Source organism: Enterobacter sp. ku-bf2, assembly GCF_001742765.1.
GTDB lineage: Bacteria > Pseudomonadota > Gammaproteobacteria > Enterobacterales > Enterobacteriaceae > Enterobacter > Enterobacter quasiroggenkampii.
Genome location: NZ_MDVW01000023.1, coordinates 1 through 57,671, shown reverse-complemented (window position 1 = coordinate 57,671; position 57,671 = coordinate 1). Strand labels below are relative to the sequence as shown.

The 57,671-nt window shown below is 56.6% G+C and carries 44 protein-coding genes and 2 rRNA genes (1 of these 46 running past the window's edge); 20 read left to right on the top strand and 26 right to left on the bottom strand.

Translation table 11 applies throughout. The features are described from left to right. Positions 1–631: the 3' portion of an HAD family hydrolase gene (locus BFG58_RS21660; RefSeq protein ID WP_024908852.1), read on the top strand. 32 nt of this gene lie to the left of the window's left edge; the window shows 631 of its 663 coding nt (coding positions 33–663); its start codon lies off the left edge, out of view; it ends in the stop codon at positions 629–631. 95 nt (positions 632–726) lie between these two features. On the opposite strand, the gene BFG58_RS21655 is transcribed toward BFG58_RS21660, so the two are convergent. Further along, positions 727–1,752, bottom strand: a complete 1,026-nt coding sequence (locus BFG58_RS21655; protein ID WP_008503109.1) for a TerC/Alx family metal homeostasis membrane protein — start codon at positions 1,750–1,752, stop codon at positions 727–729. A gap of 163 nt (positions 1,753–1,915) precedes the next feature. Next, entirely contained in the window at positions 1,916–2,314 is a 399-nt protein-coding gene (locus tag BFG58_RS21650; protein ID WP_008503110.1) for a potassium channel family protein, read from the bottom strand. A 315-nt stretch (positions 2,315–2,629) separates the two neighbouring features. Between BFG58_RS21650 and BFG58_RS21645 the strand changes: the two genes are divergently transcribed. Next, positions 2,630–3,967, top strand: coding sequence for an MFS transporter (locus BFG58_RS21645; protein ID WP_008503111.1), 1,338 nt, complete (start codon positions 2,630–2,632; stop codon positions 3,965–3,967). Between the two features lie 34 nt (positions 3,968–4,001). On the opposite strand, the gene BFG58_RS21640 is transcribed toward BFG58_RS21645, so the two are convergent. Continuing rightward, positions 4,002–4,739 (bottom strand): IclR family transcriptional regulator, encoded by a 738-nt coding sequence (locus tag BFG58_RS21640; protein WP_039267175.1) that lies wholly within the window; start codon positions 4,737–4,739, stop codon positions 4,002–4,004. 169 nt (positions 4,740–4,908) lie between these two features. On the opposite strand from BFG58_RS21640, the gene BFG58_RS21635 reads away from it, so the two are divergent. Both BFG58_RS21635 and BFG58_RS21630 read left to right on the top strand, forming a co-directional pair. Beyond that, complete coding sequence (locus tag BFG58_RS21635; protein ID WP_069720552.1) at positions 4,909–5,601, top strand: RraA family protein; 693 nt, start codon at positions 4,909–4,911, stop codon at positions 5,599–5,601. Next, on the top strand, positions 5,601–6,539 hold the full coding sequence (locus tag BFG58_RS21630; protein ID WP_023294750.1) for an NAD(P)-dependent oxidoreductase: 939 nt from the start codon (positions 5,601–5,603) through the stop codon (positions 6,537–6,539). Before BFG58_RS21635 ends, BFG58_RS21630 begins: the two co-directional genes overlap by 1 nt. A gap of 32 nt (positions 6,540–6,571) precedes the next feature. Here BFG58_RS21630 and BFG58_RS21625 read toward each other — a convergent pair whose 3' ends face one another. Continuing rightward, on the bottom strand, positions 6,572–7,768 hold the full coding sequence (locus tag BFG58_RS21625) for an NAD(P)/FAD-dependent oxidoreductase (RefSeq protein ID WP_069720583.1): 1,197 nt from the start codon (positions 7,766–7,768) through the stop codon (positions 6,572–6,574). A 228-nt stretch (positions 7,769–7,996) separates the two neighbouring features. On the opposite strand from BFG58_RS21625, the gene pitA reads away from it, so the two are divergent. Further along, positions 7,997–9,496 (top strand): inorganic phosphate transporter PitA, encoded by a 1,500-nt coding sequence (gene pitA / locus BFG58_RS21620; protein WP_008503116.1) that lies wholly within the window; start codon positions 7,997–7,999, stop codon positions 9,494–9,496. 178 nt (positions 9,497–9,674) lie between these two features. Next, positions 9,675–10,082, top strand: coding sequence for a hypothetical protein (locus BFG58_RS21615; RefSeq protein ID WP_047072313.1), 408 nt, complete (start codon positions 9,675–9,677; stop codon positions 10,080–10,082). 47 nt (positions 10,083–10,129) lie between these two features. Here the strand turns inward: BFG58_RS21615 and uspB are convergent, their stop codons facing one another. Then, a complete protein-coding gene (gene uspB / locus BFG58_RS21610; protein ID WP_003861224.1) occupies positions 10,130–10,465 on the bottom strand; it encodes a universal stress protein UspB in 336 nt (111 codons plus the stop codon). A 283-nt stretch (positions 10,466–10,748) separates the two neighbouring features. Here uspB and uspA point away from each other — a divergent pair, with 283 nt between their 5' ends. After that, on the top strand, positions 10,749–11,186 hold the full coding sequence (gene uspA / locus BFG58_RS21605; protein WP_003861223.1) for a universal stress protein UspA: 438 nt from the start codon (positions 10,749–10,751) through the stop codon (positions 11,184–11,186). A gap of 91 nt (positions 11,187–11,277) precedes the next feature. Here the strand turns inward: uspA and rsmJ are convergent, their stop codons facing one another. After that, positions 11,278–12,030 carry a 16S rRNA (guanine(1516)-N(2))-methyltransferase RsmJ gene (gene rsmJ / locus BFG58_RS21600; protein WP_021242153.1) on the bottom strand — a complete coding sequence of 251 codons (753 nt, stop codon included), beginning with the start codon at positions 12,028–12,030 and terminating at the stop codon, positions 11,278–11,280. A gap of 7 nt (positions 12,031–12,037) precedes the next feature. After that, entirely contained in the window at positions 12,038–14,080 is a 2,043-nt protein-coding gene (gene prlC, locus BFG58_RS21595) for an oligopeptidase A (RefSeq protein WP_032653923.1), read from the bottom strand. A gap of 207 nt (positions 14,081–14,287) precedes the next feature. Here prlC and BFG58_RS21590 point away from each other — a divergent pair, with 207 nt between their 5' ends. From BFG58_RS21590 to BFG58_RS21575, 4 genes are all read left to right on the top strand, one after another. Continuing rightward, the gene (locus BFG58_RS21590; RefSeq protein WP_008503119.1) at positions 14,288–15,130 is read left to right on the top strand and encodes a 23S rRNA (adenine(2030)-N(6))-methyltransferase RlmJ; all 843 of its coding nucleotides are present in this window, start codon (positions 14,288–14,290) and stop codon (positions 15,128–15,130) included. Positions 15,131–15,201: 71 nt separating this feature from the next. Next, positions 15,202–16,554: a glutathione-disulfide reductase gene (gorA, locus tag BFG58_RS21585; protein ID WP_008503120.1), complete on the top strand. Its 1,353-nt coding sequence runs from the start codon at positions 15,202–15,204 to the stop codon at positions 16,552–16,554. Between the two features lie 135 nt (positions 16,555–16,689). Next, positions 16,690–17,871, top strand: a complete 1,182-nt coding sequence (locus BFG58_RS21580; protein WP_083261559.1) for a glycoside hydrolase family 5 protein — start codon at positions 16,690–16,692, stop codon at positions 17,869–17,871. A 199-nt stretch (positions 17,872–18,070) separates the two neighbouring features. Further along, entirely contained in the window at positions 18,071–19,720 is a 1,650-nt protein-coding gene (locus BFG58_RS21575; protein ID WP_024908843.1) for an alpha,alpha-trehalase, read from the top strand. 59 nt (positions 19,721–19,779) lie between these two features. On the opposite strand, the gene BFG58_RS21570 is transcribed toward BFG58_RS21575, so the two are convergent. Beyond that, the gene (locus tag BFG58_RS21570; RefSeq protein WP_045909052.1) at positions 19,780–21,369 is read right to left on the bottom strand and encodes an STY4199 family HEPN domain-containing protein; all 1,590 of its coding nucleotides are present in this window, start codon (positions 21,367–21,369) and stop codon (positions 19,780–19,782) included. 148 nt (positions 21,370–21,517) lie between these two features. Between BFG58_RS21570 and BFG58_RS21565 the strand changes: the two genes are divergently transcribed. Next, a complete protein-coding gene (locus tag BFG58_RS21565) occupies positions 21,518–22,057 on the top strand; it encodes a GNAT family N-acetyltransferase (protein ID WP_048226299.1) in 540 nt (179 codons plus the stop codon). Between the two features lie 71 nt (positions 22,058–22,128). Next, positions 22,129–22,467, top strand: a complete 339-nt coding sequence (locus BFG58_RS21560; RefSeq protein WP_048027789.1) for a lysozyme — start codon at positions 22,129–22,131, stop codon at positions 22,465–22,467. Here BFG58_RS21560 and BFG58_RS21555 read toward each other — a convergent pair. Together BFG58_RS21555 and BFG58_RS21550 are read right to left on the bottom strand one after the other, a co-directional pair. Next, positions 22,446–23,048, bottom strand: coding sequence for a response regulator transcription factor (locus tag BFG58_RS21555; protein ID WP_048027792.1), 603 nt, complete (start codon positions 23,046–23,048; stop codon positions 22,446–22,448). The genes BFG58_RS21560 and BFG58_RS21555 overlap by 22 nt on opposite strands. A gap of 154 nt (positions 23,049–23,202) precedes the next feature. Then, positions 23,203–23,961 (bottom strand): SDR family NAD(P)-dependent oxidoreductase, encoded by a 759-nt coding sequence (locus BFG58_RS21550; RefSeq protein WP_069720550.1) that lies wholly within the window; start codon positions 23,959–23,961, stop codon positions 23,203–23,205. Positions 23,962–24,080: 119 nt separating this feature from the next. Here BFG58_RS21550 and BFG58_RS21545 point away from each other — a divergent pair, with 119 nt between their 5' ends. The 3 genes from BFG58_RS21545 to BFG58_RS21535 all read left to right on the top strand — a co-directional run bounded on the left by BFG58_RS21545 (position 24,081) and on the right by BFG58_RS21535 (position 27,639). Continuing rightward, the gene (locus BFG58_RS21545; RefSeq protein ID WP_045909057.1) at positions 24,081–24,980 is read left to right on the top strand and encodes a LysR family transcriptional regulator; all 900 of its coding nucleotides are present in this window, start codon (positions 24,081–24,083) and stop codon (positions 24,978–24,980) included. A gap of 50 nt (positions 24,981–25,030) precedes the next feature. After that, on the top strand, positions 25,031–26,056 hold the full coding sequence (yhjD, locus tag BFG58_RS21540) for an inner membrane protein YhjD (RefSeq protein WP_069720549.1): 1,026 nt from the start codon (positions 25,031–25,033) through the stop codon (positions 26,054–26,056). 260 nt (positions 26,057–26,316) lie between these two features. Beyond that, positions 26,317–27,639 (top strand): MFS transporter, encoded by a 1,323-nt coding sequence (locus tag BFG58_RS21535; protein WP_023617091.1) that lies wholly within the window; start codon positions 26,317–26,319, stop codon positions 27,637–27,639. A 93-nt stretch (positions 27,640–27,732) separates the two neighbouring features. On the opposite strand, the gene BFG58_RS21530 is transcribed toward BFG58_RS21535, so the two are convergent. Further along, positions 27,733–29,775: an AsmA family protein gene (locus BFG58_RS21530; protein WP_045909059.1), complete on the bottom strand. Its 2,043-nt coding sequence runs from the start codon at positions 29,773–29,775 to the stop codon at positions 27,733–27,735. A 65-nt stretch (positions 29,776–29,840) separates the two neighbouring features. Beyond that, positions 29,841–30,614, bottom strand: coding sequence for a cyclic-guanylate-specific phosphodiesterase (gene pdeH, locus BFG58_RS21525; protein ID WP_045909060.1), 774 nt, complete (start codon positions 30,612–30,614; stop codon positions 29,841–29,843). 229 nt (positions 30,615–30,843) lie between these two features. Here pdeH and BFG58_RS21520 point away from each other — a divergent pair, with 229 nt between their 5' ends. Beyond that, complete coding sequence (locus BFG58_RS21520) at positions 30,844–31,773, top strand: sugar kinase (RefSeq protein ID WP_069720548.1); 930 nt, start codon at positions 30,844–30,846, stop codon at positions 31,771–31,773. Between the two features lie 46 nt (positions 31,774–31,819). Here the strand turns inward: BFG58_RS21520 and BFG58_RS21515 are convergent, their stop codons facing one another. The 9 genes from BFG58_RS21515 to bcsR form a co-directional block, all read right to left on the bottom strand. After that, entirely contained in the window at positions 31,820–33,313 is a 1,494-nt protein-coding gene (locus BFG58_RS21515; protein WP_048027805.1) for a pitrilysin family protein, read from the bottom strand. Positions 33,314–33,540: 227 nt separating this feature from the next. Next, positions 33,541–34,827, bottom strand: a complete 1,287-nt coding sequence (locus tag BFG58_RS21510) for a dicarboxylate/amino acid:cation symporter (protein WP_045909063.1) — start codon at positions 34,825–34,827, stop codon at positions 33,541–33,543. A gap of 159 nt (positions 34,828–34,986) precedes the next feature. Beyond that, complete coding sequence (gene hmsP, locus BFG58_RS21505; protein WP_048027807.1) at positions 34,987–36,993, bottom strand: biofilm formation regulator HmsP; 2,007 nt, start codon at positions 36,991–36,993, stop codon at positions 34,987–34,989. 119 nt (positions 36,994–37,112) lie between these two features. Further along, a complete protein-coding gene (bcsC, locus tag BFG58_RS21500) occupies positions 37,113–40,595 on the bottom strand; it encodes a cellulose synthase complex outer membrane protein BcsC (RefSeq protein WP_069720547.1) in 3,483 nt (1,160 codons plus the stop codon). Then, positions 40,577–41,683: a cellulose synthase complex periplasmic endoglucanase BcsZ gene (bcsZ, locus tag BFG58_RS21495; RefSeq protein WP_063622771.1), complete on the bottom strand. Its 1,107-nt coding sequence runs from the start codon at positions 41,681–41,683 to the stop codon at positions 40,577–40,579. Before bcsZ ends, bcsC begins: the two co-directional genes overlap by 19 nt. Positions 41,684–41,689: 6 nt before the next feature. Continuing rightward, positions 41,690–44,110 carry a cellulose biosynthesis cyclic di-GMP-binding regulatory protein BcsB gene (bcsB, locus tag BFG58_RS21490; RefSeq protein ID WP_069720546.1) on the bottom strand — a complete coding sequence of 807 codons (2,421 nt, stop codon included), beginning with the start codon at positions 44,108–44,110 and terminating at the stop codon, positions 41,690–41,692. A gap of 10 nt (positions 44,111–44,120) precedes the next feature. After that, positions 44,121–46,736 (bottom strand): UDP-forming cellulose synthase catalytic subunit, encoded by a 2,616-nt coding sequence (gene bcsA, locus BFG58_RS21485; RefSeq protein WP_045909068.1) that lies wholly within the window; start codon positions 46,734–46,736, stop codon positions 44,121–44,123. Further along, on the bottom strand, positions 46,733–47,485 hold the full coding sequence (gene bcsQ, locus BFG58_RS21480) for a cellulose biosynthesis protein BcsQ (protein WP_045909069.1): 753 nt from the start codon (positions 47,483–47,485) through the stop codon (positions 46,733–46,735). Before bcsQ ends, bcsA begins: the two co-directional genes overlap by 4 nt. Before the next feature lie 11 nt (positions 47,486–47,496). Continuing rightward, complete coding sequence (gene bcsR, locus BFG58_RS21475; RefSeq protein ID WP_008503237.1) at positions 47,497–47,685, bottom strand: cellulose biosynthesis protein BcsR; 189 nt, start codon at positions 47,683–47,685, stop codon at positions 47,497–47,499. 175 nt (positions 47,686–47,860) lie between these two features. Between bcsR and bcsE the strand changes: the two genes are divergently transcribed. The 3 genes from bcsE to bcsG are packed head-to-tail and all read left to right on the top strand — an operon-like array spanning position 47,861 to position 51,286. Next, positions 47,861–49,423 carry a cellulose biosynthesis c-di-GMP-binding protein BcsE gene (gene bcsE / locus BFG58_RS21470; RefSeq protein WP_045909070.1) on the top strand — a complete coding sequence of 521 codons (1,563 nt, stop codon included), beginning with the start codon at positions 47,861–47,863 and terminating at the stop codon, positions 49,421–49,423. Next, entirely contained in the window at positions 49,420–49,614 is a 195-nt protein-coding gene (gene bcsF, locus BFG58_RS21465; protein ID WP_083261558.1) for a cellulose biosynthesis protein BcsF, read from the top strand. The genes bcsE and bcsF overlap by 4 nt, the downstream gene beginning before the upstream one ends. Next, a complete protein-coding gene (bcsG, locus tag BFG58_RS21460) occupies positions 49,607–51,286 on the top strand; it encodes a cellulose biosynthesis protein BcsG (protein WP_045909072.1) in 1,680 nt (559 codons plus the stop codon). The genes bcsF and bcsG overlap by 8 nt, the downstream gene beginning before the upstream one ends. Positions 51,287–51,346: 60 nt before the next feature. Here the strand turns inward: bcsG and BFG58_RS21455 are convergent, their stop codons facing one another. The 5 genes from BFG58_RS21455 to BFG58_RS21435 form a co-directional block, all read right to left on the bottom strand. After that, positions 51,347–52,339, bottom strand: a complete 993-nt coding sequence (locus tag BFG58_RS21455) for a glycosyl hydrolase family 8 (RefSeq protein WP_069720544.1) — start codon at positions 52,337–52,339, stop codon at positions 51,347–51,349. A gap of 16 nt (positions 52,340–52,355) precedes the next feature. Next, entirely contained in the window at positions 52,356–53,318 is a 963-nt protein-coding gene (gene birA, locus BFG58_RS21450) for a bifunctional biotin--[acetyl-CoA-carboxylase] ligase/biotin operon repressor BirA (RefSeq protein WP_069720543.1), read from the bottom strand. Then, positions 53,315–54,343 carry a UDP-N-acetylmuramate dehydrogenase gene (murB, locus tag BFG58_RS21445; RefSeq protein ID WP_048226277.1) on the bottom strand — a complete coding sequence of 343 codons (1,029 nt, stop codon included), beginning with the start codon at positions 54,341–54,343 and terminating at the stop codon, positions 53,315–53,317. Before murB ends, birA begins: the two co-directional genes overlap by 4 nt. A gap of 124 nt (positions 54,344–54,467) precedes the next feature. Further along, a 5S ribosomal RNA gene (gene rrf / locus BFG58_RS21440) occupies positions 54,468–54,583 on the bottom strand. A 72-nt stretch (positions 54,584–54,655) separates the two neighbouring features. After that, positions 54,656–57,559: ribosomal RNA gene (locus BFG58_RS21435) — 23S ribosomal RNA — on the bottom strand. Positions 57,560–57,671: the final 112 nt, after the last annotated feature.

The following is a 57,671-nucleotide window of genomic DNA, read 5'->3' as shown; positions in this document are numbered from 1 at the left end:
GAAATCCAGCGTGCTCTCTGTCTTTGACTTTGATGGGACGTTAACACACCACGACAGCTTTATTCCTTTCCTGCGCTTTGCCTTCGGGAAACGCTACTTCGCGGGCCGTCTGGTGCGTATGGCGCTGCCCACGCTCCACTGCGTGCGTCGCAAGCTGACGCGCGATGAGCTAAAGGAAGTGCTGATCAAAACGTTCCTGACGGGCGTGGATGAACACTGGTTGCGCCAGCAGGCGGAAGCGTTTTGCGAAAAATACTGGAACAAGCTGATGCGCCCCGAAGGGGTTCTGGCCGTGGCGGCAGAGGTGAATTCCGGTGCGGAGGTGACCATCTGTTCCGCGTCTCCGGCGCTGGTGCTTCAGCCGTGGGCTGACAAACTGGGCATTAAGCTGATTGGCACGCAGCTGGAAGTGAAAGACGGCAAGCTGACGGGGCGCATCACGGGCCACAACTGCCGCTGCGCCCAGAAGGTGGCCAGGCTGGAAAAAGTGTATGGCGATCTGAACGCCTATCACCTGCGCGCCTGGGGAGACACCCGCGGCGACCACGAGCTGCTGGCGGCGGCGCAGGATCCGCACTGGCGGCACTTCCACCCGCCGCGCAAGCGCCGGAATTCACCGATTAAGGGTTAGGTGCGGTCTGGTGCCCTCACCCCAGCCCTCTCCCACAGGGAGAGGCAGAAAACCAAACTGTAGGCCCGGTAAGCGAAGCGCCACCGGGCGGTACATCAGGCTTCTCGTTTCCCCGGGAACATCACGCTCGCAATAATTCCCAGCGCCAGCACGCCCAATACCACAAACAGGCTGGCCGTCGCGCCAATGCTGTAACCGTGATGCCAGAAGTGATCGGTGGCATTTAACCCCAGCTTGAACGCCACGAAGAACAGCAGCAGCACCACCGCTTTCTCGAGGTGCACCAGATACTGCTTCAGCGCTTCCAGCACGAAGTAAAGAGTACGCAGGCCGAGGATAGCGAACATCATGGCGCTGTAGATAATCAGCGGCTCGCGGCTGACGGCGATAATGGCCGGCACGGAGTCAAACGCGAACATCACGTCTGAGAGTTCCACCACCGCCACGCAGAGCAGCAGCGGGGTCGCATAGCGCTTCGCCTTCTTCACGCGCCCAACCATCACGTCCTGGTTTTCCGGCTTTTCAAGCTCCGCATCCACCTCTTTCTGCGTCAGAATAAAGGCGTTGCTGCTGATTTTCGGCCAGACCGGATAGAAGCGTTTCACCAGGCGATAGGCGAGATGACCCGAGTAATCTTCCACTTCGTCACTCTCTTCATTGCGTCGGAGCATCATTACCGCCGTCCAGCCGACGACCAGCGCGAAAATCACCTCGACGTAAGGCCCCAGACTTAACAGGCTGGTGCCGATAGCCACGAAAATACCGCGGAAGACAATCGCCCCCAGCACGCCCCAGTAGAGCACGCGGTGACGGTACTTATCCGGCACGCCGAACCAGGCGAAGATCGCCATCATCACAAACAGGTTATCGACGGAGAGCACCTCCTCCAGCGCATAACCGGTGAGGAACAGGCTCGCCATCTCGGCGCCGTGGTGAACGTACAGGAACCCGGCGAAGGCCATCGCCATCATGACCCAGAAGAGGGACCACATTGCGGCGCTTTTCAGCGAGATCGGTTTATCGTGACGGTGCATAAAGAGGTCGATAAACATCGCCCCAACGGCCATCACCACAAAGACAACAACGGTTTCCGTCGGGAAACCGAGATGAGCAGCAGACATACATAACCCTTTTATAGAGGCAAAGCACAGCACCATGCAGGCTGGCGTAAACCAGCAGAGAAAAAGGGTGGGCTGTTTATCACATCCACCCTCAAAACCGCAGCGCGACGGCCGCGTAAGGGGTGTACTTTACCTTACCAGATGGGGATTGCACATCTACCGTTTAGGCGCTCATGCCACGCAAACGCTGCAGTACTGCGACCAGAACCGCCACAGACCAGCCTACCATCAACGCGCCCACCAGTCCTTCCACCCCGCCGATGAGCCGCCAGTGCTGGGGTAACGTGACGTCGCCGTACCCTACCGTCGCATAGCTCACCAGCGAAAAGTAGAAGCTGGTGTTCCAGTCATTAAACGCGTCGATGACAAAATAAAAGGCAGCAAACAGCCCGGCCTCCAGGAGATGGGCGAAAATCATAGAGATAACGATACCGACATTGCGTAAAACAATGCGTACCGCAGAATCGACGTCTAACGTGATGAATTTTAAAACGCCAAACATCCACAGCGAATGAATGACCACGGTTAGGGTAAGCAAAATAATAATGCTGAGTAGCTGCATGGTACGTGCTCTGACCAAAAGGGATATGGCCCCGCGAACGCGGCGGGGCATCTGGTCGAAGCTTAGTTGAATGGAGAGGAAAAGTTGGTGCAATAATTGCGTTACGTGATTATTTCTCTGCCAGCACGTCATGCTTACGGCTGGTCAGCAGCCTTGAGCGATATCCGCAGCGCACTATCTGTGAGTCACCTCTTATTTACATCATTTAAACCTTCCATTAACTGGATAAAAAGAACGCACCGTCGCTATAGTGGTTTTGTTTAATAAAACTAAGTTGTACCTAATAAAACAAAGAACACACCCTGCGAGGATACAATGACAGAACATTTACGTAACGGCGCGACCGCCACCGAGGACATAGAAAGAGAGACGATGCGGAAGGTGATCTGGCGTATTCTCCCGTTTCTGATTGTCAGTTACCTGGTCTCGATTATCGATCGCGGGAATATCGGCATGGCTTCGCTGCAGATGAATGAGGACCTTGGCCTCAGCAAAGCGGCGTTTGGCTTCGCCAGCAGCCTCTACTTCGTGGCCTATTTCCTGTTTGAGGTGCCGAGCAACCTGGCCATGCAGAAAGTCGGCGCCCGGCTGTGGATCCCGCGCATTATGATCAGCTGGGGCATCGTCTCCATGGGCATGGCGCTGGTTCAAAACACCACGTCGCTCTATATCGTCCGTTTTCTTCTCGGAGCAGCGGAAGCAGGCTTCTTCCCGGGCGTCGTGCTGTATCTGACCTGGTGGATCCCTGCCCGCTACCGCGCGCGCATTATTGCGTCCTTTATGGTCGCCATCCCGCTCGCTAACTTCATCGGCTCCCCGCTTTCCGGATTGATACTGTCGCTGGATGGCTGGCTGGGTCTTCGCGGCTGGCATCTGCTGTTCATTATTGAAGGCTTACCTGCGGTGCTGCTGGGTATTGCGGCCTGGTTTATTCTCCGGGATCGCCCTCATCAGGCGAAATGGCTCAGCGATGAACAGAAAAAGTGGCTGGAAACCACCCTTGAGACCGAGCGTAGCCAGCAAAAGAACATTGGACACCAGACGACGTGGCAGCTGCTGAAGCATCGCCAAATCTGGCTGATGGCGCTGATTTACGCGGGCGCATCGTCCGCGGGCACCACTATTAGCGTCTGGTCTCCTCAGCTGCTGAAATCCTTCCATCTTGATAATCTTCAAACCGGTCTGTTTAACGCCATTCCTTACGGTCTGGCATCGGTTCTGATGATTGTCTGGGGACGACACTCCGATCGCACCAATGAACGCCGCTGGCATACTGCGCTGACGCTGTTCATGATTGCCGCCGGCGTGTTCGCTGCCTTTGTCAGCGTCTCGCTCTTTGCCACTCTCGCGATCCTGAGCATTATCCTGACGGGCGCGTATTCGATGAAAGGGCCTTTCTGGGCGCTGGCGTCCGGCTGGATGAGCAGCTCCTCGGCGGCGGCAGGGCTGGCCGCGATTGGCGCCATCGCGAACCTGATTGGCGGGGCGGTCATGGTAAATGCCTACGGCATGATCAGCGAGCAAACGGGCAGCTACACGCTGGCTATGCTTCCGCTGGCCGTGCTGTGCCTGGCCGGGGGTATCGCGGTACTCATTATGGGACGGCAGGCCCGCAACGCTCAGCTACACGAAAAACAGGTCACACATTCATGATGACAGAAGCGGGACACATGTCCCGCTTCTGCGTTTAAAGATTTTCTTCCGCCGCGTCGCTCGTTTCACCAAAGAACTGCTGACAGAAGGGCTTACTGGCTCCCATTTTCTGCGACAGACGGCTGGCCGCCGCCTTCATCAACGGGCCTATCTCCTTCTCACGACGATCTTCCGTCAGCCGTGAGATGGGGCCGGTCAGGGCTAACGCCGCAACCAGCTTGTCGTGAACGCCGAAGACAGGCATCGCAAACGCCGCGGTGTGGGGATCGCGTGCGCCTGACGTGTAGAAAGGGAGTTCAGCGTCGCCCTCCGGCAGGCTCTCATTGAGCCCCCAGTGGCGCAAGACCTTACTGATGGCCGAATTATCGAGCGGGAACTGGCTGCCGGGAAGATTGCTGTGTCGCAGGCCGTGCGACGCTTCCGCGCGAAACAGGCAAAGGCGCTGCCCGCCCTCCAGCACATACCAGCTGGCGCTCTCCTGAGACGCCAGGGATAAGGCCTGAAGCTCTGGCTGAACCACCCGCGAAAGATGGAAAGATTGTTCATACAGCTTGCCGAGGTAAAGCAGACGTGGGCCAAGCGCATAATTGCCGTCTTCATGCCTGACGACGTAATTCATCCGTTCAAGAGAATTCATCAAGCGGTAAACCGTGGTTTTGTGATAACCCGACAGCTGTGCCAGCGCGGTCAGCGTCAGGCTCTCCTCTCCTGGACGGAAGCAATCCAGTAAAGCCAGCGCTTTTTCAACCGCTACAACGCCTTCATTCCCCATCATTATCTCCTTGTTAGCCCGGCAGTGAGTGTACCTCAAATTTTGTGAGTCACTTCGTGTTTACATCACAAACGCCACCTCGGGTCTGGCTAAAAGGAAAGCAACACCGCTATAGTTGTTTTGTTCTGTACACCTGCATTGTACTCAGTAAAACAATATGGAGGCATTCATGTCCGTTTCTGAAAAAAAACCGATTAATCGCCAGTTCGAACGCGTTTCTGCCGAGGACGTTCGTCGGGCTGCCGAGTATCAGGCCGCCATTCTGGCCGACGTGGCCGGTCGCCGCGGTACGCTTCACGGCCGCATCAAACCGCTGGCTCCTCACATGTCCGTTGCGGGTCCGGCCATCACCGTGGAAGCCCGTCCGGGTGATAATCTGGCGATTCATGCCGCGATGGCGGTTGCGCAACCCGGCGATGTCCTGGTCGTCGATGGCAAAGGCGACCTGAGCTGCGCGCTGCTGGGCGAAATCATGGCCACTCAGGCTCAGGCGAGCGGCATTGCGGGCATCATTATTGACGGCGCTGTACGTGACGCCGATTCCCTGAGCAAAGGTCACTACCCTGTCTTTTCTGCCGGTCTGAACCCCTGCGGCCCGACAAAGTTAATTTCTGGCCGGGTTAATCATCCCATTTCAGTCGCCGGGGCGACGGTTCAGGCCGGGGATCTGGTTGTCGCGGATATCGACGGCGTGGTCGTCATCCCGCGTGATGAGGTTCAGCAGGTTATCGCGCTGGCAAAAGAAAAGCTGGAGATGGAGACACGGCGTCTTGCCGCCATCCGTGAAGGCGATTTGCGTCCACACTGGCTTGATGACGCGCTTCGTAAGGCTGGTATGTTAGCTGACGGGGAGACGCTGTGATGGGGGGCAAAGACGTAATTCTGGTTACCGGAAGCGACCTGGCGGAGCAGGCCATGGTGATGCTGCAGGGCTTTGAGGTGGTGTTTGCGGGCCGCCAGCCGACAGAAGATGACCTGATCGCGCTGTGTGAACGACACAATCCCGTGGCGATTCTGGTTCGTTACGGCCGGATCACCGCGAAAGTCATGGATGCCGCCCCGGCTCTGCAGGTTATTTCCAAGCACGGAAGCGGGATCGATGTGATAGACCAGACGGCAGCGGCCGAGCGCAATATCGCCGTCCGCGCGGCCCCAGGCGCAAACGCGGCGGCAGTGGCTGAACATACCTGGGCGCTGATCCTCGCCTGCGCAAAGTCCGTGGTGCCTCTGGACAAGCGGTTACGAGACGGGCACTGGGATAAGGCGACGCATAAATCCATTGAGCTGGAGGGATTAACCCTGGGGCTAATCGGATTGGGCGCTATCGGCTCGCGCGTGGCAACTATTGGTCACGCCTTCGGCATGAAGGTGCTGGCTTACGATCCCTATGCTAAATCGATGCCTGCCCTGTGCGAACGTGCAGAGACGCTGACCGGACTTCTTTCCCGTTCCGATGTCATCTCTTTGCACTGTCCGCTAACCGATGAGAATCGGGGAATGATCAATAGCGAGGCGCTCGCACACTGCAAACGGAACGCCATTCTGGTCAATACAGCACGCGGTGGACTGATCCACAGTGAATCGTTACTGGCGGCGCTCCGGGATGGCACGCTGCACAGCGCAGCGCTGGACAGCTTTACCCAGGAGCCGCTGACGGCGCCGCACCTCTGGCAGTCCGTAGAAAACGTGGTGATTTCACCGCATATTGGCGGCGTTACCGCCGCGTCATACATCAAGATGGGGACCGTGGCCGCGGGCAATATTCTGGCCGTGACGGATGCCACCACCGTCAGCCCGTAAAGCCAACCGCGACGAGTGGCAGCGCGCTGATGTCACTTGTCTTCTGCCAGCGCCTGAGCACACGCCCAGGCACTTGCCCAGGCCCACTGGAAGTTGTACCCGCCGAGCCAGCCGGTGACGTCCATCACTTCACCGATGAAGTAGAGCCCCGGCACGTTCCGCGCTTCCATGGTACGGGAAGAGAGTTCATTCGTGTCGACTCCGCCCAGCGTGACTTCCGCCGTGCGGTAGCCTTCCGTGCCGTTTGGCTGCACGCGCCAGTTTGTTAGCGTCTCGACCAGCGTTTCCTGCTCGCGGCTGTTAAGCTGCTTTAGCGACACGTCGGGGATCTGCCCCAGCACCTGCAAACATTCAACCAGACGCTTCGGCAGCTGCATTGCGAGGGTGTTTTTCAGGCTCTGATTCGGGTGCGCCGCACGCTGCTCTTTGAGGAAGGCATCCAGATCGCAATCGGGGAGCAGGTTAACCGTGACAAACTCCCCCGGCTGCCAGTAGCTGGAGATTTGCAGGACCGCCGGGCCGGAGAGGCCGCGATGGGTAAAGAGCAGGTTTTCGCGAAACACCGTGCCGTCTTCGGCGGTGATAACGGCGGGAACGGACACGCCAGACAGCGTCTGAAGCTGTTCCAGAAGCGGTTTATGCAGCGTGAACGGCACCAGCCCGGCGCGCGTAGGCAGGACTTTCAGGCCAAACTGCTCGGCGATTTTATAGCCGAACGGGGAAGCGCCCAGCCCCGGCATAGACAGGCCGCCGCTGGCAATCACCAGATTATCGGCGCTGACGGTTTCACCGTTGAGCTGCAGCGTGTAGCCCTGGTCATCGCGGGAAACGTCCAGCACTTCGGTGCGCAGGCGCATGACCACGCCGCCCTTCTCGCACTCGGCCACCAGCATATCGACAATCTGCTGGGCGGAGTCGTCGCAGAACAGCTGGCCCAGCGTCTTCTCATGCCACGCGATACCGTGCTTACCCACCAGGTCGATAAAGTCCCACTGGGTGTAACGCGCCAGCGCAGATTTACAAAAATGACGGTTTTGGCTCAAATAGGCCGCGGGTTCAACATACAGGTTAGTAAAGTTGCAGCGCCCGCCGCCGGACATCAGGATCTTGCGGCCTGGCTTTTTACCGTTATCCAGCAGCAGCACGCGACGACCCGCCTGTCCGGCCATTGCCGCACAAAACATACCCGCCGCACCGGCGCCAATTACCACGGCATCAAACCTTTCCACGTCAAAACCCTCTTTGTTAACTGCCGCGGATTGTAAAGTTTCCTCTGTGGTCACACCAGCGTAAAAAGATATTACAAAGCCATTCCATTGAAATTTAAAGAATATCCTTTCAGGCACTTTTCTCAAATCAGGTGGTATGTCAAAAAAAGTCTATATTTCACTTTGCCCGTTGCGCATTTGTCCTGGATAATGCGCCGCGTTCATGTCCTCAAAATGGCGTAACGTCCTATGCTACATTTGTTTGCCGGCCTGGATTTACATACCGGGCTTTTACTCTTGCTTGCTCTGGTTTTTGTACTGTTTTACGAAGCGATCAACGGCTTCCACGACACTGCAAACGCAGTAGCGACGGTTATCTACACTCGCGCAATGCGATCGCAGCTTGCGGTTGTTATGGCGGCGGTATTTAACTTTTTTGGTGTCCTCCTGGGCGGACTGAGCGTTGCGTATGCGATTGTGCATATGCTGCCAACAGATCTGCTGCTTAACGTAAGTTCTGGCCATGGCCTCGCTATGGTGTTCTCAATGCTGCTTGCTGCAATTATCTGGAACCTCGGTACCTGGTATTTCGGCCTGCCTGCATCCAGTTCTCACACCCTCATCGGCGCGATTATCGGTATCGGGTTAACCAACGCCCTCATGACCGGTACATCGGTTGTTGATGCGTTAAATATCCCGAAAGTACTGGGGATCTTTGCCTCTCTCATCGTCTCCCCTATCGTGGGTCTGGTGGTGGCGGGCGGGCTGATCTTCATCCTGCGTCGTTACTGGAGCAATACCAAAAAACGCTCCCGTATTCACCTGACGCCGGCAGAGCGTGAAAAGAAAGACGGCAAGAAAAAGCCGCCATTCTGGACGCGTATTGCCCTGATCATTTCCGCTATCGGCGTGGCTTTCTCACACGGCGCGAACGATGGTCAGAAAGGCATTGGTCTGGTGATGCTGGTACTGATCGGTGTTGCTCCGGCAGGCTTCGTGGTTAACATGAACGCCTCCGGCTACGAAATCACCCGTACCCGCGATGCGGTCAACAACGTTGAAACTTATTTCCAGCAGCACCCTGAGCTGCTGAAAAAAGCGACCGGCGTTGACCAGTTAATCCCGTCTCCGGAAGCCGGTGCCACGACTGCACCTGGCGAATTCCACTGCCATCCGGCTAACGCGATTAACGCGCTGGAACGTGCCAAAGGCATGTTGGGCAATATCGAAAGTTATGACAAACTGACCGTTGAGCAGCGTGGTCAGCTGCGTCGCATTATGCTGTGCATCTCTGATGTGACGGATAAAGTGGCGAAGCTGCCAGACGTGAATGCTGACGACCAGCGTCTCCTGAAGAAACTGAAAGGCGATATGCTCAATACCATCGAGTACGCGCCAATCTGGATCATCATGGCGGTCGCGCTGGCACTCGGTATCGGTACGATGATTGGCTGGCGCCGCGTGGCGACCACCATCGGCGAGAAGATCGGTAAGAAAGGCATGACCTATGCGCAGGGTATGTCCGCGCAGATGACGGCAGCAGTGTCTATCGGTCTGGCGAGCTACACCGGTATGCCGGTATCCACCACCCACGTACTCTCCTCGTCCGTGGCAGGTACCATGATTGTTGACGGTGGCGGCCTGCAGCGCAAAACCGTAACCAACATTCTGATGGCCTGGGTGTTCACCCTTCCGGCGTCCATCCTGCTGTCTGGCGGGCTGTACTGGATTTCGCTGAAGCTGATTTAATCGGTTAAAGGCGACAAAAAAGCGGGTCAGGAAACTGACCCGCTTTTTTTATGGCTATTGTGCTACTTAATCCATTGCTGTGATTAGGAAAATCTGAACACAATCTGTTCAGATTTTTACTGCACAAATAACTATTATCCCCGCGAATGATCTCAGTTCCCCTCATGACGGAAAAACTATGCCATTCAAAACGGCGACTAAATGGATTCATCGCCTTGTTACCGTTTCGCTTCTGGCGCTGGTCATTGGATTTTTGTGGCTCAACCACCAGCCCAACCGGCAAGAGAGCGATGAATTACAACACGTTTATAAATTATCTGACAGCGTCTGGCTCTATATGACCGTGAACAATCAGGGTGACGCAACCGTACCCACAATCTACCGTTACTATCTTTCGGAAAAGATAACAGGGAAAGACACCGACATTATCCATCAGTTGGCTAAGAAGCATCCTGTCATTGAAGGTACAGGTACAATTACTGCGGCCAGCATTGATACAAACGGAGACGTTAACATCGCCTATAGCGGGAAGGTTACTTCGATTGAGACCAATATCTCCGATCTTCGGTTCTCAGTGAAGCCCTGAACCAGAGGAAAGAAGGCGGGGCTGACTGACCCCGCCTGCTATGGTGCTCAGTGCCAAATCATCAATGCAATCATGCTGACGACGACCAGCCCGCACAGGGCACTGGTCAAAATGAACTGACGACGCAGGCGCTCGCAGCGACGGATAAATTCTTCATCGTGATGATCGCGGTAGCGCTGGTAGTAGATATATCCCACCAGACGCATCTGTTTGCTGGGCTGTCCATGCGAGGTGAAGAACCCTCCACCGTCCACATACTGATAAAGCAACGGATCGCAACCACGAAGTACCACTAACAGCGCACGTAACGATGAGAAGTAGCGCGCCATATTCACTATGCAAACTACGCATAACGCCCAAAACAATGCGACGGTGCTAATCATACATCCTCCCCGGCGTCCGCCCACGAAGCAAGGCTTCTGAGCTACCGCACCCCAATGCCCTGACAGACAGTTCAGTGAAAGAATGACCAAAAGTCGATCCGGTTCGCGTTTTAATATCCGAACGGCTCATTTAATAGTGTAGGAGATCCGTTAATTTTTTTGCCACAAGGTTAATCGTTATCAACACCAAAGCTTGAAAAATATGTTTAACTGGGCCGTAATGAAAGCATCAGACGACGGCTTTCCCATTTAGTCATCGATAACTTAAGGAAGGAGTAACACTATGGCTTACAAACACATTCTCATCGCGGTAGACCTCTCCCCGGAGAGCAAAGTGCTGGTTGATAAAGCGGTATCCATGGCACGTCCCTACAACGCGAAAGTTTCGCTGATTCACGTTGATGTGAATTACTCCGACCTCTACACCGGTCTGATCGACGTCAATCTGGGCGATATGCAGAAGCGTATCTCCGAAGAGACGCACCACGCCCTGAGCGAACTGTCCACCAACGCGGGCTACCCGATTACCGAAACCCTGAGCGGCAGCGGCGACCTGGGCCAGGTATTGGTTGATGCGATCAAGAAATACGACATGGACCTGGTGGTGTGCGGTCACCACCAGGACTTCTGGAGCAAGCTGATGTCTTCCGCTCGCCAGCTGATTAATACCGTTCACGTGGATATGCTGATTGTTCCGCTGCGTGACGAAGAAGACGAGTAAGTGCAAAAAAGCCCGGTGGCGCTAACGCTTACCGGGCCTACAGGCGGCCCGAAATGTAGGCCGGGTAAGGCGAAGCCGCCACCCGGCTTTTTTATTCCGGTGTTCCCGAATAAATATCAAACCGGTGCCCTTTGGTGGTCACCGCATTGGTCGTGGCAACGTCCGCCAGCGGCGGCGCATAGTCAGGGCGCTTCACCACCACCCGCTTCGTCGCCAGTTGACGAGCCGGTTCCAGCAGGCCATCCGCATCCAGATCAGGCCCCACCAGAGACTGAAACACCCGCATCTCTTTCTTCACCAGCGCGCTTTTCTGCTTGTGCGGGAACATCGGGTCGAGATAGACGACCTGCGGGCGCGGGGTGATATCGGTCAGCGCCGTCAGGCTCGAGGCATGAATCAGCTGCAATCGTTCCTGCAACCACGGCCCGATTTCCGGGTCCGCGTAGCCACGCGTCAGACCATCGTCCAGCAACGCGGCCACCACCGGATTACGTTCCAGCATCCGCACATGACAGCCGACAGACGCCAGCACAAACGCATCGCGCCCCAGCCCCGCCGTGGCATCCACCACGTCCGGCAGATAGCTTCCTTTAATCCCAACCGCTTTCGCCACCGCTTCGCCGCGACCGCCGCCGAACTTGCGCCGGTGCGCCATGGCCCCGCCGACAAAATCGACAAAAATCCCGCCGAGCTTCGGTTCGTCGCGCTTACGTAATTCGAGATGTTCCGGCGTCATCACCAGCGCCATCAGGTTATCTTCATCGTGCTCCAGCCCCCAGCGGGCGGCCAGGACAGATAAGGCGCCGTCTCCGGCGCCTGTTTCATCCACTAAGCAGATCTTCACGTAACAATCAGCCTTTGATCCCGTAATGCTCAAGCATCGCGTCCAGCTGCGGCTCGCGCCCACGGAAGCGTTTGAACAGCACCATTGGCTCTTCGGAACCGCCGCGGGTCAGGATGTTGTCGAGGAACGACTGGCCGGTTTCGCGGTTGAAAATCCCCTCTTCTTCGAAACGAGAGAAGGCATCCGCCGCCAGCACGTCGGCCCACAGGTAGCTGTAGTACCCCGCCGCATAGCCGCCTGCGAAGATGTGGCTGAACGCGTGCGGGAAACGACCCCAGGTTGGCCCAGGGATCACCGCGACCTGCTTTTTAATCTCGGCCAGGGTTTCAAGGATTTTCGCCCCCTGCTCCGGGCTGAACTCGGCGTGCAGGCGGAAGTCGAACAGGCCGAACTCCAGCTGGCGCAGGATAAACATCGCCGCCTGGTAGTTCTTCGCCGCCAGCATTTTATCCAGCAGCTCCTTCGGCAGCGGTTCGCCGGTCTCGTAGTGGCCGGAGATAAACGCCAGCGCGTCCGGCTCCCAGCACCAGTTTTCCATAAACTGGCTTGGCAGCTCGACCGCATCCCACGGTACTCCGCTGATGCCGGCGACGCCTGCGGTTTCGATGCGGGTCAGCATGTGGTGCAGGCCGTGACCGAACTCGTGGAACAGGGTGATCACTTCGTCGTGGGTGAACAGCGCAGGTTTGCCGTTCACCGGACGGTTGAAGTTACAGGTCAGGTAGGCGACCGGCTTCTGCAGGGAACCGTCTGCTTTACGCATCTGGCCCACGCAGTCGTCCATCCACGCCCCGCCGCGCTTGTTCTCACGCGCGTAGAGATCGAGGTAGAAGCTGCCGCGCAGTTCGTTTTTCTCGTCATACAGCTCGAAGAAGCGCACGTCCGGATGCCAGACGTCGATATCGGTACGCTCTTTGGCGGTGATGCCATAGATGCGCTTCACCACTTCAAACAGGCCGTTAACGGCTTTGTTTTCCGGGAAGTACGGGCGTAGCTGCTCGTCGCTGATGCTGTAGAGGTGCTGCTTCTGTTTTTCGCTGTAGTAAGCAATGTCCCACGGCTGCAGCTCGTCCACGCCGAACTCCGCTTTCGCGAAGGCGCGCAGCTGGGCCAGCTCTTTTTCACCCTGTGGACGGGCGCGTTTCGCCAGATCGGTCAGGAAGTCGAGCACCTGCTGCGGATTTTCCGCCATTTTGGTGGCGAGGGATTTATCGGCGTAGTTTTCGAAGCCCAGCAGTTGGGCCAGCTCGTGGCGCAGGGCAAGGATTTCCGCCATGACCGGACTGTTGTCCCACTTACCGGCATTCGGTCCCTGATCGGAAGCGCGGGTGCTGTAGGCGCGGTACATCTCTTCGCGAAGCGCCTGGTTGTCGCAGTAGGTCATCACCGGCAGATAGCTCGGGATATCCAGGGTTAGCAGGAAGCCGTCCTGCTCTTTCGCCTCGGCCTGCGCTTTTGCTGCCGCCAGCGCGCTTTCCGGCATACCGGAAAGCTCCGCTTCGTCGGTGATCAGCTTCGTCCAGCCCATGGTGGCGTCGAGCACGTTGTTGCTGTACTGGTTGCCCAGCTCGGACAGGCGCGCGGCGATTTCACCGTAGCGGGTCTGCTTCTCTTTTGGCAGGCCAATCCCGGACAGCTCAAAATCACGCAGGGCGTTATCGACCGATTTTTTCTGCGCCGTGTTCAGCTCGGCGTAGTGATCGCCGTCGCGCAGGTCGCGGTAGGCTTTGTAGAGCCCTTCGTGCTGGCCGACCCAGGTGCTGTACTCAGAGAGCAGCGGCAGGGTTTGCTCGTAGGCTTCACGCAGCTCCGGGCTGTTTTTTACCGAGTTCAGGTGGCTCACCGGGGAGAAGATACGCCCCAGCACGTCGTCCACTTCGGCCAGCGGCTGACACAGATTTTCCCAGGTGTACGGCCCGCCCTGCGCGACCACGCTTTCTACCGCCGCGCGGCAGTTGTCCAGCGATTGCGTAACCGCTGGAACCACATGCTCGGGGAGGATTTTAGAAAACGGTGGCAACGAAAAAGGCGTCAGTAATGGATTGGTCATAAACGCTGTCCTGTTGAAAGAGGTGAATGAAGCGCGCATCCGGCGCTGTGCATATGCGATCTAGAATGGGGTTAAGTGTAGAGGATTTCAATGCCAGACGTGGCGGAAAAGAGCCCGGTGGCGCTGCGCTTACCGGGCCTGCGGGTAATCTGCGCCGTTCTGCTGTAAACTGTGGCAAATCGTCAATTCAGCGGAATATCATTACCCATGCTCAGTTATCGCCACAGCTTCCACGCAGGCAACCACGCCGACGTCCTTAAACACACCGTTCAGAGCCTGATCATCGAATCGCTCAAAGAGAAAGAAAAGCCGTTTCTCTATCTGGACACGCACGCGGGCGCGGGCCGTTATCAGCTGAGCGGCGAGCATGCCGAGCGTACCGGTGAATATCTGGAAGGGATCGCCCGCATCTGGCAGCAGGACGACCTGCCTGCCGAGCTGGAGCCGTACATCGGCGTGGTGAACCACTTCAACCGCAACGGCCAGCTGCGTTACTACCCGGGATCCCCGCTGATTGCCCGCCAGCTGCTGCGCGAGCAGGACAGCATCCAGCTGACCGAGCTGCATCCGAGCGACTTCCCGCTGCTGCGTTCTGAATTCCAGAAAGACAGCCGCGCCCGCGTGGAAAAAGCCGACGGCTATCAGCAGCTGAAAGCCAAGCTGCCGCCGGTTTCCCGTCGCGGTCTGGTACTGATCGACCCGCCGTACGAAATCAAAACCGACTATCAGGCGGTGGTGACCGGTATCCACGAAGGCTACAAACGCTTCGCCACCGGGACATACGCCCTGTGGTATCCGGTGGTGCTGCGTGCGCAAATCAAGCGCATGATCAAAGACCTGGAAGCCACCGGCATCCGCAAAATCCTGCAGATCGAGCTGGCCGTGCGTCCGGACAGCGACCAGCGCGGCATGACCGCCTCGGGCATGATCGTCATTAACCCGCCGTGGAAGCTCGAAGCGCAGATGAACAACGTGCTGCCGTGGCTGCACAAAACGCTGGTGCCAGCCGGTACGGGTCATACCTCCGTCAGTTGGATCGTGCCGGAGTAATCGCAGCCATCGGTGGAAACTATTGATTTCAGGTATACAATCGCGGCAATTCACGATTAAGGACAAAAGCTATGACTAAGCATTATGACTACATCGCCATCGGCGGTGGCAGCGGCGGCATCGCCTCCATCAACCGCGCGGCCATGTACGGCCAGAAGTGTGCGCTGATTGAAGCCAAAGCGCTGGGCGGCACCTGCGTGAACGTGGGTTGTGTACCGAAAAAGGTGATGTGGCATGCGGCGCAAATCCGTGAAGCTATCCATATGTATGGCCCGGACTACGGCTTTGACACCACCATCAACCACTTCGACTGGGACAAACTGATCGCCAGCCGTACCGCCTACATCGACCGTATTCACACCTCGTACGACAACGTGCTGGGTAAAAATAACGTCGACGTTATCCACGGTTTCGCCCGCTTTGTGGACGCGAAAACGATCGAAGTGAACGGTGAGACGATCACCGCCGATCACATCCTGATCGCCACCGGCGGCCGTCCGAGCCACCCGAACATCCCGGGCGTGGAATACGGCATCGACTCTGACGGTTTCTTCGAACTGCCTGCCCTGCCAAAACGCGTTGCCGTGGTGGGCGCGGGTTACATCGCGGTGGAGCTGGCTGGCGTGATTAACGGTCTGGGTGCCGAAGCGCACCTGTTCGTGCGTAAACACGCGCCGCTGCGCAGCTTTGACCCGCTGATTGTTGATACGCTGGTTGAAGTGATGAATACCGAAGGTCCAACCCTGCATACCAACGCCGTGCCAAAAGCGGTCGTAAAAAATGCAGACGGCAGCCTGACGCTGGAACTGGAAGATGGCCGCAGCCAGACCGTCGATTGCCTGATCTGGGCGATTGGCCGTGAACCGGCGAACGATAACTTCAACCTGGGCGTGACCGGCGTGAAAACCGACGAAAAAGGCTATATCGTCGTCGATAAATTCCAGAACACCAGCGTACCGGGCATTTACGCGGTCGGCGACAATACCGGTGCGGTTGAGCTGACCCCGGTGGCCGTTGCGGCGGGTCGTCGTCTTTCCGAGCGCCTGTTTAACAACAAGCCGGACGAGCATCTGGACTACAGCAACATCCCGACCGTGGTCTTCAGCCACCCGCCAATCGGCACCGTCGGCTTAACCGAGCCGCAGGCGCGCGAGCAGTATGGCGACGACCAGGTGAAAGTGTATAAATCGGCCTTCACCGCGATGTATACCGCCGTCACCTCGCACCGTCAGCCGTGCCGCATGAAGCTGGTCTGCGTCGGTCCGGACGAGAAGATTGTCGGTATCCACGGCATCGGCTTCGGCATGGACGAGATCCTGCAGGGCTTTGCTGTGGCGCTGAAGATGGGCGCAACGAAGAAAGATTTCGATAACACCGTGGCAATCCACCCAACGGCGGCGGAAGAGTTTGTGACCATGCGTTAAGGGCTTTTCGCAGGAAAGCACGTCATCAAAACTGGCCTTTGCGGGCCAGTTTTTTTATATGGCTCGATAATTTAAAGACAAAGCATCATCATCCCAGCGAATATAAAATCATCATCACGCTAAAAAGGAATTGAGATGAAAGCGCTTATCGGGTTGACCCTGCTTCTTTTTTGCTTTACTGCCTCCTCATCTGACCAAATCACCTTCTGGGATACCCCTCAGCACGGCGGAAACAGCTTTAACCGCCTGCCGCCCACGCAGGAATACTATGATGCGCTGCGTGGCTATGGCGCGACGTGGGTTCGCCTCTCTTATGATAAATGGAAACCTGCCGGGAGAGATTTTCTTCTCGGCAATGCCGACGGCTACCGTGGGCTCGAGGCCGCAGACCTCGCGACGCTCAAAGCCTCCATCAGGAAAGCACACTCGGCCGGGCTACAGGTCGTTATCGCCCCACTCTCTTTACCCGGCATGCGCTGGGCGCAAAATAACAATAACCAGTTTGATGACCGCATCTGGCAGGATAAAAAATACTGGCAGGAAGCCGCTCAGTTCTGGCGTGATTTGGCCCAGGCCCTGAAGGACGAACCGGGCATTGCGGCCTGGAACCTGGTCAATGAACCCGCGCCTGAAAAAAGAGGCAACATTAGCGAGCAGGCGTCGCCAGAGGCGTTAAAAACCTGGTATCAGCAGCAGCAAAGCACGGCGCGTAACCTTCCCGCTCTCTACAATCAGATTATTGCCGCCATCCGCGAGGTCGATGCCACCACACCGATTATGGTCGATGGAGGCTGGTACGCCTCCGCGCGTGGTTTTTCTGGCTGGCCGTCCGTGCTTGAGGATAAGCGGGTGCTCTACAGCTTCCACATGTACGAGCCCTATGATTTCACCAGCGCGCCAAATGCACGCCGCAAAGTGCCGTTCGACTATCCAGGCATGGTCACGTTCGGCGGTAAAAAGGTGAAATGGGACGCTACGGCCATAGAGAAATGGATGAACGCGCCCTTTGACTGGGCGAAACAGCACGGTATACCGGCCAACCGGGTTGTCGCGGGAGAGTTTGGCTGCGTTCGCACGCTGCAGGGCTGCAGGCAGTGGCTTAATGATGTCCTGACCGTCCTCGACAAACATCATGCACACTGGGCATTTTATGCCTTTCGTGAAGATGCCTGGGACGCCATGGACTATGAGCTGGGGAAAAAACCGGTGCCGTGGGCCTACTGGAAAGCCATTGAGGATAACGCACCTGATACGCTCAAGCGCCATTCTACCGAGGAATTTGAACCGATTGCTACGCGGCTAAAACAAGGCCTTTGATCCGGGATACTCGCCTCTTGTTCAGTAGCCTCTCCTGGAGAGGCTACTGTTAACATACATAAATCGTTGCAAAACGAATGCTCCGAAAATAGTGATCTACCGCACATATTCCTCCCCCTCTACCGAAGCGAATGTCTACGCTTATAAGACGCCCGGATAAACCTGTCTTTTGAACACATAACCGGAGGTCCCTATCACCATGTTCAACCAGAAACTACAGGCTACCGAGAACATCGAATTCGAGATTGCAGAAGAGCTGCGCTACGAGACCGATCCCTGCGAGTTGAAACTGGATGAAATGATTGAGGCGGAGCCGGAACCCGAAATGATCGAGGGGCTACCCGCCTCCGATGCGTTGACGCCCGCAGACCGCTATCTTGAACTGTTCGAGCATGTGCAGTCGACGCGGCTGTTTGCGGACAGCAAAACCTTCCCCGACTGCGCGCCGAAAATGGATCCGCTGGATATCCTGATCCGCTACCGCAAGGTCAGACGCCACCGGGACTTCGACCTGCGCCAGTTTGTGGAGAACCACTTCTGGATGCCGGAAACGTTCGGCACCGAGTATGTCTCCGACCCGGGCCTCTCCCTCAAGGAGCACATTGATAACCTGTGGCCGGTGCTGACGCGCGAGCCGCAGGATCATATTCCCTGGTCTTCCCTGCTGGCGCTGCCGCAGGCCTATATCGTTCCCGGCGGACGATTCAGCGAGACCTACTACTGGGATTCCTATTTCTCCATGCTGGGGCTGGCGGAGAGCGGTCGTAACGACCTGCTGAAGTGCATGGCGGACAACTTCGCCTGGCTGATTGAACGCTACGGGCATATCCCCAACGGCAACCGTACCTATTATCTCAGCCGCTCCCAGCCGCCAGTCTTTGCGCTGATGGTGGAACTGTTTGAGGAGGACGGCGTGCGCGGTGCGAAACGCTATCTGGATCACCTCAAAATGGAGTACGCCTTCTGGATGGACGGCGCGGAGTCGCTGCTGCTTAACCAGGCCTACCGCAGCGCCGTGCGCATGCCGGACGGTTCATTGCTCAACCGCTACTGGGATGACCGTGATACCCCGCGCGACGAATCGTGGATTGAGGACGTGGAAACCGCGCGCCACTCAGGGCGACCGCCAAACGAGGTCTATCGCGACCTGCGGGCGGGGGCAGCGTCCGGCTGGGACTATTCGTCCCGCTGGCTGCGCGATCCGTCGCGGCTCGCCAGCATCCGCACGACGCAGTTTATCCCCATCGACCTGAACGCCTTCCTGTTCAAGCTGGAAAGCGCCATTGCCAACATTTCGGCGTCGAAAGGGGACAAAGAGACGGCCGACCTGTTCCGCCAGAAAGCCAGCGATCGTCGCGAGGCGGTGAACCGCTATCTGTGGGACGAGGAGAGCGGCTGTTACCGCGACTACGACTGGCGACGTGAAGAGCTGGCACTGTTTTCTGCCGCCAGCATCGTGCCGCTGTATGTCGGTATGGCGACCCATGAGCAGGCTGAGCGCCTGTCGGATGCGGTCAAGGCACGACTGCTCACGCCGGGCGGGATTCTGGCGACCGAGTATGAAACCGGCGAGCAGTGGGATAAACCCAACGGCTGGGCGCCGCTGCAGTGGATGGCGATTCAGGGGTTCAAGCAGTATGGCAACGACTCGCTGGGGGATGAGATCGCCTGGAGCTGGCTGCATACGGTGAACCATTTTTATCAGACGCACCATAAGCTTATCGAGAAGTACCACATCGCCAGCAGCACGCCGCGCGAAGGTGGCGGGGGTGAGTATCCGCTGCAGGACGGTTTTGGCTGGACAAACGGCGTGGTGCGGCGGCTGATTGGGTTGTATGGGGAGCCTTAAGTGGGGTGCGGTCTGATGCCCTCACCCCGGCCCTCTCCCACAGGGAGAGGGAGGAGAGATCAGCGAATCACCTCATAAATGGCGCTCTGAATAGACTGCCATTTTTTGGTGGTGGCATCCGGCTGTGACTTCGCACGCCGTGTGGCCATGTCGAGATCGTGCTGCTGGCGTTTCACCACCGCAGGCACGGTGCAGAAAGCTTTGAGGTACTCTTTACGTACCGAGGTCAGAGACTCGCCGTTCGACATTGCGTGGCTGAGCGTATTGATGAAGCGCCGACACGGCTTCTCCTCCACCATGTTTTGCCGGTAGCGTAACATCAGCTCCAGCACGTCGTCATAGCCTGCCGACATCGCCTCTTCGGTCCAGGAGAGCTTCCAGTCCATACCGCCCTGCAAAAAGAGCTGGGTCACGCGGGTGTCGTTGCGATTAATGGCCGAGCGGAAATTATTCTCGTCCCAGGTCACTCCCATGCGCGTGAGCGTTTCACGCGAGGAAGGTGTTTCACGCATTTCCTGTGGTGGTGCCGCTTCAGCCGCGCTGACGGCCGCAGGCTGCGGTTTACTGCTGGTCACCAGCCAGAATCCCCCGGCCACGATGGCAATCACCATAACGCCAACTGCCCCCCATAACGCACCGGAAATGAGCTGCTCGCGTTGTTCGGGGGTGCGCGGCGCGCGCTGGGTCGGCTTTTCAATGGTGTCGCGGACTTCAAACAGATCCCCGCCGGTGACCCGATCCATTTTCTGCGCCTTTTCCCAGAAGGTATGCAGTTCGCTGGCATCTACCGCCATGAATCCCGCCGGATTGACGCGCGTTCTCCCCTCTTCAAACGCGCGTTGAACGGGCCGCGCGATCTGCGCGTAGTAGTTATCCAGCAGCTGAATTTGCGCCGAGCTCAACGTTTTCTGAACGGTGATGTTGTTACGAATTTGCCGGATGTCATCGAGGAAGGTTTGCAGCGTTTTACGCGGTTCAACCAGCAGCGTCAGCATGGACGGATCGCTGAACAGCGAAGCGTAATAGCGGCTGAACTCCTTTTTATCCACCAGCATCTGTGCCAGCTCGCTGAACATCATGCCGCTCAGCACATCGTTGATCTCGCCCAGCTTCAGCCAGCGCCGTACGCGATCGGCGTTAAACAAAGTCTTAAGATGGTTGTTCAGCTTGACCTGATCGGGCCAGGCCTGCTGGATGAGCCCTTTTATCATCAGCTCTATCGCCCGCACCTGCTTGTGCGCCTGCTGCTGCTGGAGTTCGCTGCCCGGAGACAGCTCTGTGCTGTAGGTCAACAGCGGCTGCTGCAGGCGAAGGTGCTCCAGCGCGGTGACAAAGCGCATCGCCGCAATCAGCTGGTTTTCACTCACATCCTGTCCGCTTTCATACTGCGGCACGCGCTGCTGCAGCAGGCGCAGCTGGAGCGTAAATTCCGACATCTCGGCATCATTCAGGTTGAGTTTTTTCGCCACGGCTCCCCAGCCGCCCAGGGCTAATCGCGCGCTGTCCAGTTGTTCCAGAAACCAGCGTGGATCTTTGCCCTCAGATGCATGTACATTCAGAAGAAGCAAAATTTCCACCGACGCATGGCGAATGACCGCCAGACAGTGTTCGAACTGTTCGCGAATATGATGTGATGTGCTGAGAGTCATTGTTTTCCTTAAGCGACAACGAAGACATCCGGAATGGGCACGAGACGGCCTTTTTTCTTTTTATTTATACGCGGTTAACCATACCTGACTTTCTGTTGAAATAAAGTGACAACCCTAAAATCATTTAAAAAGTGTCAGGAGAATCTGAATGCCCGTTTTAATTACCCCTCGCCTGAACTGCTCACCTTTGCAGGAAGAAGACTGGCCCTTTTTTCTGGCGTTACAGCAACATCCCGACGTCATGCGCTTTGTGGCGGAAGACCGCCCCGTCGCAGTTATTCGCGAGGCGTTCGATGCCCGTCTGACGCCCTGGACGCCAGGCAGCGCGCACTGGCTGTGCCTCGTCGTGCGTGACGCCGCCTCCCGGGCCCCGCTGGGCGTCACCGGGTATATTCATCGGGAGGCGGATTGCGCCGAAGTGGGTTTCCTTTTCGCCCCCGAGGCGCAGGGAAAAGGCTACGGCTTCGAATCCCTGCAAGCGCTTTGCCGCTATGCCTTTGAAGAAGGCGATATACGCCGACTTACCGCCACCGTCACGGCGGGCAATATCGCCTCACGACGCGTGCTGGAAAAAGTCCGCTTTCGCCTGGAGGGCGAATTACGCGAAAGCTATTTCCTTGCGGGGCATTGGCATAATGACTGGTTATTTGGTTTATTGCGGCATGAATATCTGAATAACAAGGCGTGATCAACAGCCATTTGGCGGATATTTCTCGTACGTCGTTTCCTCTACAGTGTCGCCATTAAGAGGAAACGAATATGAAAGAGCATGGGCTGAAAATATCATCTGCCGCCATCGCGTTAATAAAAAAACATCAGGGTCTTTCTCTGGAAAAATATCGTGACGAAAATGGATTATGGGTTATCGGCTATGGCCACGTTATCCGTGACCAGGAACATTTTCACGGTCCTGTCACACCGCTGGAGGCAGACCATTTGCTGCATGAAGATATACGGCTATGTGAGACGCTGCTGCGGGAAAATCTGACACGTCCATTAACCCAACAGCAGCATGATGCGCTGGTCATGATGATATTCAGTTTCGGAGAGATAACGTCGCTCCCCGACGCGCTTATTCAGGCCGTCGCCCGGGTATAGTACATGGCTGCCTGCGTTCTGTTTTTCACGTCCAGCCGCCGGAAAAGCGCCTCGAGGTGCGCTTTTACCGTGGCCGCACTGATGTTGAGATTGCGGCCAATCTCTTTATTTGACTCCCCCGCCGCCAGCAGTTTCAGCACTTCGCGCTGGCGCTCGCTTAAGGATAATAACGCCTGAGGCGACGTCGGCTCCCGGACCCACTCTCCGGGAAAACAGACCATCCCTCGGGCTACCGAATCCAGCACGGCGGAAAACCGTTCGGGACTGGCATTGCGGGGAATAATGGCCATGACGTTTCGCTGTCGCAGTTGCTCCACCCATCTGGCCTCTTTTTTCGCCAAAACCAGAATCACGCGTATCGCCGGAAAGCGATGCACGATCGCTTCCAGCAAAGCGCTCCCTTCGTCCTGAATTAAATTCCCATCAATCATGACGATAGCTGACGGCGAAGCAGAAGCCTGAGCCCATAAATCTTGTGCCTGACAGGTCCCTGTTATAGTTATTTCCGGGATTAGCGCCTGAAGACTGTGTATCGCTCCGTGAATAAAGAGTGACTGCCTGTCAAACATGATTACTCGCATCGTTTTTTCCCCTCTGAGAATAGCGAAGGGGGATTCTACAGAGGCGTTATTTAAGAAAAAACTCAACGAATGGAGCCGTTACAAATCCCCCGTGTTCTTTATATCTGTCAGTATCTGGACACATTCGCCTTAAGGATTTCCTTAAGCGCAGATATCACAGGAACATGCCGCCTGAGACTTCAATACGTTGCGCAGTCATCCAGCCCAGTTTGTCGCTGAGCAGTGCCGCAATGGCATCGCCAATATCGTCCGGCAGCCCCACCCGTCCCAGCGCCGTCTGGGATGCCAGCATTTGGTTCAGTTCCGCGTTGTCGCGCACGCGTCCGCCGCCAAAGTCGGTTTCGATCGCACCGGGCGCAATGATATTGACGGAAATACCGCGCGCCCCCAGCTCTTTCGCCTGATAACGCGTCAGCACTTCCATCGCCCCCTTCATCGCCGCGTAGGTTCCCGAGCCCGGCTGGGTAAAACGGGCCAGTCCGCTGGAGACGTTAAGGATCCGTCCGCCGTCGTTAAGCAACGGCAGCAGGCGCTGGGTCAGGAAGAAAGGTCCTTTGAAATGAATGTTCAGCGCCTCATCAAACTGGGCTTCCGTCGTGTCGGTGTAGGGCGCATATAAACCCGTTCCGGCATTGTTCAATAAATAGTCAAAGGTTTCACGCTGCCAGACGGTTCGGAGGGTTTCCTGAAGCTGTTGAGCAAAATGATCAAAACTTGTGATTTCTCCGACGTTAAGCTGTATTGCCGCCGCGTTAACGCCTTTTTGCTGAATTTCATGCACAACCGCCAGCGCTTCCTGCTGGCTACGGTTGTAGGTCAGCACAATTCCCGTGCCGTCTGCCGCCAGCTTTAAGGCCGCGTTTTTACCCAAACCACGGCTACCACCCGTCACTAATGCGATACGTTCAGTCATCATAAACCTCGTTTTGGCTGTTATGGAGATTGAGTAAGAGCTTATTAGGTGATAGAAGATCAATAAAGGTGGGTTAAAACGCTTCACTGTTTCAACGGAAACAACAATGAGCTTCATCTATGGATAAAATTCACGCAATGCAGCTGTTTGTCCGCGTCGCGGAACTGGAGAGTTTTTCCCGCGCGGCAGAAACTTTAACGCTGCCAAAAGGCAGCGTGTCACGGCAGATTCAGGCCCTCGAAAACCGGCTTGGCACCCAGCTATTGCACCGCACCACGCGTCGGGTCAGCCTGACGCAGGACGGCATGGTCTATTACGAACGGGCAAAAGATCTGCTGGCAAACCTTGATGAACTCGACGGGATGTTTCAGCACGATCCCTCCAGCATCAGCGGACGGCTTCGCGTGGATATGCCCGTCGCCGTTGCTCGAAATTTAGTCATCCCCAAACTCCCTGCGTTTCTGCAGCATTATCCGGGCATTGAGCTGGAACTCAGCAGCAGCGATCGTCTGGTGGATGTGATCCGCGAAGGGTTTGATTGCGTGGTACGCGTCGGCACGCTGAAGGATTCAGGGCTTATCGCCCGACCGTTGGGCAAGCTGTCGGTGATTAACTGCGCCAGTCCGGACTATCTGGCGCGTTTTGGCTACCCGGACACGCTGGACGATTTAGGCTCGCACGCCGTCATTCACTACACCGCTATGCTGGGAACTCGCCCGCAGGGCTTTGAGTTTTATAACGGCAGTGCGACGCAGTGGATAAAAACGGGCGGGGTATTGACCGTTAACAGCACCGAAACCTACCAGGCGGCCTGCCTCGCCGGGCTGGGCATCATTCAGGTTCCACGGGTTGGGGTACGAGATTTGCTGCGCGCGAAGAAGCTGGTTGAGATCCTCCCGCAATACCGGGCCGAACCGATGCCTGTTTCCCTGATTTATCCCCACCGGCGCAACCTCTCCCGCCGGGTACATCTGTTCATGGAGTGGCTGACCGAACTCACAAAAGCTTACGTGGACTAGTCGCAAGCTATAATTCAATAACATCCAGCCAAACGAAAAGGAAAAGACGCGTGACGCCGGAAAACAACCCGCAACGACCCACCCAACATTTAGAGTATGAGCCCGTCAAAAAGATGGAAACCGGGCCTGAAGAGGCCAGGTCCCCTGGTACCGCCAGCAAAGCGCTGGGGACCGTCACCGGCATTGTCGCCAGAATTCAGCAGTTTCCCATGATTGCGCATCTGATACGCGCGACCGAACGCTTTAATGACCGCATGGGAAACCAGTTTGGTGCCGCCATCACCTATTTTTCCTTCCTGTCGATGATCCCGATCCTGATGGTGTCGTTTGCGGCGGCCGGTTTTGTGCTCGCCTCGCACCCGACGCTGCTGCAGGATATCTTTAATAAGATCCTGAATAACGTCAGTGACCCAACCCTTGCCAGCACGCTCAAAAGCACCATCAATACCGCCGTGCAGCAGCGTACTACCGTCGGTATCGTCGGCTTGCTGATTGCCCTTTACTCTGGCGTTAACTGGATGGGCAACCTGCGCGAGGCCATTCGCGCCCAGTCGCGCGACGTCTGGGAGCGTAAGCCGCAGGACCAGGAGAAAATCTGGGTTAAGTATCTCCGTGATTTTGTTTCGCTGATTGGCCTGCTCGTCGCGCTCATCGTGACGCTTTCCATTACCTCCGTGGCGGGCTCGGCGCAGAAGATGATCATCTCCGCGCTCTATCTTGATTACATCGAATGGCTGAAGCCCGCCTGGCGCAGCATTGGGCTGGCGATTTCTGTCTTCGCCAACTATCTGCTTTTCTTCTGGATCTTCTGGCGCTTGCCCCGTCATCGTCCGCGCAAGAAGGCGCTGATCCGCGGCACGTTGATCGCGGCGATCGGCTTTGAGGTGATCAAAATCGTGATGACCTACACCCTGCCGTCACTGGTGAAATCCCCTTCCGGCGCGGCGTTCGGCTCGGTGCTGGGGTTAATGGCGTTCTTCTATTTCTTCGCACGTTTAACCCTGTTCTGCGCAGCATGGATTGCCACTGCCGAGTACAAAGACGACCCGAGAATGCCGGGTAAAACGCACCGGTAACGCTACTCCCGGGCTGAAATTTCAGCCCGATTCATCATTTCAGCATATAAATCCAGTCCGTAACTTTTATTTAACCGAAAACCAGTTTTAATGACTGATATTTAAAATCTGTGAAGCATTTCATAGACGTGTTTTGGCTGGCCTGAAAATTATCCGCTTTTTGTTGCTTTTATCACCAGGTCGCGGCTTTGTTACAGATTGAAATGTCGCTTTTGCTGTGCGTAATATGGCCTTTCGTTCGACAAAAATAAGAAAATATTATGCAAGCAACCGCCACCACACTCGACTCAGAAACGGAAAACGTTCCGGTAAATTCGCGCAATAAAGTTGTCGTCGCCTCGCTGATTGGCACCGCCATCGAGTTCTTCGACTTTTATATTTACGCCACCGCGGCGGTCATCGTCTTCCCGCACATTTTCTTCCCGCAGGGCGATCCGACGGCGGCCACGCTGCAGTCCCTGGCGACCTTTGCTATCGCGTTTGTTGCGCGTCCGATTGGCTCCGCGCTGTTTGGACACTTTGGCGATCGCATTGGGCGTAAAGTGACGCTGGTGGCCTCGCTGCTGACGATGGGGATCTCCACCGTGGCCATCGGCCTGCTGCCGACGTATGAGACCATCGGCATTCTGGCGCCGGTCCTGCTGGCGCTGGCGCGTTTTGGTCAGGGTCTGGGCCTGGGTGGTGAATGGGGTGGCGCGGCGCTGCTGGCCACCGAGAACGCCCCGGCGCGCAAGCGCGCGCTGTATGGTTCTTTCCCGCAGCTTGGCGCACCGATTGGCTTCTTCTTTGCCAACGGGACGTTCCTGCTGCTCTCCTGGCTGCTGACGGATGAACAGTTCATGAGCTGGGGCTGGCGTATCCCGTTTGTCTTCTCAGCCGTGCTGGTGCTGATTGGCCTGTACGTGCGTGTTTCTCTGCATGAGACCCCGGTTTTCGCGAAAGTGGCCGCGGCGAACAAGCAGGTGAAAGTACCGCTGGGCACGCTGCTGACCAAACACGTGCGCGTGACCGTGCTGGGCACGTTTATCATGCTCGCCACCTACACGCTGTTCTACATCATGACCGTTTACTCCATGACCTTCAGTACCGCCGCCGCGCCGGTTGGGCTGGGTCTGCCGCGTAACGAAGTGCTGTGGATGCTGATGATGGCGGTGATCGGGTTTGGCGTGATGGTTCCGATTGCGGGGCTGCTGGCGGATAAGTTCGGTCGTCGCGCGAGCATGATTACCATCACCACGCTGATCATTCTGTTTGCTCTGTTCGTCTTCCCGCCGCTGCTGGGTTCAGGCAGCCCGGCGCTGGTGATGGCCTATCTGCTGATTGGCCTGAGCCTGATGGGGTTGACCTTCGGCCCGATGGGTGCGCTGCTGCCAGAGCTGTTCCCAACGGAAGTGCGTTATACCGGCGCGTCGTTCTCCTATAACGTCTCGTCTATTCTGGGTGCCTCCGTAGCGCCGTATATCGCCACCTGGCTGCAGGCAAACTATGGTCTGTTCTATGTGGGCGTCTATCTGGCGGCCATGGCGGCGCTGACGCTGATTGCGCTGCTGCTGACGCACGAGACGAAGCACCAGGCTCTGTAAGCTAATGCCGGGTGGCGGCTACGCCTTACCCGGCCTACGATTCAAATGTAGGCCGGGTAAGCGCAGCGCCACCCGGCAATAACAGGCCGCACCTTACTTCTTCATCTGTGACAAAATGGTCCGGCACTGATTCGCCTCGCCCTCTGACGGCGATATTAACGCCAGCAGCGCTGCGGCTGGGGTAACCAGCGTCGCAAGCGCCGCAGCCACCGCACCACGCGCAATCAACGGTCCGGGCTTCACGCCCGCCTGCGGATTTTTGAAGGTCCCGCGCACGTACAGCGGCGAGCGCAGCGTGATAATACGGATCCCCTTACTCTCCGGGTCAATCGTCAGATCAAGCTGCTCGGAGGCCATGCTGGCGGTTCCGGTCACGTTAATCACCGCGTTTTCCGTGTCGAAGGCAAAAATCTGCGGACGCGCCACGCCGTTCACCAGATCCAGATTGGCCGCCGCACAGTTCACCCGTACCTCATCATCGCCGAAGATTTGCCCGATGATGTAGTTCCCGACGTTCAGCCCCAGGATCTCCATCAGGTTGCGGCTCACCAGCCCGTCGTTCATCAGCAGCTTCAGGTTGCCATTACCGCTGCCCAGCAGCGCCGCCACGGAGTTACCCACGCCGCGAATGTCGGCATCGCCGTTCATCTCGCCGAGGGTTTTCTGCATCAGCTCGACGTTCGGCATCAGCGCTTTCAGCTTAAGCCTGCGCGCCTGAATCTCCGCCCGGCCCTGCATCGGCTTTTTATCGCCTTCCAGGTGAATGTTTGAGGAAATCGTCCCGCCTGCCATGCCAAACTTCAGCGGCTGCAGGCGCAGGTCGGCGTTTTTGAGGATGATATGGGTTGAGAGATCGCTCAACGGCAACGTGCTGCCATGCTCAATTTTACGCCCTTTGAAGCGGACGTCCGCATCCATCACGTTCCACTTATCGGTTTCAAAGCGATCGTAAGGCAGCACTTTTCCCGCAGGCTGAATGTCCTTTTTCACCTCTTTTGATTTTGTGCCTTTGCCGGAATCCACGCCGATCAGCGGGCCGAGATCGGCCAGACGCAGCTGTCGGGACTCAACGTCCCCTTCCAGCTTCGGCCTCGGTTTTCCGGTGGTGTAGGTCAGCGAGCCGTGGATATCACTGTCGCCGATGCGGCCGTTAAAATCACGGTAGTCAAAAACAGACGCTTTTTCGGTATCGATTTTGGCGACCAGATGCCCGTCCGTTTCGAACGGCGGCGTATCCGGCAGCAGCACGCCGGTCAGCTCATACAGCTCGCCCAGCGAATCACCGGCAAATTTAAGCTGAAGATCGACGCCGCCCATATTCATCGGGTCGTTGACCGTCCCCACAAACGCCACGCGGGTGTTACCGGAGCGGAAGTCCGCCTGCACCGGGAACGGCGTGCCTTCGCTTCGGAGCGCCAGCATGCCGCCTATTTTCCCTTTACCGCTGAGCGGCTGGTCGTTGTAGCGTCCTTTTGCCGTCAGGCCGAAGACATAGTCGCCCACGCTTGCCGTGTCACCTTTGGCTTTCGTCCCCGTGACCTCGCTAAACGGCAGCGGCTTGCCCAGCGGATCGACCAGGATCTCCACGTCGGCCTTGCTGACTTTGTCGTCGATGGCGATCCGCCCGCGATCGAAGAGAATATTGTCGAGACGGAATGACCAGGAAGAAGGCTGGGCGTTCGGATCCTTTTCGCCGTCGCTGGCAAGGTTAAAGGTCCAGTTGTTATTTTTTTCTGAGAGGCGGATCAGGCGCGCGTCGGGCTGTTGAAGTTTGATCCACGGCAGATAGACGGTTTTGGTGAACAGCGCGAGCGGGGCCAGCGTGGCCTCAACGCGCGGCAGGTGGATCATGGTGACCGCCGGGATATCCGGCGGGTTACCGAGAATGATGTCGTCGGCGTGGACGTGTGGCCACGGGATCCAGCTTCGCCAGCCGGGCTCCTCTTTCTGACGCTCCCACACGACCCCTAAATCACCGCGTATGGCGAAGGGGCGGTTCAGTTCGGTTGAGACTTTCTGGTTGATGGTCGGCTTAAGACGGTTCCAGTCAAACGTCGCGATAATGATGGCGACGACCACGATCAACAACAAGAAAATCCCTGCTGTCCAGGAGATTACCCTGGTTGTTCTTGTCATTTTTATCCCCTTTCCTGATGATCTGTCCTGTAAAACTATAGTCCAGACAAAGGGAAGCGGGCTTATCAGAGGGTAGTTATCACGCTATCGAGGCGATCCATGGGTACCGGACGGGAGAGGAAATAGCCTTGCGCCGCCGCGGCAGGCGAGCTTTGCACATCACGCCACTCTTCCAGCGTTTCCACACCTTCAACAATCACGCCCTGGCAATAGCGGTTCATCAGCTGCAATAGCAGCGTAAACAGGTTCCGCCCTTCCGGGGTCTGACGCAGCATAATGAACAGATCGCGGGCCACTTTAATGTAGTCGTAACGCACTTCACTCAGGGCCGAAAAGTTCGCCATGCCGGTGCCAAAGTCATCCAGCCACAGCGGGCCGTATTCGCATATGGAGGCAAACGAAGAGTCCTGCGGCAGGCGGACATGCTCCACCAGCTCAAAACGCACCCACGGCAGGGTGGCAATCAGCTCCTGCAATTTCGCGTTCTGACGCAGCGCCAGCAGAGTGGGACCATCAACATTCACGGAGGCGAGGATATCGTGCTGTTCGAAAAAGGGCTGCTTCGTTGCCAGCATATGGAGCTGCTCTTCCAGCACGTCCAGACGCTGGCGAACGGCAACTTCGGCAAAATAGCGATCCGGTGCGATGCGCTGGGTAGGGTTTGAGGGGTGCGTTACGACGGTCAAAATTTCAATGGCCATCAGTCGACCGTCTGTTCGGTATATCGGCTGATAAGTGTACGCACGCTCACATTGCAGCCAGTAGCGATGCTCCTGCAAGTTCTCAATACTTGCCTCAGGCGTGGTGCTCAGCCGCTGGATAACCTGCTCTGACTTCATTTCAGATGTCCTGTTGTTGGGATGGCCTTTCTGGACTCGTCACAGGATTATCGGCGCGACAATTGAGAACTTTATGTTCAATTCACCGGGAAAATGAAATTAAGATGACAGAAATGCGCAGGAACACGCGTTGGCTCAAATAAAATAATGGAACGTTGTTTTAATATAGTTGACCGGTTAATTCACTCAGCGCACACTGCTGTTAATTCTTCTGTTCAGGTTCACGATTATGTCTAAAAAAATTGCCGTGATTGGCGAATGCATGATTGAGCTGTCACAAAAAGGCGCGGAAGTGAGCCGCGGATTTGGTGGCGATACGTTAAACACGTCGGTTTATATTGCTCGTCAGGTTGCGCCTGAGGCGCTCACCGTGAACTATGTTACCGCTCTGGGCACGGACAGCTTCAGCCAGCAAATGCTGGAGGCCTGGCAGAGTGAACAGGTTGAAACGTCGCTGATTCAGCGTATGGAAAACCGCCTCCCGGGGCTTTATTACATCGAAACCGACAGCACCGGCGAACGCACGTTTTATTACTGGCGTAACGAAGCCGCGGCCAAATTCTGGCTGGAGAGCGAGGCCGCCGCGGCCATCTGCCAGGAGCTGGCGACCTTCGACTATCTCTATCTGAGCGGGATCAGCCTGGCTATCCTCAGCCCGGCCAGCCGTGAAAAACTGCTCTCGCTGCTTCGCGCGTGTCGTGCCAACGGCGGTAAGGTTATTTTCGATAACAACTACCGCCCGCGCCTGTGGTCCAGCCGTGAAGAGACGCAGCAGGTCTATCAGCAGATGCTGCAATGCACCGACATCGCCTTCCTGACGCTCGACGATGAAGACGCCCTGTGGGGTGAGAAACCGGTAGAAGACGTGATTGCACGTACGCAGGCGGCTGGCGTGCGTGAAGTGGTGATTAAGCGCGGTGCGGATTCATGCCTGGTCGCGATTGCGGGTGAAGCAGTGGTTGAGGTCCCGGCGGTGAAGCTGGCCAAAGAGAAAGTGATTGATACCACGGCGGCGGGTGATTCATTCAGCGCGGGCTATCTGGCGGTACGCCTGACGAGTGGAACACCGGAAGCCGCGGCACAGCGTGGGCACCTGACGGCCAGCACCGTCATTCAGTATCGCGGGGCGATTATTCCGCGCGAAGCGATGCCTGTTTAAGCCCTCACCTTTACCCTCTCCCACAGGGAGAGGGAATGTCTACCCATTACTGCCCTTGCGGGATATCCGTCGCGTCCTGATGTAAATCATCAGCCGTCGCGGACTGCGTCGGCTGCGGCGCGGTAGCCATAATGGAATCCCAGGTCGTCTGAAGTTCCTTCATGTCATACTCCGGCTCGCCCTTCGGTTGCAGGAGAATTAACGCCATCTCCTGCGACAGCTGCTGGCGGAGCTCCTGGTTGAGCATATCGACGGTCAGACCGCTCAGGAAGTCCTGACGAAGCTTCTGGTACTGTTCCGGCGCAATGTCCACCACCTGGTTCTGCAGGGAGCGAATACGCTGGCTGATCAGAATGTCGGTATCGGCGCGCGCGTAGGTCGCGAACAGCTTCTGCAGCTCGAGTTTTTTCTGGGCCACAAGCGCGTTGAACTCCTCTTCAGAGAGCCCCTCTTTCCGCACTTTTGCCAGCTCTTTCGCCACGACGCCCAGATTGGCATTCAGCTTATCGCCCGGCGATTCAACGTTAATGGCGCATTGCGCACGCTGGAACAGCACGCGGCAGTCAAAGCCAAGGCCGATATTCTTCACGTTGTTCTTACTGAGCGTCTGCTGAACGTGCCAGAACAGCGCTTCACGCGCCAGGTCGGCACGCCAGTAGCGCAACAGCGCTGCGGACTCACGGATGGGCTGCCAGGCGTTATCCCACATCACGGAGAGTCGGTCCTGACGCACGGTGTCCGTCATAATGCTGACAGGCTCTGCCCGCAGCGGGGAGAGTGTTGGAACAGGAGCTGGCGATTCACGCTTGCCTTTCAGATCGCCAAACGCTTTGTTGATCTGCTCCACCACCGCGCGGCTGTCCACGTTACCCACCACGATCAGCGTCATCGCGTCCGGGGTGTACCATTTCTGATAGAACGTTTTCACCTGCTCAGCATCCACCGGCTGTTTCAGCGGTTCGGCCGGGTCATGTCCCAGTAACGTCGAGCCTTTCAGGCGGTAACGCCACCAGCCCTCTTTGGTATCTCCAGGCCAGGTCGCCACCATGTCGCTGTTGCTCAACGCATAGTTGACGGTATCCGGCGTAATCGCCAGATTGCCAGAGGCATCGGAGAGATACGTCAGGGCTTCTTTAAGCAGATCGTTGCGGTTATTAGGCAGGCTCAGGTTAAACATGGTGTAGTCATACGAGACCACCGCCGGCGGGAGTGGGCGTTTTGGATCGATGGCCTGTTGCCAGAGCGAACGCACCTGAACCGCTTGCAGGCTGCCGCTCTGAGTGAGCGCCAGCCGGGGAATAAAGTGGCTGAAACCGGTTTGCTGGGTGCTTTCCGTGAGGGAACCGGTATTAACAGACAGACGGATTTCAATACGGTCACTGGGACGTTGCGGCGTGGCTAACACCTGCCACTGAAAACCGTTCGCTAATGTCCCTTGTTGCCAGGCCGGGTCTGGCTGGAGCGCATCTGCCTGCACATAACTGGCTGCTGCCATCATCAGCAAACCGCCGGTTAAGAGTCGAATTTTTGTGCCCTGCATGTGAACCCCTGATCAACATTCCTGGTTAAAAAAGAGTGCCTCGCGACGCGCTTCACTCTTAAAGATGACGATGAAAACACGTCGATTAGACCGCGCGTTCGGCAAAACGTCACGGTCCGAAGTGAAATATACCCAAAAAAAATCTTGTCGAATTATGACAGGTATGAACAGTTATTATGCGCAGGAGCCCGCATCCCCACAAGGGAATACGGGCATTTGTGACAAGATTAAGAGGATAAGCCAGGATTTTTGCTGTCAGTTGAACGATTATTCAGAGTATCGTCGAGCTTTTTGTGATCCAGCTCTTTCACCCATTTCGCCACCACCACCGTTGCCACGCCGTTACCCACCAGGTTGGTTAGCGCACGGGCCTCAGACATGAAGCGGTCAATACCCAGAATCAACGCCAGACCCGCCACCGGCAGGTGACCCACAGCAGAAATGGTGGCGGCCAGCACGATAAAGCCGCTGCCCGTCACGCCTGCCGCGCCTTTAGAGGAGAGCAGGAGCACCACCAGCAGGGTAATCTGATGGAAAATATCCATATGGCTGTTGGTCGCCTGCGCGATAAACACCGCCGCCATCGTCAGGTATATCGAGGTGCCGTCCAGGTTGAAGGAGTAGCCCGTCGGGATCACCAGCCCGACCACCGATTTACGACACCCGAGTTTCTCCATCTTATCGAGCATGCGCGGCAGCGCCGATTCTGACGAGGAGGTTCCCAGAACAATCAGCAGCTCTTCGCGGATGTAACGGATAAATTTGAAGATGCTGAAACCGGTCGCACGGGCGATGGAGCCCAGCACCACCACCACGAAAAGAATACAGGTGATATAGAAGCAGATAATCAGCTGACCCAGCTGGACCAGCGTACCGACGCCATACTTACCGATGGTGAAGGCCATCGCACCGAAGGCACCGATGGGCGCCAGGCGCATGATCATATTGATGATGCCGAAGATGACCTGCGAGAAGCTTTCGATCACGTTAAAGATAAGCTGACCTTTGCTGCCCAGACGGTGCAGGGCAAAGCCAAACATCACGGCGAACAGCAGCACCTGGAGGATGTTTCCGCTGGCGAACGCGCCTATGACGCTGCCAGGAATGACGTCCAGCAGGAAGGCGACCACGCCCTGATCCTTCGCCTGCTCGGCATAGACCGCAACCGCTTTAGCATCGAGCGTCGCCGGATCGACGTTCATCCCCGCGCCTGGCTGCACCACGTTGACGATGATCAGACCGATAATCAGCGCAAGGGTACTGACCACTTCAAAATAGAGAAGCGCCACTGCACCGGTACGACCGACCGCCTTCATGCTTTCCATGCCAGCGATGCCCGTGACGACCGTACAGAAGATCACCGGCGCGATGACCATTTTAATGAGCTTAACGAACGCGTCGCCAAGCGGTTTCATTTGCGCGCCCAGTTCAGGGTAATAGTGACCCAGCAGAATACCGATGGCGATGGCTGTCAGGACCTGGAAATAAAGACTTTTGAAGAGTGAGGTTTTCATAAGGTGTCCTTGGGAAGAAAAACCACAGGCTTTGTAAGGTTATGGTTAACCTGCGGCTTTAAAATAACACCCACATAACAGGACAGAAATAAACTCAGTTCAAATTTGAAACACAAATGTTAAGAACTTTGAGCTGGCTCGCACAAGCCAGCAACAAAATTACGCTTTTGCGTGGTGATCGGCGCCAGAAAGGTATCGTTCTTCAAAGACATCCGAAGGGACTGCAGGGGCAAACAGGAAGCCTTGCCCGCTCTCCACGCCCGCCTCTGCCAGCCAGGCGCGTTGCGCGTCGGTTTCAATCCCCTCGGCAATCAGGTGCAGGTTGAGGCTGCGCGCCATCTGGATAATCGCCTGCACCATGCTGCTGTCGCCCGGCAGTCCGTCGACAAACGCTTTGTCAATTTTGAGCACATCCACCGGAAGGGTCTTCATGTGCTGAAGCTGACGCAACCCGGCGTACCCCATGCCAAAATCGTCCAGGGCAATGCGAATACCGGCATTACGCAGCGGCTTGAGAATCGCGACCGCCTCATTGGGATCGTCGATGCGTCGGCTCTCCGTCACTTCCAGGGTTAACGTATCAGGCTTTATGCGGTAACGATGGATCAGCTCCAGCATCTCTGAAACCATGGTCGGGTGCATAAGCTGCAGGGCAGACAGGTTGACCGACAGCGGCAGCGTCACGCCACGCTCCTGCCAGGCGGCAAGCTGACGGCAGCACTCCTCCAGCACCCAGTAGCCAACGGTAACCATCAGGCCACAGGACTCGATGCGCTCAATCAGCCCTTCCGGCAGCTCCCATGAGCCATCCGGCTGCTGCAGACGCAGCAGGGCCTCGGCGCTTTTCACCTCTCCCGTCTGCAGGTCCACCTGCGGCTGCAGCCAGAGGGCAAACTGGCGGTTATCCAGCGCGGTCAGGATGTCGCTCTCTTCCGTCAGGCGCTGCTGCGCCTTTTCCATCTGCGCCGGGTCGAAGAACTGGATCTGGTTTTTGCCTTTGCGCCGGGCGGTAAAGGCCGCCGAGAAGGCGCGGCGATAAAGCTGTTCCGCGGTCAGATCGCCATAGAACATGGCAATCCCGATACTGGCGCTCGGGCGAAGCTGGATACCCTGAATCGGCAGCCGCTCATTAATGACAGTGAGTACTTGCTGACCTAACGTGATCGCATGCCATGGCTCTTTGACGCCGTTGGCAATCACCACCAGGTCGTAACCGCTGACCTGAGTCAGCACCATGCGCGGGGCAAGGACAGATTTGATCTTTTCCACCAGGGTGAGCAGCAGCATTTCGCGCTGGCTCTCCTGAAGCACCCCAGCCGTGTCCTGCAGGGTTTCGCAGGCAATGACCATCAGCGCGGTGGTTTGCTGGCGCTCAACGGTTTGCTCCAGCATCGCCATCAGGAAGGCTTTATTGGGGAGCTCCGATACCGGAAAACGGGTAGCGCTACTGTTCAGTTCATCCTGCTGACGCTGGATGCGCTGCTGGTTGAGGTTATAGCTGCGCACCAGCATGCCGATCTCATCGTCATGATGCAGACGCGGCAGCTCAAGCTGGTGTCCCATCTGATCCTGCGGGGCGAGCGTGTTCAGCTCGCGGGCGATACGGCGCAGGGGATGGACAATCAGCCGGTTGATGCACCAGGTGAGCGCCACGCTGAGAATAAGCGTCATAAGTAAGCAAGTGGTCACTAACGTAACCACCCAACTCATGACGAATTTATACATGCGGTAGGAGTCTGCCTGTAACACCAGGTAGGCCAGCGGCTGCGGATTCGCAGGGCGTTCAAGCGAATAGACGGGAAGCGAAATTTGCACCGGCAGTTCAAACAGGCGCATCACCATCATCGGGACGGGACGTTCCGGGATAAAGCTCATCCGCAGCGCCTGAAACTGATTGGGGAGCACGACGTCCGCCCGGCTCACAACACCGGCCGGCTGAATGCGTTTCAGTATGGTTTCCGCCTCGGGGATATCCCCTTTCAGGATGGAGGCAGACAGCGGGCCGCGTACCGAGCGGGCGATACTTTCTAATTGTGAAGCCGTGTTATAGCGATTCTGCTGTACGGAATGAAACAGCAAAATGACGCAGAAGAGCAGGACAAACAGCATGGTGACGGCAGAGACCATCGCCATCTGTTTGATTGTTAAGGAACGGCTGACACGCAAAATGACTCTCCACAAAACTCGAAGCGCAGGGCGCGCCAGGGTGTAAACCTGGCGCGCCTGAGTATACCCGATTGCCGCGCTATTAAGAGAGACTTACAAATGGATTAAGGAAAATCCGATTACCAGTCCGCGTAAGGGATAAGCGGCTGCGGCGGTAAGTCCATATCGCCCTGCCAGCCTGCAGCAGAGTAGCGCACATAGATCAGCGCGTGGCTTGGGGTATAGTCTTTCGCTTGCTGGATATCCACGCCCATGCCCACAAACCAGTTGGACGTGACCCGCCGCTCGATTATTGCCCGTGCGGTATAACCCGTACCGGAAGAACTGCTGCCGGTTTCCATCGCGCCCCGGTCGGTATAGCGGTCTGGCTCATCGGTCGGGATAAGATTCTGAATCGGGTAGCGCAGCTCGTCTTTGGTTTTGGAGTGGGACCAGGAGACCGAGCCCCCCAGCTCCCAGGACCAGTTTTCCGTGCGCTTACGCCATGTCACCGGCAAGGCGAAGGAGACATACTCCTGCGGACTGTAATAGCCGCCCTGGCCCAGGGTATAACCGCTCAGGTCTTTGTCGTAGTGCCAGAGCATGTTGGACACGCCGACCGTCAGGCGCTCGTTGTTTTTATTAATGAGCTTGTAGTAGTAACCCGTCATCCAGCGGACGCGCCAGTTATCCTCCACATTTTTACCCGTCAGCGTTTCCGCGTTCAGGCTTGACCAGACGCCGTTCGCTTCCCCTTTGTCATAGCTCATACTTACGCCGCCACCGGTGGCGCGTACGCCGCCCCAGGTGGTGCCGGTATTGGTATCTTTTTGCCCGCCGAAGGCCAGCAGAGAGCTGGAGATTGGCCGACGATGGGCGTTAACGGTATAGCCGATGGGCCCCAGATCGCTGCTGTAGCTGATGCCGCCCACCACGTCGACGACGTCAAAGCCCATTGGCGTGGTGCCAATATCCATCGCCCAGGTTTTATTCTGCCAGCCGACGGCAACGCTCGCGCCATTGTCTGACTGATGGGTGTTACCGCTACACGGCGTTTCGTAGCAGGTTCCCCATTTAGGGTCGTAAGTCCCGTTCCTGGTATCGAATGACCCGACGTCCATATTGACCAGATCGCTTCTGAAGAACATGCGCCCGTCAGAGAGCGGCGCATCCACCTGCAGCATGGTGGTATGCGCTTTCAGATCGGAATAACCGCCCGTACCGCTGGAGCCCCAGTAATCGTGCTGCAGCGTGACGTTAACATCCTGCTGACGGTACAACTCACCGGCATCACTGCGCACGCCGCGCTTCAGCCAGTCGTCTTTTTCATCGTTACGCGTCAGACGGGTGAAACTGTCGTTGTCAGCCGGACGCGTCGTGGTGATACCCGTCGATACCATCGCATCTTTGTAGGTTTCCAGCGCCTGCTGAGGCTGGCCGTTCTGCGCCTGGAAACGTGCGGCATCACGCAGCACCAGCGCGTTTTCCATGGAACCAGGCTGCGATTTAGCCTGCGGAATGATTTTATTGAAGGTCTGCTCTGCGGCAGCGGCATCGCCCAGACCCGCCTGCGCCATCGCGATGCGGCGCTGCATATTGAGCGACAGCGGCTGGCCGTTTTGCGCGGCGGGCAGCTTCGCCAGCTCCGCGCGCGCGGCATCTTTGTTACCCTGCGCGCTGTAAATCTCGGTCAGGCCGAGGAGCGCGTCTTCATTCTGCGGCTCACGCTGCAGGACGGCGTTGTACGTCGTTTTCGCCGAGTCCAGATCGCCACGCTGCTGTGCCCAGTCCGCCAGCGTGAGGTCGATACGGGTGGAGGTCGGCTGCTGGCGAAGGAGATTCTCTGCGTCCTGCTCTTTGCCGCTGTCGCGCAGGCGGTTGGCGGTTTCCAGTACCTGGTTGCTTTGCAGGCGGTCGGCAAGCTCCTGAATATTGCCGTTCCACTGGCTGCGCGGTAGCGTCTCCAGATGCGCCAGCGCGGCCCGGTCCTGATCGTTTCCGGAAAGGTAGAGCCCGTTAGCATAAACCTGATCCGGGTCGGACGGTTTCTGGTGGGCAAGCTGACGCATCAGGGTGTCCGCCTGGCTGCGCTGACCCGCGCTGTAGAGATCGCGCGAAAGACGATAGGTTATCCACACGTCGCCGGGAGAGAGCGCCAGACGACGACGCTGAATGTCTGCTGCCTGCGCGTATTTCCCCTGGTTCTCAAGCTGTTCGGCCTGGGCGGAGAGCTGTTCGTTGGTCAGGCTACGTTCAATGTCGTCTATGCTACGGCGCTGGCTGGCGGAGAGAGACTGGATAAACTGCGAAGCCTTCTCCGGCGACTGCGCGCGGTAAATATTGGCCAGGCCGCGAACCGCATTGCTGTTGCCGCTGTCCATCCGCAGCGCCTGGCGATAGTAACGCTCCGCCGCGTCGTTATCTTTACGCGCCGCGGCGGCGTCGCCCAGCCCCAGCACGGCATAGCTGTCGGTATTGTCGATATTGCGTGCCTGCTGATAGTAACGCTCTGCCTGCGCCGGGTTATTCGCCTTCAGCGCCGCATCGCCCTGCTGGATCAGCAGCCAGTAGCGGTTAACCTTCAGAAGACTGTCCCATTTACCCCGATTATCGCTCTGGGGATCGAGGGCAATCGCCTTTTCAAACTGTGCCACCGCGCGGGCGCGGTCGCCCTTCTGGGAATACGCCTGTCCAAGGGCGCCCACCGCTTCACTGTCAGCATGGTTGGCGCTGACGGCTTTTTGCAGCTCCGCCACCGCCTTACTTCCCTGCCCGGCATCCACCGCCGCCAGCCCTTCGGCTTTCGCGCGGAACGCCGGATCGGCGAGCTGTTTTTGCTGCGCTTCAAGCTGGGCACGCGCCGCCGCGACGCTATCCCCGTCGCTGAATACGCTCAGGTATTTTTGCAGCGCGCTGACGCTGGCGCTGCTGGCAGGCTGGTCTTTGATTTGGTCATACCACATATCAGACGCCTGGCTGCGGCCATTGGTGGATTTGGCCATCTCCTGCAATACCGCAAAGGCTTCATCACGACGTCCGCTCTGGAACAGAAGCTGGGACAGCGTCGCCTGCAGCTGCGTATTTCCGGGACTGCTGCTGTTTATTTTCTTGAGCTGGTTAATGGCCGCGCCGCGGCGAGCGGGATCTTTTGCCACGACGTTCCAGTATTCCGTCGCCACGTCGCCACCCGGCGGGTTGCCGTCAAACAGCTTGTCATAGGCGGCAATCGCCTCCTGCGTGTGCCCCGTAGTGGCGAGCAGTCGCGCCTGCTGGAGCTGCTGGCGGCCATCCGGAGTAGAAAGTAGCATCGTGTTGCGTGATGACTGGTACGCACTCGAACCCGGCGCAATCCCTTTCAGACGATCCAGCTCTTTTTGCGCGCCGGCGTTATCGCCCTGACGCAGCAGGTAGCGAAAGCGTGCGGCAATCACGTCAGGGTTGTTCGGGTCAATTAGCTCAAGGCGATAGAGCGACTGACGAACCAAATCCTCACGCTGTGTCGATTCGCCCAGCCTCACCTGCTCCAGCAGCTGTTTTTGCTGCGGAGAGTTAACGGCCTGGGCCCACGGCATAAGCGCCAGGCCAAGCGATAAACTGAGTAGATTTACTGTGAACTTGCGCATTCCTGGCCCCAATCCGGTATTAATTCACCTTTTGCGGTGAAGCGAAAACGATGCTGATCCCATCCTTGCCCAAAAAGAGTCAGCACGTAGCTGTAATAGGCATTGTTATCGGGAAAATGGTCCGCAACGCGCTGGCGCTGAATCGCCTGGGCATCACGTTGTTGTAAAAACGGCAGCATAGCGGCAGAGAACCCGACCGGGCCGTCGCCGGTGCGTTTCCCCGTCGCCACATCCACTTTCTCCGGCGGCACACCCCGTTTCATGGTCTTTGCCGCCATCGGCTGGAAGCGCGTCAGCAACCGGGCTTTCTGAGGATCTTTATCACTCATCATGCCCACCCAGAGATACACGCGGATGGCGTCGTAGCCGCCCACCAGCGCTTTCTCCTGCTGTAACCGCCAGCCTCTGTTTTTCTGATACTGCACCCAGTCCGGCGAAAAGCCTTTCGGCGCACTCTCCAGCAGCAGGCGCAGATTGGTTTCACGAAGCTGGGGCCACGGGGAGCCAAAGCGCGTGAAATAAGCCGCTAGCTGCGGAGGAAGATAGCTGGGGTTAAAGCGCCAGGCGTGTTCATCGGCAAAGCCGACTTTACCGGGAAGCAGCATTGCGCCAAGCCCCGGGACTTTCACCACCTCCTCGCTGACGATGCGTTTCAGCAGCGCTTTACCCGTGCGGGTATAGTCCGGATGCTTCCACAGCCGACCCGCTTCGAGCAGTGACCAGGCGATCCAGACATCGGCGTCAGAGGCGGAGTTGGTATCAATCACCGCCCACGTCTCTTTATCTTTCTGCCCCCATAACCAGGCTGGCAGATGGCCGTTGAGATCGCCGCTGGCAAGATTATCGCGCGTCCACGTCAGCAGCTGGTCAAAGGCCTGGCGATCGTTCGCCGCCAGGGCAAAGAACAGGGCGTAGCTTTGCCCTTCCGAGGTCGTAATTTTGCGCGTGTCACTGGGGTCAATGACACGCCCGCCCTCACTGATGTAGTCCTTTTTAAACTGCTCCCAGGCAGGCCAGGTACAGGCGGCGCGAAGAGGAAGCGCCGCCAGCATCACCGCTGCTAATACACACCAGCGAAAGGCTTTCATCACATCTTACTCATCCGGGTTCAGACGACGACGGCTGATGATTCGCAGCAGACGCCACAGCACCCATGCCAGCAGGACCACGCTAACCGCAGCCAGGATAGCGAGCAGAACCGGATGGTTAGCCAGCGCATACCACAGGCGTTCAAACCACGGCAGATGGCCTACGTAGTACACATCGCCCACGCGCAGGCTATTGACGCCGGACTCACGAATCACCGACACGGAACCAAACATCGCGGCACGTTTACCGCTGTCGTTCATGGCCGTATTGAGCAGTTCATACCCGCGCGGGCTGTCCGCAAGGAGAGCCACCACGCTTCGCTGTTCGTTGTAAGGTGACTGGAAGCCCACCACCGCAGCCATTGCCCCCTGAGACGTTATCGTCGTCTGCGCGCTGGCCTGACGGTCGTTCACATCCGGCATAATGCTCGGGAAATCGGTCTGGCGCAGCGGCGTGTTAACCCAGGACTGGGCCGCTTTCACCAGCAGATCGATATGTTTGTCATCCTTCAGCTTATCCGGAATGGTTCCGATCACCATGATGTCAGCGTCTTTGTTCTGAATTTGGCTGCCATCGTCCGTCAACGTGACGTTAATTGCCGGTAATCCTGTTTGTCCGCCAACGGTCGCCATGGCGTCCAGCAGGGTCGTGACCTGCCCTTCGTTTGGCGATTTTGGCATCACCACAATGGACTCAGAGAGATCGGCCATGCGGCTGAACGGGAAGCCCGCGTTAGCAAACGCGCGCAGGTCCGGCATCGCCAGGAAGTGATAGTACTTCGAGAAGTCGATGGTCGACTCATCGCCAATCACCACGTGGTTCTGCACCGGCTGGAAGGTGATGCAGTTTTCCGCCGAGCCGCCAGGCATTGGGTTCATGTACTGGAAATCAAAGCGCAGCTGGTTTATCGCGCCCAGCTTCAGTGCCGGGATGGAGACATCCGTTTTACCGTCCAGCAGCCCCTGCAGCACCGGCAGGCGAAGCATCAGGCGGTTCGTATCCTGCGTGCTTTGCAGGCTGAAGGATTGCAGGAACTGGTTGTTGAGGCTGATATCCATGCGCGAGCTGTCTTTGGTGGCTGGCGCGGTATAGCGGTAGTTCAGATTGATATCAATGCCGTTGGTGCGCAGCAGGTACAGATCCGGCGGCAGATTCAGCGACAGGCTAATCGGCGCGGGCTCAAGCCCCGTCGCCTGCAGCTGTTCTTCATAGGTTTTCAGCTCGCCAAAGGTGACCGCACGGTCGGTACGCACCCAGTTTGGCGCATCATAAGGTTTACGCGCCAGCAGCGGCTTGACCTCATCTATCACCACGCTGTTGCCACGGAACAGGACGTTGCCCTGGGCAATGGCTTTTGCTGCCTGCACCAGATCTTTATCATCACGACCAAAGACCACCAGCAGCTTCACGTACGGGTTTTCCGGGTGGCTTATCATCTCAACGGTCGGCGCGTTGACGTCCGGATGATCGCGCAGGAAGGCCGGGCGTTTCGCGTTGGTGGCAAACACAATGGCATTTCTGTCCGGCAGCTTGTCATACATCGCCGGGAAGCTCTGTCCGCGCCAGCCCGCGCGTGAACCAAACCAGGACGCCACAATGGTGGCCGCCAGCTGCTCGGTCACGTCCGGGGAAGAGGCAAACACCATCGGCAGCGTGAGCGGACGGTTATCACGCGGATCGAAGAACGGAACCGGGAAGGCTGAGAGATCGTTTTTCAGCGCCAGCGACTGGTAGGTCATCTGCAGCGAGGAGTTACGCCCGACGTCCATCCACAGCGTGTTGCTGGCCGGGTTTTCGCAGACATCGCGGTAGTGACCGACAAATTCCAGGCGAATACGGTTAAAGTCGGTGATGAACAGCGGGTTGATCGGCACCTGAGCCTGCGTTTTCTTGCCGAGCTGCTCTTTGGTGACCGGCAGAACGTCCATCAGCTCGTCATTCAGATAGACCTTCAGCTGAGACTGGGTCGGCAGCAGCGACGGTGACGGCGTGTATTCAAGGTTCAGCACCGCATTAGAGACAACCTCATCGCTGCGCATGCCAAATTCAATGCCGCCGTTAGGGTTGATGCCGCGCAGCACCATGCTGCCCGGAGGCGGCGCAATTTGCGCGAAGGTCAGTTTCACGTCACGCGACGGCGCATTGTCCGCAACGACGGGCGCATTCGCCCCGCGAACGCCCGGCATGACCTGCCCGATGACCTGGCCGTCTGCCGGCAGGGTATTCCCCTCCGTTGGCTGGTTCGGCAGGATGTTTTCCGTTTGACCGGGTGCCGCGGTGACAACCGGATCGGTTGCTTGCGCGACGACAGGTACGGTTGGCGCAGGCGTTGCCGCTGCGTTACCCGGGGCCGCGTTAGCCATTGTTGCGGGGAGCGCATTCATCCCCATTGCCACTGCACATAACCAGGAAAGTTTTGTTTTCATCGCGTTATCATCATTGTTGAGCCATAACCGGGTCCGCCTGCTTCGCCTCATCCCGCTCAGGACGACGAGGAATGAACGACACGACCCAGGAAACCAGCGAAGTAAGTGACCGGAAAATTAATTTCACCGACGACGGGGCAAATTCTGCAAGGTGACGATAGCCACGGAACCCCAGCTTCAGAATATCCAGCAGGCTTTCCAGAGGTTTATCTTCCGGGAAGCTGTCCTGCCAGAGAGCCCACGTATCCGCGCGGGCAAACGTACACTGCACAAAATCGATATGTTGCTTTTTGGTCAACGGCATCAGCTGCAGGCCGACTTCATTGCCCACCACGCGAACGACCTGCGTGGGGAAGACATACTCCTGCTGACCGCGCTTAAGCAGCAGGTTAACTTTCTGCCCTTCCAGCACCTTCGCCTGGCCGTTGATTTTGATCCCCAGACCGCCGTCAGAGAAGTCGTGCACGGTACAGGAGAAGAGATGGCCATCTTCACGGGCAATCGCCGCAGGCATGCAGATTTCCACGCGATGTGCGCGACGAACCTGTTTGCTCTCCACCGACACCGCCACCGCGCCGCCGAGGATAATCAGGTTGTAGAAGACCCAGGCCATACTGACGAAGACGGTCAGGATTTCGTTTTCCGGACCGTAGAAGTAGCGCCAGATACCCGCAATGACGCCCACGATATTCAGCAGCACCAGGAAGATATACGGCCGGGAGATCACCCAGTCGACGTACTCCTCCTCCACCAGCCCGCCCTTCGCGGTGACGTTGAATTTACCTTTGTGCGGGTTAATCAGCGCCACCATCGTCGGCGGCGCGATGTACCAGGCCAGCACCGTTTCGTAGATTTCACTCCAGAAGGAGTGGCGGTATTTACCCTGTATCTTCGAGTTCGTCAGGCTCGCGTGGATCATGTGCGGCAGAACAAACAGCGCAATCATCAGCGCGGGAGCGTAGATGATATAAGCGTGAAGGAGCAGGAACGCCAGCGGCGCGGTCAGGAAGATCAGTCGCGGGATACCGGACAAGAAGTGGAACATGGCGTTGACGTAGCAGAGACGCTGCGCCAGCTTGAGTCCTTTCCCGATCAGGGGGTTATCGAGACGGAAAATCTGCACCATGCCGCGCGCCCAGCGAATACGCTGGCCAATGTGCGCCGACAGTGACTCCGTTGCGAGGCCAGCAGCCTGCGGAATGCGCATATAGGCTGAGGTATAGCCACGACGGTGCAGGCGCAGCGAGGTGTGCGCATCTTCGGTGACCGTCTCGACGGCGATACCACCAATTTCATCCAGCGGTTTACGGCGGATAACCGCGCATGAGCCGCAGAAGAAGGTGGCGTCCCACATGTCGTTTCCGTCCTGAACCAGGCCATAGAACAGCGTGCCTTCGTTCGGGGTCTTACGGAAACGGCCAAGGTTACGTTCAAACGGGTCCGGCGAGAAGAAGTGGTGCGGCGTCTGCATCATCGCCAGCTCTTTTTCCTTCAGGAACCAGCCCATGGTCATCTGCAGGAACGAGCGCGTCGGCACGTGGTCGCAGTCAAAGATCGAAACAAACTCCCCGGTGGCATACTTCAACGCGTTGTTGATGTTCCCCGCCTTAGCGTGTTCATGCGTCGGACGGGCGATGTATTCGACGCCGACCTCCTCCGCGAACTGGCGGAACGCCGGACGGTTGCCGTCATCCAGGATCCAGACCTTAAGCTTATCTTTCGGCCAGTCGATGCCCAGCGCGGCATAGATGGTGTTCTTCACCACGCTCAGGTCTTCGTTGTAGGTCGGCACGAAGAGATCGACGGTTGGCCACTGGGTCGTGTCCTTTGGCAGCGGAACCGGCTGGCGGTTGAGCGGCCAAATCACCTGGAAATAGCCCAGCACCAGCACAATCCAGGCATAGGTTTCAGCAAACAGCAGCACCAGGCCGCACACCAGACTCACCGGGTCGTCCCAGTTCAGCGTCGAGGTATAACGCCACCAGATGTAGCGGCAGGAGACGGTCAGCGACAACACGATCAGCATCAGCGCCGAGAAGCGGCCCGGAATTCGGCGCACCAGTAGCGCCACGCCCCACAGCAGGATCAGGAAAGTGAACTGCGCCAGAGGGTTGAAAGGCTGCGTAATACAGACCAGCGCCAGAATGAGCGAGAACACAACGATCACGCCGAGGATAAAACGCCGCAAGCCCGGGTGGAGATGCCCGAGCTCTTTGTGGTTATCCAGATGGCTGGTCTTATCGCTGACGCTGTTGGGGAGCCTGTCCAGCCACTGATGGTAGCGTTCACGTAACTGCTGCACGCGGGAGAAGCTCCGCCAGTGCGGCGTTTTTATCTCCGCGCGGGATGAGGTCGCCACCAGCCAGATGGCCTGAATGAGATAACGCGCCGGATCCAGTGGACGCGGCCGGTCAGGATTAATGTGCGGATACAGTTCACTGTGCCGGGCACGTATGCGCTGCCAGCGCGGGTGTTCGAGTGGAATAAACATCCAGGCCAGAATCATCCAGAAACAGCCGAGCGCGGCGCTGAATGCCGACGCGCCGTGACGGCGAAAATGCCGGTAATGTTCGCTCAAACGCGAACTGACCGGTGGGATGAGTAACCAGCTGGCGAGACGACTCATACATCACTCCCTGCATGCTCCGCCCGGTTGGCGAAGTTCAGCAGACACCAGTTAGCCAGCGTCAGGATCTCTTCTGCCGCCAGTGAATCGCTGCGGTATTCGCCGAGCGGCTGCTTCGACGCAAGGCATTCCGCCATGCCCTCATCACGATGAATGACAATGGGAAGCAGGCGGCGCTGGCTCTGCAGCCAGACCTGATACAGATCGTCCTGGATCTGGCTGCCTATGCGCAAATCGTTAATCAGGATATGGCCATTCTGAGGTAGCCCCTGCTGATGCAGGCGGATATGGCAGTTCGCATCGACGTTAACGATCGAGAGGACATGATCGCACTGCGCGATAAGCTGTCGGGTCAGCGTGCCCGCACCGTGCGGCAGATCCAGCAGGATCCACTTGTAGTGTCCCTTTTCCTTCAGGCTCTGCAGCGCCAGCGTAAATTGCGAAAACAGGCGCTGGTATGCGGCTTCATTTTCGCGTTCCGTGGTGGTCAGTTGACCAAACGGCAGCAGGTCAAGAAGAGAGGTATAGCGCAAACCTGCATCCTGCCAGTCTTTATCGTCAAGCAGCGCGCGGGCCCAGCCCTCTTCGCGAGTAAAGTCGACGTTAAACGACATACGCAGTAAATTATCGGCGCAGGCGTCAATAACCAGCACCGATTCACCTAAAAGCTGTAATGACCACGCCAGCGCCGCGGTAACAGATGTGGTACCCACACCCCCACGGACACCCTGTAATCCGAGTATGGCCATCAATGGCTCCCTTATTGTTGATGGGCGAATTCAGCTAATAACGGCCAGCGTTTAATAGCCGCGGCCAACTGTTCCCGCTGGGAAATATCGGTGTAATCTATTTCAGGTAAAGAAAAGGCCTGCGTCAGCGCCAGAAAATCGTTTTGGAATGTGTAACCCAGGGTCGAGTCGACTGGGGTACCGGGTTCATTATTATCCATTCTTTTTCCATCCCTTTAAGGAAAATCGCACGCTAAAGAAGTTGCGGGGCTTCCTGCCCTGACAAATTTCATTTACATGCTAAATCTGATGTTCTTTAATTTCAATGTTAGGTTTATTTCTACGCTTTCGCTAGTAAACTGAGATACAGATAAATTAGACGAAAAGAGGGACACCGTGGACTCCATATTTTCTATTGGCATCCAGTCATTATGGGACGAATTGAGCCACATGCCAGTCGGAGGAGTCTGGTGGATTAATACGGACCGGAATGAAGATGCTATCAGTCTGGTAAACCAGACAATTGCTGCCCAGGATAAGGATTCCCGCGTGGCCGTCATTAGCATGGGCGAAGATCCGAAGAAAATTATCACGCTGGAAAACGATCGCGGGCCTCAGACAGTGCGATTATTTTCCATGACATCGGATGCCGATAGTCTATACTTTTTGTCCCGTGACGTTCAGTGCACTATTGATCCGGATCACTATTTGGTGATCCTTAAATGTGCAAATAACGTCCTGCAAAATATCCCTGCTGAAAAACTGCTGCCGTGGCTGGAAAAAATCAATAAATGGGCAAAATTTCAAAATTGCACGCTATTGATAGTCAATCCCGGCAGTAATAATGACAAGCTGTTCTCACTTTTAATGGGTGAATATCGTTCTCTGTTCGGTCTGGCAAGCGTTCGTGACCAGGTGGGCAGCTATCTCTACGATATTGCCTTCTGGTGTAATGAAAAAGGCGTGAGCGCCAGGCAACAACTTACGCTGAAACACATCGAGGGTAAGTGGCACCTGGCACAGCAGGAAGAAACCGTGGTGCAGCCGCGCAGTGATGAAAAACGCATCCTGAGCCATATCGCGGTTTTAGAGGGGGCGCCCGCCCTGTCGGAAAACTGGTCGCTGTTTGAATCTAACGAAGACCTTTTCCACGAAGCCCGCACAACCCAGGCGGCAACCCTTATCTTCTCATTGATGCAGAATAACCAGATTGAGACGCTGGCAAGGCAGATCCACACCTTGCGCCGCCAGCGCGGAAGCGCGTTAAAAATCATCGTGCGCGAAAACAATACCAGCCTGCGCGCCACCGATGAGCGTCTGCTTCTGGGCTGTGGTGCAAATATGGTCATTCCCTGGAACGCGCCGCTGTCACGCTGCCTGACGCTGATCGAAAGCGTTCAGGGCCAGCAGTTTAGCCGCCATGTACCGGAAGACATTTCGACGCTGCTCTCTATGACGCAGCCGATGAAGCTGCGTGGATACCAAAAATGGGATACCTTCTGCGACGCCGTCGGTAACATGATGAGCAATACGCTTCTTCCTGCTGACGGAAAAGGGGTTATGGTTGCCCTGCGTCCTGTACCCGGTATCCGCGTTGAACAGGCTCTTACCTTGTGTCGCCCCAATCGTACGGGTGACATCATGACCATTGGCGACAATCGCCTGGTGCTGTTTTTGTCCTTCTGCCGGGTAAACGACCTCGATACGGCGCTTAACCACATCTTCCCCCTGCCTACCGGGGATATTTTCTCGAACCGTATGATTTGGTTCGAAGATAATACGATCAGCGCAGAGCTGGTGCAGATGCGTGCGCTCCAGCCTGAACAATGGGCTAAACCGCTCGCGATCAAGAGCGATGCGAAACCGATCCTCAATGCCAGACATGATGGACATGTCTGGCGTCGGGTTCCGGAGCCCCTTCGCTTATTAACAGACAACGCGGAGAACGCACCATCATGAATATCAGCGATATCATTCAACTGGTTATAGTCTGTGCGCTGATCTTTTTCCCGCTTGGCTACTATGCACGCCATTCCATACGTCGTATCCGTGATACGGCCAGAGTGCTGTTTATAAAACCTCGCTATGTAAAACCAGCCGGAACACTGACACGGGCATCACACGTCAAGGCAGACCGAAAAAATGACTAATTCTACCTATACCGCTTCGTCACCCTCGCCGCTCTGGCAATACTGGCGCGGCCTTTCCGGCTGGAACTTCTACTTTCTGGTGAAGTTTGGTCTGCTGTGGGCAGGCTATCTGAATTTCCATCCCCTTCTTAACCTGGTATTTATGGCCTTCCTGCTGATGCCCCTGCCGAATATCAGGCTGCATCGCTTACGTCACTGGATAGCCATCCCTCTCGGCTTTGCGCTGTTCTGGCATGATACCTGGTTACCGGGGCCGGACAGCATTATGAGCCAGGGCTCACAGGTGGCGGGCTTTAGCGCCAGCTATATCCTCGATCTGACCGAGCGGTTTATTAACTGGCAGATGATAGGCGCGGTATTTGTGCTGCTGGTTGCCTGGCTGTTCCTGTCACAGTGGATCCGCGTCACGGTGTTTGTCGTCGCGATTATGATCTGGCTTAACGTGCTGACGCTGGCTGGGCCAAACTTTTCGTTGTGGCCTGCCGGTCAACCGACCACCACGGTGACCACCACCGGGGGAAGCGCGGCGGCCACCGTCACCACGGCAGGCGATACGCCTGTGGTGGGCGATATCCCAACCCAGACCGCACCGCCGACCTCCACGAACCTGAACGCCTGGCTCTCCAGTTTCTATACCGCGGAAGACAAGCGACAGACGAAATTCCCAGATGCGCTGCCGGCGGATGCTCAGCCGTTTGAACTGCTGGTGATCAACATCTGCTCGCTCTCCTGGGCAGACGTGGACGCTGCAGGTTTGATGTCTCATCCGCTGTGGTCTCATTTCGACATTCAGTTTAAAGATTTCAACTCTGCCACCTCGTACAGCGGCCCGGCGGCCATCCGCCTGCTGCGTGCAAGCTGCGGTCAGGCATCGCATAAGAATCTGTATCAACCCGCCGGCAACCAGTGTTATCTGTTCGATAACCTCGCCAAACTGGGCTTTACGCAGCATCTGATGCTGGGGCATAACGGCCAGTTCGGCAACTTCCTGAAAGAGGTGCGCGAACAGGGGGGTATGCAGGCACCGCTGATGGATCAAACCGGTCTTCCTGTCTCTCTGCTGGGCTTCGACGGCTCGCCCGTCTATGACGATTCCGCTGTCCTGCAACGCTGGCTGCAGACCATCGAAAAAGACAGTAATCCACGCAGCGCGACGTTCTTTAACACCCTGCCGCTCCACGACGGTAACCACTTCCCGGGCGTGAGCAAAACGGCGGATTATAAAGTGCGTGCGCAGAAACTCTTCGACGAGCTGGACGCGTTCTTTACGGAGCTGGAAAAATCAGGCCGTAAAGTGATGGTGGTTGTGGTACCTGAGCACGGTGGCGCGCTGAAAGGCGACAGAATGCAGGTGTCAGGCCTGCGTGATATCCCAAGCCCGTCGATTACCAACGTGCCTGCGGGCATTAAATTCTTTGGGATGAAGGCACCCCATCAGGGCGCACCGATTGAAATCACCCAGCCGACCAGCTATCTGGCAATCTCAGAACTGGTTGCCCGTGCCGTTGACGGGAAGCTGTTTGTGGAAGATAGCGTGAACTGGGATCAGCTCACCAGCAAACTGCCGCAAACGGCAGAAGTCTCCGAGAACGCCAACGCGGTGGTGATTCAGTATCAGAACAAACCGTACGTTCGCCTGAACGGCGGGGATTGGGTACCTTATCCGCAGTAACTGATTACCCTCTCACCCTAACCCTCTCCCCATCGGGGAGAGGGGATAGCCAGTCCGTGATTATTGCGCTGAAATCCACACCAGCATTTTCAGACTTGCCGAATAGTAGTCGTCTTTAGAGGTGATTTCGGGTTCTCCGGAAGGCTGCCCCATCGTTAAATCGCGTACAGCCAACAGGCCGCCTTCCATCATGTAAGGCGCATATTCGTTAGTGGTGACGTTAACCCAGGCGGGCGTTTGCTCCCGGGGGAATTGCCCAAACCACGCTTTCCACGGCGTCAGGAGCGGGCTTTGCTTATCAGACCAGGCAAGATACAGCGGAATACGAATCGCGTCATAGCTCATCCGCGGCGGCCAGCCTTTGGCCGGTTCCAGCTTGCCATCTGATGTCAGCGAGACCCAGTCAGCGGGCAGATTCGCTTTACCCGAGCCCATTTTTCCCAACAGGCGCTTCCCGTCCTTAATCAAATCGCGCCAGACTGGCAAATGACTGCGTCCGGCGAAGGCCTGCCAGGCCGGAAACACAAAATAGGAAGGATTAAGGACCACTTCACCGTCAAGCTTAAATCCCTGGACGCCGGGCAGCATCACGCGGTAACCCGCATAGCGGATGACGCTATGAGCAACCAGCGCTTTTGTAATGGCATCCGATGCGGCGCTGTAGCGTTTGTCATGCCAGCGGGCATCGGCTTTAAGCAGCGCCCAGGCAATCAGCACATCGCCATCGGCGGCGTTGTTTTTATCCGCGACCGGGTTGGACTCTGCGGGGTTATAGCGCCAGTAAAACAGACCGCTCTCTTTGTTCTTCAGCTCACGGTTTGTCCATTGCCAGAGCTTATCGAACGTGGCTTTATCGTCGTTGGCGACTGCCATCAGCATGGCAAAGCCCTGACCTTCCGTATGCGACACGCCGCCATTGCCGGTATCGACAATGCGGCCTTCCGGTTTGAAAAAGCGAGCCTTGTAACTCTCCCAGGCCTGTCCAGCCTGAGAGAGGGATGAGAACAACAAGCTCATCATGACGGCCAGCGTCGCGCAGACGGGTTTTCGCATCATTCACTCCATCCGGTTATTCGGCACTCCGCAGGGAAATCTCACCGCCCACCCAGGGTTTGATCACGCCATCCTGCTCCAGGAGCAGCGCGCCCTGAGCGTCGATACCGCGGGAAGTGCCGTAGATCTCTTTATCACCAATCAGCAATTTCACCGGGCGGTTGATAAAGTTATCCAGCTTTTCCCAACGCGACAGGAACGGTGCCAGCCCTTCCTGCTCAAAAAGCGTGAGCGAGCTGCGCAGCTCTTTAATCATACGTACGGCAAGGGTGTTACGATCGATGACGACCCCCGCCTCCTGGAGGTTAGTCCAGGCCTGATTAACCACGTCATTCTGGACATTGCGCATCACCATATTGAGGCCCGCGCCAATGACGATTTGCGCCGCATCGCCCGTTTTGCCCGTCAGTTCGACCAGAATCCCGGCAAGTTTACGATCGTTGAGGTACAGATCGTTAGGCCATTTAACACGCACTTGATCCGCACCCAGATCGTGCAGCACCTCTGCCATGACGATACCGATGACCAGGCTCAGGCCAATGGCAGCGGCCGGGCCCTGATCGAGTCGCCAGTACATGGACAGATAGAGGTTGGCGCCAAAGGGTGAAAACCACTTGCGGCCACGACGGCCGCGACCGGCCTGTTGATATTCAGCTACACAGGCATCGCCGGATTTGAGCTCAGGCAGACGATCCAGCAGATACTGGTTCGTCGAGTCAATCACCGGCAGCACCGCCACGTTGCCGTGTCCAATCTGGCTGCGGATCGCGTCTTCATTCAGCAACTGAATCGGCTCCGGCAGGCTGTAGCCTTTTCCGGGAACCGTAAACACATCAACACCCCAGTCACGGAGCGTCTGGATGTGCTTGTTAATGGCGGCGCGGCTCATGCCCAGCTGCTCACCCAGCTGCTCGCCGGAATGGAATTCACCATCCGCCAGGATACCAATCAGGGTTAACGGGACCGTATTGTCCTTCATGCGATAGTCTCCACAGCGTTGACTTCACCTGTGCGACCAATGAAGCGGACTTCTGGCTCCAGCCAGACGTTAAATTTTTCGCCGACACGCTGGCGAACATAGTGAGCCAGCTGTACCACATCGTCGCTGGTTGCATCGCGCTGGTTAATCAGCACCAGAGCCTGCTGTCGGTGAACGGCTGCCCCACCGACTGAAGTGCCTTTTAGCTGGCATTGATCGATAAGCCATCCAGCCGCCAGCTTCACGCTGCCATCCGCCTGAGGATAATGTGGCGCGGTTGGCCACTCCTCCAGAAAGCGTCTCGCATTTTCGCCGCTGATGACCGGGTTTTTAAAGAAGCTCCCTGCATTTCCGTTAACTTTGGGATCGGGAAGCTTGGTCATCCGCATATGGCAAACAGAGTCAAAAACGTCGCGTGCGGTAACGGTAGCCGGATCGAGACGCGTTAAATCCCCGTAGGTCAATACGGGCTGCCAGTTCTTCGACAGACGCAAACCCACGGCGACAATCACGTAGCGATCCTGATATTCATGTTTGAAGATACTGTCACGATAGCCAAAACGGCACTGTTCTGCGCTTAAACGCGTCGCCGTTCCGGTCGCCAGCTCGATGCAGTCGACATATTCACAGACATGTTTCAGCTCGATGCCGTAGGCGCCGATGTTCTGAATGGGTGACGATCCGGCGCAGCCTGGAATAAGCGCAAGGTTTTCCAGACCCGCCATCCCTTTTTCGAGGGTAAACTGCACCAGGTGGTGCCAGTTTTCACCGGCACCCACGTGCACGTGCCAGCTGTCGGCACGCTCTTCCACATCAATTCCCATGATGCGGTTAACGATCACCGTTCCCGCAAAATCGTCGAGAAACAGGACATTACTTCCTTCGCCCAGAATCAGTACGGGTTCGTTTTTTTCTGTTGCGCTTTGCCATGCATCCAGCAGCTGCTGTGCAGTATCGGCACGTACAATTTGATTAGCATTGCGTTGAATGCCAAAGGTATTCCAGGGCTTAAGGGAGTGGTTCATAGACGCTATCCTGATGCAAAAACGCAGGTAGTTTACCGTATAAGAAGGGTGATGGGGGATCAGTTTGTGCAGCGTATAAACGCAAAAAGGCCATCCTTTCGGATGGCCTCTTCACTTGTTTGATGCCTGGCAGTTCCCTACTCTCACATGGGGAGACCCCACACTACCATCGGCGCTACGGCGTTTCACTTCTGAGTTCGGCATGGGGTCAGGTGGGACCACCGCGCTAAAGCCGCCAGGCAAATTCTGTTTAATCTGTATCAGGCTGAATTTTGATTGTTCGTCTCTTCGCCAAAACACCTTCGGCGTTGTAAGGTTAAGCCTCACGGTTCATTAGTATCGGTTAGCTCAACGCATCGCTGCGCTTACACACCCGACCTATCAACGTCGTCGTCTTCAACGTTCCTTCAGGAGACTTAAAGTCTCAGGGAGAACTCATCTCGGGGCAAGTTTCGTGCTTAGATGCTTTCAGCACTTATCTTTTCCGCATTTAGCTACCGGGCAGTGCCATTGGCATGACAACCCGAACACCAGTGATGCGTCCACTCCGGTCCTCTCGTACTAGGAGCAGCCCCCCTCAATTCTCCAGCGCCCACGGCAGATAGGGACCGAACTGTCTCACGACGTTCTAAACCCAGCTCGCGTACCACTTTAAATGGCGAACAGCCATACCCTTGGGACCTACTTCAGCCCCAGGATGTGATGAGCCGACATCGAGGTGCCAAACACCGCCGTCGATATGAACTCTTGGGCGGTATCAGCCTGTTATCCCCGGAGTACCTTTTATCCGTTGAGCGATGGCCCTTCCATTCAGAACCACCGGATCACTATGACCTGCTTTCGCACCTGCTCGAGCCGTCACTCTCGCAGTCAAGCTAGCTTATGCCATTGCACTAACCTCCTGATGTCCGACCAGGATTAGCTAACCTTCGTGCTCCTCCGTTACTCTTTGGGAGGAGACCGCCCCAGTCAAACTACCCACCAGACACTGTCCGCAACCCGGATYACGGGTCTACGTTAGAACACCAGCCATTAAAGGGTGGTATTTCAAGGACGGCTCCAYGCAGACTGGCGTCCACRCTTCAAAGCCTCCCACCTATCCTACACATCAAGGACCAGTGTTCAGTGTCAAGCTATAGTAAAGGTTCACGGGGTCTTTCCGTCTTGCCGCGGGTACACTGCATCTTCACAGCGAGTTCAATTTCACTGAGTCTCGGGTGGAGACAGCCTGGCCATCATTACGCCATTCGTGCAGGTCGGAACTTACCCGACAAGGAATTTCGCTACCTTAGGACCGTTATAGTTACGGCCGCCGTTTACCGGGGCTTCGATCAAGAGCTTCGCGTTGCCGCTAACCCCATCAATTAACCTTCCGGCACCGGGCAGGCGTCACACCGTATACGTCCACTTTCGTGTTTGCACAGTGCTGTGTTTTTAATAAACAGTTGCAGCCAGCTGGTATCTTCGACTGATTTCAGCTCCACCCGCAGGGGCTTCACCTACATATCAGCGTGCCTTCTCCCGAAGTTACGGCACCATTTTGCCTAGTTCCTTCACCCGAGTTCTCTCAAGCGCCTTGGTATTCTCTACCTGACCACCTGTGTCGGTTTGGGGTACGATTTSRTGTTACCTGATGCTTAGAGGCTTTTCCTGGAAGCAGGGCATTTGTTACTTCAGCACCGTAGTGCCTCGTCATCACACCTCAGCGTTAAAAGGTACCGGATTTACCTGGAACCTCCGCCTACATGCTTAAACCGGGACAACCGTCGCCCGGCTAACATAGCCTTCTCCGTCCCCCCTTCGCAGTAACACCAAGTACAGGAATATTAACCTGTTTCCCATCGACTACGCCTTTCGGCCTCGCCTTAGGGGTCGACTCACCCTGCCCCGATTAACGTTGGACAGGAACCCTTGGTCTTCCGGCGAGCGGGCTTTTCACCCGCTTTATCGTTACTTATGTCAGCATTCGCACTTCTGATACCTCCAGCATGCCTCACAGCACACCTTCAACGGCTTACAGAACGCTCCCCTACCCAACAACACATAGTGTCGCTGCCGCAGCTTCGGTGCATGGTTTAGCCCCGTTACATCTTCCGCGCAGGCCGACTCGACCAGTGAGCTATTACGCTTTCTTTAAATGATGGCTGCTTCTAAGCCAACATCCTGGCTGTCTGTGCCTTCCCACATCGTTTCCCACTTAACCATGACTTTGGGACCTTAGCTGGCGGTCTGGGTTGTTTCCCTCTTCACGACGGACGTTAGCACCCGCCGTGTGTCTCCCGTGATAACATTCTTCGGTATTCGTAGTTTGCATCGGGTTGGTAAGCCGGGATGGCCCCCTAGCCGAAACAGTGCTCTACCCCCGAAGATGARTTCACGAGGCGCTACCTAAATAGCTTTCGGGGAGAACCAGCTATCTCCCGGTTTGATTGGCCTTTCACCCCCAGCCACAAGTCATCCGCTAATTTTTCAACATTAGTCGGTTCGGTCCTCCAGTTAGTGTTACCCAACCTTCAACCTGCCCATGGCTAGATCACCGGGTTTCGGGTCTATACCCTGCAACTTAACGCCCAGTTAAGACTCGGTTTCCCTTCGGCTCCCCTATACGGTTAACCTTGCTACAGAATATAAGTCGCTGACCCATTATACAAAAGGTACGCAGTCACACCACGAAGGTGCTCCCACTGCTTGTACGTACACGGTTTCAGGTTCTTTTTCACTCCCCTCGCCGGGGTTCTTTTCGCCTTTCCCTCACGGTACTGGTTCACTATCGGTCAGTCAGGAGTATTTAGCCTTGGAGGATGGTCCCCCCATATTCAGACAGGATACCACGTGTCCCGCCCTACTCTTCGAGTTCACAACCTGTGYRTTTTCGTGTACGGGACTGTCACCCTGTACCGTGCGACTTTCCAGACGCTTCCACTAACACACAAGCTGATTCAGACTCTGGGCTGCTCCCCGTTCGCTCGCCGCTACTGGGGGAATCTCGGTTGATTTCTTTTCCTCGGGGTACTTAGATGTTTCAGTTCCCCCGGTTCGCCTCGTTAACCTATGTATTCAGTTAACGATAGTGTGACGAATCACACTGGGTTTCCCCATTCGGACATCGCCGGGTCAAAGGTTCATATCACCTCGCCGGCGCTTTTCGCAGATTAGCACGTCCTTCATCGCCTCTGACTGCCAGGGCATCCACCGTGTACGCTTAGTCGCTTAACCTCACAACCCGAAGATGTTTCACTTCATGATTGCGAAAATTTGAGAGACTCGAACACACCTTAAAGATGTGTCGTTTCAATTTTCAGCTTGATCCAGATTTTTAAAGAGCAAA

Excerpts from the sequence above, each read along its gene's own strand:
- bcsG (WP_045909072.1), top strand. The coding sequence starts at position 49,607 with ATGACTAATTCTACCTATACCGCTTCGTCACCCTCGCCGCTCTGGCAA.
- BFG58_RS21630 (WP_023294750.1), top strand. The coding sequence starts at position 5,601 with ATGGGGGGCAAAGACGTAATTCTGGTTACCGGAAGCGACCTGGCGGAG.
- uspB (WP_003861224.1), bottom strand. The coding sequence starts at position 10,465 with ATGATTAGCACCGTCGCATTGTTTTGGGCGTTATGCGTAGTTTGCATA.
- BFG58_RS21560 (WP_048027789.1), top strand. The coding sequence starts at position 22,129 with ATGAAAGAGCATGGGCTGAAAATATCATCTGCCGCCATCGCGTTAATA.
- bcsR (WP_008503237.1), bottom strand. The coding sequence starts at position 47,685 with ATGGATAATAATGAACCCGGTACCCCAGTCGACTCGACCCTGGGTTAC.
- BFG58_RS21565 (WP_048226299.1), top strand. The coding sequence starts at position 21,518 with ATGCCCGTTTTAATTACCCCTCGCCTGAACTGCTCACCTTTGCAGGAA.
- BFG58_RS21530 (WP_045909059.1), bottom strand. The coding sequence starts at position 29,775 with ATGACAAGAACAACCAGGGTAATCTCCTGGACAGCAGGGATTTTCTTG.
- BFG58_RS21510 (WP_045909063.1), bottom strand. The coding sequence starts at position 34,827 with ATGAAAACCTCACTCTTCAAAAGTCTTTATTTCCAGGTCCTGACAGCC.
- BFG58_RS21655 (WP_008503109.1), bottom strand. The coding sequence starts at position 1,752 with ATGTCTGCTGCTCATCTCGGTTTCCCGACGGAAACCGTTGTTGTCTTT.
- BFG58_RS21515 (WP_048027805.1), bottom strand. The coding sequence starts at position 33,313 with ATGCAGGGCACAAAAATTCGACTCTTAACCGGCGGTTTGCTGATGATG.
- pitA (WP_008503116.1), top strand. The coding sequence starts at position 7,997 with ATGCTACATTTGTTTGCCGGCCTGGATTTACATACCGGGCTTTTACTC.
- BFG58_RS21615 (WP_047072313.1), top strand. The coding sequence starts at position 9,675 with ATGCCATTCAAAACGGCGACTAAATGGATTCATCGCCTTGTTACCGTT.
- BFG58_RS21520 (WP_069720548.1), top strand. The coding sequence starts at position 30,844 with ATGTCTAAAAAAATTGCCGTGATTGGCGAATGCATGATTGAGCTGTCA.
- bcsQ (WP_045909069.1), bottom strand. The coding sequence starts at position 47,485 with ATGGCCATACTCGGATTACAGGGTGTCCGTGGGGGTGTGGGTACCACA.
- BFG58_RS21650 (WP_008503110.1), bottom strand. The coding sequence starts at position 2,314 with ATGCAGCTACTCAGCATTATTATTTTGCTTACCCTAACCGTGGTCATT.
- BFG58_RS21455 (WP_069720544.1), bottom strand. The coding sequence starts at position 52,339 with ATGCGAAAACCCGTCTGCGCGACGCTGGCCGTCATGATGAGCTTGTTG.
- BFG58_RS21575 (WP_024908843.1), top strand. The coding sequence starts at position 18,071 with ATGTTCAACCAGAAACTACAGGCTACCGAGAACATCGAATTCGAGATT.
- bcsF (WP_083261558.1), top strand. The coding sequence starts at position 49,420 with ATGAATATCAGCGATATCATTCAACTGGTTATAGTCTGTGCGCTGATC.
- BFG58_RS21645 (WP_008503111.1), top strand. The coding sequence starts at position 2,630 with ATGACAGAACATTTACGTAACGGCGCGACCGCCACCGAGGACATAGAA.
- BFG58_RS21550 (WP_069720550.1), bottom strand. The coding sequence starts at position 23,961 with ATGACTGAACGTATCGCATTAGTGACGGGTGGTAGCCGTGGTTTGGGT.
- bcsZ (WP_063622771.1), bottom strand. The coding sequence starts at position 41,683 with ATGAAAGCCTTTCGCTGGTGTGTATTAGCAGCGGTGATGCTGGCGGCG.
- BFG58_RS21555 (WP_048027792.1), bottom strand. The coding sequence starts at position 23,048 with ATGCGAGTAATCATGTTTGACAGGCAGTCACTCTTTATTCACGGAGCG.
- bcsA (WP_045909068.1), bottom strand. The coding sequence starts at position 46,736 with ATGAGTCGTCTCGCCAGCTGGTTACTCATCCCACCGGTCAGTTCGCGT.
- BFG58_RS21570 (WP_045909052.1), bottom strand. The coding sequence starts at position 21,369 with ATGACTCTCAGCACATCACATCATATTCGCGAACAGTTCGAACACTGT.
- bcsB (WP_069720546.1), bottom strand. The coding sequence starts at position 44,110 with ATGAAAACAAAACTTTCCTGGTTATGTGCAGTGGCAATGGGGATGAAT.
- BFG58_RS21580 (WP_083261559.1), top strand. The coding sequence starts at position 16,690 with ATGAAAGCGCTTATCGGGTTGACCCTGCTTCTTTTTTGCTTTACTGCC.
- bcsC (WP_069720547.1), bottom strand. The coding sequence starts at position 40,595 with ATGCGCAAGTTCACAGTAAATCTACTCAGTTTATCGCTTGGCCTGGCG.
- prlC (WP_032653923.1), bottom strand. The coding sequence starts at position 14,080 with ATGACCAATCCATTACTGACGCCTTTTTCGTTGCCACCGTTTTCTAAA.
- pdeH (WP_045909060.1), bottom strand. The coding sequence starts at position 30,614 with ATGAAGTCAGAGCAGGTTATCCAGCGGCTGAGCACCACGCCTGAGGCA.
- BFG58_RS21590 (WP_008503119.1), top strand. The coding sequence starts at position 14,288 with ATGCTCAGTTATCGCCACAGCTTCCACGCAGGCAACCACGCCGACGTC.
- BFG58_RS21535 (WP_023617091.1), top strand. The coding sequence starts at position 26,317 with ATGCAAGCAACCGCCACCACACTCGACTCAGAAACGGAAAACGTTCCG.
- murB (WP_048226277.1), bottom strand. The coding sequence starts at position 54,343 with ATGAACCACTCCCTTAAGCCCTGGAATACCTTTGGCATTCAACGCAAT.
- gorA (WP_008503120.1), top strand. The coding sequence starts at position 15,202 with ATGACTAAGCATTATGACTACATCGCCATCGGCGGTGGCAGCGGCGGC.
- BFG58_RS21640 (WP_039267175.1), bottom strand. The coding sequence starts at position 4,739 with ATGGGGAATGAAGGCGTTGTAGCGGTTGAAAAAGCGCTGGCTTTACTG.
- BFG58_RS21545 (WP_045909057.1), top strand. The coding sequence starts at position 24,081 with ATGGATAAAATTCACGCAATGCAGCTGTTTGTCCGCGTCGCGGAACTG.
- uspA (WP_003861223.1), top strand. The coding sequence starts at position 10,749 with ATGGCTTACAAACACATTCTCATCGCGGTAGACCTCTCCCCGGAGAGC.
- BFG58_RS21635 (WP_069720552.1), top strand. The coding sequence starts at position 4,909 with ATGTCCGTTTCTGAAAAAAAACCGATTAATCGCCAGTTCGAACGCGTT.
- birA (WP_069720543.1), bottom strand. The coding sequence starts at position 53,318 with ATGAAGGACAATACGGTCCCGTTAACCCTGATTGGTATCCTGGCGGAT.